We start from the raw sequence: 45,159 nt of genomic DNA on the forward strand, positions 1-45,159 counted from the left end.
CTGGAGCATCCTTCGAGACGCCGCTTCGCGGCTCCTCAGGATGAGGGCTGTGAGGACCATTTACACCGGCGGATGGGGAATCGCCGTCAGCAGTTCCTTGGTATAGTCCGCCTTCGGGTCGCCGAGCACCTCCTCGGCCGTGCCCTGCTCGACGATGGCGCCGGTCTTCATCACGATCACCCTGTCGCAGAGCAGGCGCACCACGTTGAGGTCATGCGAGACGAAGAGGTAGCTCATTCCGAGCCGCTCCTTCAGCTCCTGCAGCAGGTTCAGCACTACCGCCTGAACCGAGACGTCGAGCGCCGCCGTCGGCTCGTCGAGGATGACGAGGTCGGGTTCGAGCGCGATCGCCCGGGCGATGCCGACGCGCGCCTTCTGCCCGCCCGACAACTGGTGGGGAAACCGGTCGATTAGCTCGACTGGCAGCCCGACCAGCCGCGCCAGCTCCTCGCAGCGGGCCCGCAGCGCGTCGCGCCCCGAAATCCCGCCCATCCGCAGGATCGGATCGGCGATGGCGCGCTCGGCGGTGAAGCGCGGATTGAGGCTGTCGGTCGGATCCTGGAACACCATCTGGATGCGCCGTCGATAGGGCGAAGCGGCGAACTGCTTGGCGGGAATGGCGCCGATATCGGCCCCGTCGAACAGAATCTTGCCACCGCTGGCATCGATCAGCCGCGTGATCATCATCGAGGTCGTCGACTTGCCGCAGCCCGATTCCCCGACCAGCCCCAGCGTCTCGCCCTTCGCCACGGTGAAACTGATGCCGTCGACGGCGCGGAAGGCTTCTTTCGGCTCCTGCGCCTTGCCCATGAGTTTCGACAGGAACGTACCTGTCGCCGGCCGCGGATACTCCTTGACGAGGGTTTCGACGCGCATCAGCGGCTCGGTGCCTGCCATGGCAATCGCGCGCGGCGCGATCGCTTGGGCCGGCGGCCCCTTGGGCGCATCGGGCAGCAGATCGGAAAGCGACATGCCGATCCGCGGCGTCGCCTGCATCAGCTTGCGCGTATAGGGATGCTGGGGATTGCGGAAGATCTCGCTGGCGGCCGCCGTTTCGACGACATTGCCCTTCTCCATCACCACGACCTTGTCGCAATAGGCGGCAGCAAGCCCGAGATCATGGGTGATCAGGATCGTCGACATGCCCCGCTCGCGGGTGAGCTCGACGATCAAGTCCATCACCGCCTTCTGGGTGGTGACGTCGAGGCCGGTGGTGGGCTCGTCGGCGATCAGGAGCTGCGGCTGGCAGGCGAGCGCGAGCGCGATCACGACGCGCTGGCACATGCCGCCCGACAGCTCGAAGGGATAGGCGTCATAGCGCTCTTCGGGCCGCGCGATCTTGACCTTTTCCAGCGCCTCGATTGCCTTTTCGCGCGCGGTCGCCCGCGTCGCCTGGACATGTTCGAGCAGCACGTCCTCGATCTGCTTGCCGACCTTGCGGATCGGGTTCAGCGCCGCACGCGGGTTCTGGAAGATCATCGAGATCTCGCGCCCGCGCAGATCGCGCATCTGCGTTTCGGTCGCGGTGACCAAGTCGATGCCCGAAAACGAGATCGAGCCTTCCGCGACCCGCCCGGCGCGGTCGAGAATCCGCACCACGGCATAGGAGGTCACCGACTTGCCCGAGCCGGATTCACCGACGATGGCGACAGTCTCGCCCTTGGCGACACTGACGTCGATCGCTTTCACCGCCTGCACCATGCCACGCCGCGTGGCGAATTCGACGGTGAGGTTCTTGATGTCGAGGAGTGGGGGAGCGGTCATCGAACACCTCCCCTGTCTTTCCGGGGCTCGCGCAGCGAGAACCCGGAACCCACGACCGGGTGAGCGCTGAAAATCGAACAGGTCGTGCCCCTGCCCGTGGCTTCCGGGTTCACGGCTGCGCCGCGCCCCGGAATGACAACCGTGGAGGTGATCCCCATCAATTCCTCCGCTGCGGATCGACGAGGTCGCGCACGCCGTCGCCGAGCAGGTTGAAGCAGAACACCGCCGTCATCAGCGCGAGCCCCGGGAAGAAGGCGATCCACCATTCGCCCGAGACGATGAAGCTCGCGCCCTCGGCGACCATGATGCCCCATTCCGGAGTCGGCGGGCGCACGCCCAGCCCGATAAAGGAGAGGCCGGCCGCATTCAGGATGGCATAGCCCATGGTCAGTGACATCTGCACCGCCATGATCGGCATGATGTTGGGCACGATCTGCGTCAGCAGAAGCCGCCAGTCGGAATTGCCCGAGAGCCGCGCCGCCTGGACGAAGCCGGCCTCGCGCCGGACATTCGCTTCGGCGCGGGCGACGCGGGCATAGAGCGGGAAATTGATGATCGCGGTGGCGATGACGATGTTGGTGACGCTGTTGCCGAGCGCCGCCACGATGCCCATCGCCAGCACGAAGAGCGGGAAGGCCATGATCGTGTCGGCGATGCGCCCGACCACCTTGTCGACCCAGCCGCCATAGAAGCCGGCCATGACGCCCGCCAGCCCGCCCATGGCGAAGACGAGCGCGACCGAGCAGACGGCAATAGCGAAATCGAGCCGCGTCGCCACGATCACCCGGCTGAAGATGTCGCGGCCGAGCTGGTCGGTGCCGAACCAGTGTGCCGCGCTCGGCCCCTGCAGCGCCGAATTAGTGTTGCTGGCGAGCGGGTTGTACGGCACCAGCGACGGCCCGAAGATCGCGGCGAACAGGATCAGCGCAAACAGCCCGAAGGCGAGCCCCGTCACCGGGTTCTCGGCGACGATATGGCGCCCATGGGCCCAGAGGCTGGTCGAAGGCGGCGCCTCGAAGCGCAGCGCAGGCGCGGCTGCGGGATCGACCTTGGTCATGTCGTTCATGCCCTCAGCCCTCCAGCCGGACGCGGGGATCGATGACGCCGTAGAGCACGTCGATCATCAGGTTCAGCGCGACGTAAAGGATCGCCATCGTCAGCACGAAACCCTGGATCGGCGCATAATCGGAGGCGATCAGCGCCTCGACCGCATAGGAGCCGACGCCCGGCCAGGCGAAGACCTTCTCCACCAGCACATTCGCCCCGAGCAGGAAGGAGAACACCATGCCCAGCGTGGTCACAACCGGCAGCATGGCGTTGCGAAAGGCGTAGGTGCCGATGACCTTGCGGTTCGACAGCCCGCTTGCCCGCGCGGTGCGCACAAAATCGGCGCTCAGCACGGCCAGCATCGAGGCGCGCGTCATGCGGGTAATCGGCGCCAGCGAGAAGATCGCCAGCGTCACCGCCGGCAGGATCAGCTGAGCGAAGGCCGCCCGGAAGGTCTCGCCATCGCGCGCCAGCAGGGAATCGACGAGATAAAGCCCGGTGATCCGCGCCGGTTCGGAAGCGAAGACATCGAGCCGCCCCAGCGGGGCCGGTGACCAGCCGAGGATGAAATAGAAGACATAGACCAGCAGCAGCCCGGTGAAGAACACCGGCAGCGAGACGCCTGCGGTCGCCACAATCCGGCACAGATGGTCGATCCAGGAGCCCTGCCTGACAGCTGCGAGCACGCCGAGCGGCAGCGCCACCGCCATGGCGAGCAGCAGCCCCGCCAGCGTCAGCTCGGCCGAGGCCGGCAGCCGCGCGGCGAGATCGGCCGTCACCGGCTGGCCGGTGGTCAGCGACATGCCGAGATCGCCCTTCACCAGCGCGGTGACGTAAGCGACGAACTGCACCGGCAGGGGCTGGTCCAGCCCGAGCTTGCTGCGGATCTCGATGATCGCCTCGGGCGAGGCGGCGGGACCGGCGAAATACGCTGCCGTGTCGCCCGGCAGCACCCGCGTCAGCAGGAAGGTGACGATGATGACGCCGATCACCGAGGGGATCGTCGTCATCAACCGCTGGCCGATCATCCGAAGCATGGCTGCCTCCCTATCGTGTAAGCCGGAGTTGCACCGTCATTCTCGGGCGAAGCGAAGCGCAGACCCGAGAATCTCTTGCAGGAGGTGCTCGAGTCGTCGCCCGAGCATGACGGTCCTCGGATCACACGCCCTTCGTCAGATAGCGGAAATCCGGCTCGCGGCAGGGCTGGAACTGGTAGCCCCCGATCGACTTCTGCAGCGCCACGTCATGCGTCGGCTGGTTGATCGGCACCATCGGCACCTCGGCGTTGATCAGCTTGATGAAGTCGATGACGTTGGCGTCGTAGGAGGCCTTGTCAGGCGCGAAGCGGGCAGCGTCGACGAGCTTGTCCAGCGCCGGGTTCTGGTAGGCAGCGATGTTGAAGATCGAATTATTGCCGTGCATCGTCCAGAACAGGTAGTAATCGGGATAGTCGAGCCAGCCGGCGAAACGGTTGAGCACCATCGGATTGGTCTTCTTGGCGATCTCGGTGCGGAAATTGGCGCCCGGCACCTTGTTGATCTCGACCGTGATGCCGATCTGAGCCAGAGCCTCCTTCATCAGAACCGCGATCGGCTCGGCCACCGTCGCGTTGCCGGCGTCGAAATACAAAGTCGTCGAGAACGGACCGCCCGCCGCATCGACCAGCGCCTTCGCCTTGGCGACGTCGGTGGTGTAGGGGAAGGGCTGCGGCCAGGCGACCTTCGGAGCCGTGCCGCCGGCCATCGAGACGCCGCGCCCGAACAGCGCCGCCTGCATGATCTTGTCGTAAGGCATTACCCAGGCGACGGCCTGGCGCAGGCGGACGTCCTTGAACGGGCCGACCTGCGTGTTGAGATAGCAGCCCCAGACGCCGTTGGGGATCGGCACGCCGACGACATTGATCTTGCCGGCGTCGAGCAGGTCCTTGAAGTCCTTCGGCGGCAGCCCGTAGGAGACATCGGCATCTCCACGCTCGATCAGCGCCCGGCGCGTCGAGGGCGAGGCGATGTCGCGGGCGATGATGCGGCGCAGTTGCGGCAGCTTTCCGCAGGCCCAGGCGTCATTGCGGACATAGATCGTCTCGACGCCGGGCTTCCAGCTCTCGACCTTGTAGGCGCCGGAGCCGGCGATGTTGTTCTTCAGATAGTCCTTCGCCCAGGGGTCGCCGCCGCTATTGGCGATGGCGAGCTCGGAATCGAACACGAAGGGAATGGTCACGGCGAGGTTCGGCAGCGTCATCTTGTCCTTGCGGACGAAGTCGATGCGGAAGGTCTTGTCGTCAACGGCGACGAACTGCTCGGGCTTCTCCAGCGAGCCGGCATTCATCTGCGTCGTCGCGAAGCCGCCGATCGAGACCGCGCGGTCCATCGACCACTTCACGTCCTTGGCGGTGACCGCTCGGCCGGAATGGAACTTGGCATCACGCAGCTTGAAGGTGGCGCTCATGCCGTCGGAGGCGACCTGATAGCTCTCGGCCAGCTCGCCCTCGAGCTCGCCCATCGCGACCTGATGGCCGCCGCCGCCCGGGATCGGAACCGGCTTGAAGCGCAGCAGCCGGTCATAGCAGTTCAGCGAGACGCCGTTCACCGGCTGCGACGCGCCGATGCCCTGCATGTCCAGGCTGTTGGGCCCGTATTCCTGCACCAGCAGCAGGGTCTCGTTGCGGCTCGGCGCCTGGGCCTGGGCGCTGCCCTTCGCGACGAAGGGAGCGGAGAGGCCTGCGGCAATGGCGGTACGGCGCGTGATCATAGGGTCTGTCCTCGTGTTCGTGGGGCGGTTCAGGAAGCTGGAAGCAGGTCGCGCGCCGACGGTTGCAGCGTGCAGCCCGGATTTGCCGTCACAACGCGAAGCGCCGAAGCGGATGCCTGGAACGCACGCGGCGCGATGGCGGCGAAAGCCGGCTGGCCGAGGATGGTTGAAATGCTGCCAAGCCACATGGGCCGCCCCTCCCGCCCCTTTGGCGTGACGGCCCTTCCCAAGCAGGGAGCGTGCCAACTTTAGGGCATTGTTCTTGAAGGGTTTTTCAGGAGCCGGAACAGGAGCGGGCGGAAAAGATGCACTCAACATGTATGCAAGGCATCAAAACATGCACACAAATTATGCAAGCTCTCACCGGCTCGCTGAGGCGGCGAAAGCTGTTGTTAATATCCATTGAACTGTCGATGAGCGGACCAGAAAGCGGTCAGGTCGCATCGAGCGGCGTCAGGCAGCCGGGGCGACCCTGTCGCCGGTGACGATCTCGCCCACCGACACCACATCGCAGTAGATGCCGAAATGGCGCCCATAGCGCTTCACCACCAGCCGCAGCAATTCGATATCGAGCGGCAGATCCTCCTGCTCGATCATGATGAAGCCGCAGCGGGTGCAGGGCTCGCGACCCCTCAGGACGACGTTTCCGATCGCGATGTCGCGACCGATCCAGCCCTGCTCCGGCATCGGATCGGCGCCATCGGGCCAATCGACGACGACATTGGGCCGGAAGCGGCGCTCATCGATGATGCTGCCGGGAAGATCGCGAGCCAGCGTCCGCATCGCCGCCGTCGTCAGGAGGTGAATCGGCGCGTGCTCGTCGCGCGGCTGAAAGCCCTCACCGCCGATTGGTGCAAACGGCTTGAGCGCGGGCGAAAAACCAAAGGCGTTCTCCAGCGCCGCCAGGGCGGCCGTGTCATCGGGCGCGGCCCAGAGCGCGCCATCGGACGAGATCTCGACGCTGTCTCCCGTCCAGCGAGCTCGCCCGCCGGGCACTTTCGTGAAATGCTTTTCGCGCCCGGGCGAGGCAATCCGCCCGCTGGCGGCATCGCACAGACCCCAGACCCTGTCGCCCGCGATCCCGGTGGCGGCGACCGGCGCGCGATGCAGGCGCTCGCCCCCCATCGAACTGACCGGGTAGCGCCAGAGCGCGGCCACCGATCCCGTGACGTGCGATTCGGTCACGGCCGATGCCTCGCGACACCCTTGATGCTGGCGAGCCAGAGCGCGCGGGTGAAGTGGCTCTGCGCGTATTCTAGCATGTGGCCCCAGCTCGGGTCGAGGCGGCACCGTAGTCGAGAATGCACATTGGCGATACGGGAGACCGGCCACGTCGCAGGGCAGATCGGCAGGCAGGCGGCACGCCAGCGCCATAACGGCCGTGTGCATCAGGATGCCACCGGCCCAGAGTGGCGCCGGTGAACATCATGGTCGCGCATCATCGCTTCAGGGCGTCCAGTACCAGACGCTCATGTTCCAGCTATTTTGCCGGGCGTTGACGTTCGGCTGGTAGCCGATCAGCCCCTCCTTGTAGCCCTCGACCGGAGCGTATTGGTAGATCGGGAGGATGGGTAGCTCCTCGCGCGCGATCTCCTGCAGCTTCCAATAGATCGCCTTGCGCTTTTCCTTGTCGAAGGTGGCCTGCCCCGCCTTCAGCAGTCGATCGACCTCGGCATTCTGCCACTGCATCTGGTTGGCGCCGGCCCCGCTTCTGGCGGGAATCGCATCCGAGGCAAAGCGCGCCGCCGGATCGGGATCGATCACAGTGCGGAAGGCCGTGCCGACGATCAGCAGGTCAAACTGCGAGCGGGTGTAGAACTCACCCCAGATCACCGCGGCCGGCATGTTGTTGATCGTGATCCTGGCGCCGATCCGCTGCCAGTCCTGCACCATCAATTGCTGCGCCTGTTCGCGCAGCGGCGCCCCCGTCGTGGTTGAGACGGCGAAGGCCAGCGGCAAGCCGTCCTTCATCCGCGTGCCCGATCCCGAGCGCTTCCAGCCGGCTTTGTCGAGTATCTTGTTGGCAAGCGCCACATCGTAGACGTGCCTGGGCAGATTGGGATTAAAAGCCCAGCTTTCCTGAGGGGAGAAAGATTCCGCCGGAATGTGCAGGCCGTAATAGATAATCTCGATGATCGCCTGCTTGTTGAGCGAAGCATAGAGCGCCTTGCGGACAGCCTTGTCCCTCAGCACCGGATGCTCGAGATTTGGCATCAGCATTTCGAGCGAGGCGCTGGGAACCTTCCCGACCTTGCGGCCGGGCAGCTTGACGGCCTCGGCGTAAAAATTGGCTGGTATGCCGGTCCCGATGATGAGGTCGACCTCGCCGCTGCGGAACCGGGCGTAGAGCGCGCCCTGATCGGGCACGTATTTCAGGATGGCCCGCTCCAGATAGGGGCCATCTCCGTGATACGCCTCGTTGGCAACGAGCAGAATGTTGTCGCCGGGCGTGCGCGTGCCCCATTTGAACGGGCCGGTGCCGACGGGGTTCTGGTTGAACGGCGCGGTGTTGGGATCGCTCGCCTGCCCGAGGATATGCTTGGGCACGATGAAGGTGTTGGAGAGCAGCGCGAGATAGGGCGCATAGGCCTTCTCCATCCGCCACGAGATCTCCAGCGGTCCGATGACCTTGATGTCGGTGACGAGGGCGTGCCCGACGCGGGTGCGGCTCTTGAAGCCCGGCGTGTCGATCAGTTCGAGGGTGTATTTCACGTCCTCAGCGGTGAAGGCCGTGCCGTCATGCCAGGTCACGCCGTCGCGCAGCTTGACCCTCCAGGCAAGGCCGCCTTCCGAAATGCCGCCATTGGCCTCGCTGGGAACCTCGACCGCGAGATCGGGGATAAGGTTGCCCCTGGGGTCGGCCACCCACATCGTGTTGAAGATCTGCATCCAGACCGTCTCGTCGACCTCTATACCCGGCATCAGCGGATTGAAGGCGGTCGGCTCCTGCGAGAGGCCGACCACGACCTGGCCGGTGGGCCTGGCTGGCGGCGGCGGGACGGCTCTGGTCTGGGCAGGGGCCTCGCCGATTCCCGTCGCGGCAAGAAATCCGCCAGCGCCGAGCGCGAGCAAGTCGCGGCGCTGGATCGCAGGCATCGGCAGGATAAGCTCGGCACGGCCAGTGGTGTTCTTGATCATCGAAAACCCCTCTTCGAGCGAGGCCCTGCTTCTGGGCAGGTGATTGCGTTCGGCCGATGGTCGGGCCTTGTGTCGGAGCGAAGCAGCCCCGACGATATCGAACACCGATCGATTGTGACAGGTGCACAGGCTAAGCAGTTTCGCCCGGCCCTTCGGCATAGGCTTCTGTCGCGATGCGATGATATCAAGTTCAGCCGCCGGCCCCTGCCGCAGGATTCAACCGCCACCGATGTCGCCTCCCGTCAACCGCATCCGCAGCGACGAAACGCTGCCCCATGCCGCCGATGTCGTCGTCATCGGCGGCGGCGTCGCCGGCATCACCGCCGCCTATCACCTCGCCAGAAAGGGCCACTCGGTCGCAGTCGTCGAGAAGGGCTATATCGCAGGCGAACAATCGGGCCGCAATTGGGGTTGGTGCCGCCAGCAGAACCGCGACCTGCGCGAGCTTCCCCTCGCCCAGCGCGCGCTCGAAATGTGGGCGGGCATGAACGCGGAACTCGGCGCCGATACCGGTTTCCGCCGCACCGGCCTCGTCTATGTCACGACCAAGCCGTCTGACCTCGCCGCCTGGTCGGGCTGGATCGACAAGGCCCGCGAAATGCAGATGCACAGCCGCGTGCTGTCCGCCGCCGAGGCGAAGGCAATGGCACCGGGCTCAGCCGAGAACTGGATCGGCGGCGTCCATTCCCCCAGCGACGGCAAGGCCGAACCGGCGCTGGCCGTACCCGCCTTCGCGCAAGCCGCCCAGAAACGCGGCGTCACGATCCATCAGGACTGCGCCGCGCGCGGCCTTGAGACCACCGGAGGACGTGTCTCGGCGGTCGTCACCGAGAAGGGCACGATCAGGACCAGCAGTGTGCTCGTCGCCGGCGGCGTCTGGACCTCGATGTTCTGCCGCCATCACGGCATCGACATGCCGCTGGCCGGGGTGCAATCGACCTCTTTCTTTACCGCGCCGATTGACGGCCCCGCCATCACGGAGGGCGGCCTCTCGACGCCCGATGTCACCTTCCGGCGCCGCCTTGATGGCGGCTATACGATCGGCATCAGCGGCCGCGGCCTGCTGCGGCTGAGCCCGCAGGGGATGATGTATGCCAGGCCGTTCTGGCCCACCTTCAAAAAGCGTCATAAGCTGCTGACGATCCGCGCCGACAAGAGCTTCTTCGCCGGCCCCGAGGCGCTGATGCGCTGGACCAACGACAGTGTCTCGCCCTTCGAGCGCATGCGCACCTTCGACCCGCCGCCTCAGGAGAAGCTGATCGCCTTCGCGCTCAAGCGCATCGCCGAGATTTATCCACAGCTCGCCGACGTGAAAATCGTCCAGAAATATGGCGGGCTCATCGATTTCACGCCCGATTGGGTGCCGGTGATCTCGGCCATCGACACGCTGCCTGGCCTTTATGTCTCGGCCGGCTTCAGCGGCCATGGCTTCGGCGTCGGTCCCGCCGCCGGCAAGCTCGCCGCAGACCTCATCACCGGCGACGCGCCGATCGTCAACCCTCATCCCTACCGCTACAGCCGCCTCGTCGACGGCTCGAATCTAGGCGAACCCGGGCTGATGTGAGCGACGCGGCGGATGGTGCAGCCTTCATCCTGAGGAGCGCCTCTCGAAGGATGGTTACGTCGCGACCGGAGCATCCTGGAGCATCCTTCGAGACACCACTGCGCGAAGCCTCAGGATGAGGTCGAGGGTGGAATCCGCGCGGAGTTCCCATCCCAAACCCTTCCCCCCAGCAAACGTCGCCGCTAAGCCGGAAGCCAGAGTTCACCCGGAGAGACGATCATGCTGCGGACCGTGCAAGGCTGCGCCAAGGACCTCGCGACCGGCGCCACGACAGCGCGCGCCCTGGTCGAAGCTTGCCTGGCGAACATCGCCGATCCCGCCGGCGAGGGCGCCCGCGCCTTCATCTCGGTCTCGGCCGAGGCTGCGCTTACTGCGGCCGACGCCCATGACGCACTGCGCCGCGCCGGCCGCGCGCCCTCGCCCTATGCCGGCATCCCCTTCGCCGTGAAGGATCTTTACGACGTCGCCGGCGAAATCTCGATGGCGGGCTCCCGCGCGCTCGCAGATGCCGCTCCGGCCAAGACCCACGCCCCGACGATCGCGCGCATGCTCGCGGCGGGTTTCATCCCGCTCGGCCGCACCAACATGACCGAATTCGCCTATTCCGGCATCGGTGCAAACCCGCACTACGGCACGCCGCTCAGCCCCTGGGACCGGGCCTCGGCGCGCATCCCCGGCGGCTCCTCCTCCGGCTCGGCGGTGGCGGTTGCAGACGGCATGGCCGTCGTCGCACTTGGCAGCGACACCGGCGGCTCTTGCCGCATCCCCGCCGCGCTCTGCGGCATCGTCGGCTACAAGCCGACCGCCAGCCGCATCCCGCTCGACGGCGTCGTGCCGCTGTCGGGCAGCCTCGATTCGCTCGGACCCATCGGAGCGAGCGTCTCCTGCTGCGCCATTGTCGACGCCATCCTCGCAAGTCAGACCCCTGCCCTGCCGACGCCGCGCCCTCTTGCCGGGATGAGGCTCGCCATTCCCCGCGAGATCATGCGCGACGGCATGGACGCGACCGTCGCCGCCACCTTTGAGCGCGCGGTGGCAGCATTGGCAGCGCAAGGCGCGCGGATCGTCGAGGTCTCGTTCCCGCCGCTCCACGACATCGGCCCCGCTCTGAGCCGCGGCGGCTTCCCGGGGCCGGAATCCTATGACTGGCACCGCGATCTGCTGGCGCGGCAAGGGCATCTCTACGATCCGCGCGTGCGCAGCCGCATCCAAGCCGGCGCGACGATGACGGCGGCCGATTACGTCGCGCTCACCGCAGCACGCCGCCGCATCGTCGCGGCCATGGACGCACTGACCGCGCCTTACGACGCGCTGCTCATGCCGACCTGCCCGATCGTGCCGCCCCGGATCGCCGAACTGGCCGAGGATGCCGAGTACCACCGCCTGAACGGTTTGCTGCTCCGCAACCCCAGCATCGGCAATTTTCTCGACCGCTGCTCGATCAGCCTTCCCTGCAACACGCCGGGCGAGGCTCCGGTGGGCCTGATGCTGATGGGCGAAACCGGCGACGACCATGTGCTCTTCGCCGTCGCGGCCGGCATCGAGGCGGCTTTGGCCATCTGATTGCGGCACCGGATCGGACGACCAGAGCCGGAGCACGCTGCCGCCCGGCTCAGCCAAGCGCTTGGCTGGTCAGCGCATGAAGCCGAACCGGGCCAGGCACTTCGGGCATGTCGCCGCGCACCATGCTGGTTCCCTGATCGACCTGTTTCAGTCCGCAGGTCAGGAGCCAGTCCGACAGCGGCGAGCCCGATTTGACATCGATCCGCACGAATTGTCCGACCAGGCCTTGCACCCAATGCGCCACCAGCACCTCAGCGTCCGCCTGGCCGGCGGCGACGACCGGGCCGATGACCTGCCCATGGCCGAAGCGACGCAGCAGGCTGAAACCCACGACTTCGCCGCCGCGCTCCAGCACCACGCCCCTGCCCTGCTCCAGGACGGCCCGGAGCAGGGCCTCGCGCGGGAGCCCCGTCGCTGCACCGTCGAGCCGGTGCAGCGACGGCAGGTCGTCCTCCCGCACGGCGCGCAAGGTGGCGCCGGCCTCGAGCCTGGGGCTAGGCCCCACCAGAACCTCGCCCTGATGCTGGCTGACGGCTCCGCAGGCGACAAAGCCAACCTTCTCGTAAAGCGATTGGCCGGCGAGCGTCGCGTTGAGCAGAAGCGAGCGCCCCTGCTTCTGCGCCAACACTTCCTGCATCAGGCGACGGCCCAGGCCTTTCCCCTGATGCGCGGGGCCGACGATGATCAGGCCGAGCGTCGCATGGCTCTCGCCATAGGGGAACCACAGCGCCGTCGCCACGAGATCGGCGCCGATATGGCCGACGAGGCCGCGACCAAGCCCGATCGCCATCGCCCAATCCTCGGTGCGGTGCGGCCAGCCGACGACCCGCGACAGCGCCGCGCATGCTTCTGCGTCGCCAGGCCCGACATCGCGCAGGACGGCGGTGTCCCGAAGCTGAAGCGTGCCCATCACCATGCCATCCCGGATCCGACGAAAGCATGGGCCGGAGCCCTGTGAAGCATTGCCAGAGTTAGGGATGTCATGGGCGAGGCGATCCGGCGTGATCGTTGCGGAGCGCACAGCCGTTACACCAACCAAGCCTGAAAGACTGGACTATTTTGGGAGACCGGTCGCGCGGGCTCAGACCGCGCGGCTATAGACCCGCGCCGGCTGGGCGATATGGGCGTCGAAGGCAGACGCCACCTTGCGCACCATGAGCCGCGCCCGCTCCGGCAGCAGCAGGCGCACCCCGTCGAACTGGACGACGCCGTCCTGCGACAGCCGCTCGAGCCTGGCCAGGGACGGCGCCAGCGTCTGCGGATCGGCGCAATGCCGGGCGCAGACCGCGTCGATGTCGACGAAGAGATCGCACATCAGCCGCTCGATCAGATCGGCCCGCAGACGGTCGTCGGCGCTGAGCCGGTAGCCCTTCGCCGTCGGCAGGGCACCTTGCCGGACACGCTCGCCATAGCGGCCGATCACCACCTCGTTCTGGACATAGCCCTGCGGCAGCCGGCCGATCGCCGAGGCACCGAAACCAAGCAGCGCCTCGCAGCCATCGGTGGTGTAGCCCTGGAAATTGCGCCGCAGCCGACCGCTGCCGAGCGCTTGCGCCATCTCGTCATCGGGCCGGGCGAAATGGTCGAGCCCGATGCGGACATAGCCGGCCTCGACCAGACGCTGCGCCATCGCCTGCGCCTGTTCGTGCCGGGCCGCGCCATCGGGCAGGTCGGCGGTCGCAATGCGGTTCTGGTGCTTCTTGAAGCTTGGAACATGGGCATAGCCGAAGATCGAAAACCGCTGTGGCGCCATCTCGAGGCAGCGTTCCACCGTCTCGATGCAGGACTGGGTCGTCTGCAGCGGCAGGCCGTAGATCAGATCGAGATTGACCGCGCCGATGCCGGCCTCGCGCAGCCCGGCCATGACGGCTTGCGTCTGCTCGACGCTCTGGATGCGGTTGATTGCCTGCTGCACCAGCGGATCGAAGCTCTGCACGCCCAGGCTCGCCCGGTTGACGCCTGCCTCGCGCAAGGCCTGAATCATCGGCGCGCTCAGATGGCGCGGGTCGATCTCGACCGCGATCTCGGCCTCGGGGTGGACCGCGAAGCGCCGGCGCAGCAAGGCGACCAGCGCGACGAAATCCTCGGGCGCCAGGATGGTCGGCGTGCCGCCGCCGAAATGGATGTGGCGGATATCGAGCGGCGCGCACAGATGGTCGGCGACGTTCTCGATCTCGCGCCGCAGCAGCGCAAGATAGTCGGCGATCGGCGGATCGCGCAGGGCCACGCTCGTATGGCAGCCGCAATACCAGCACATCGCCCGACAGAACGGGATGTGCAGATAAAGCGAGCCCTTGGTGCCGGGCGCGAGTTCGCCGAGCCAGCGGCCATACTGGCCGCCATCGACCTCCGCCGCGAAATGCGGCGCCGTGGGGTAGCTGGTGTAACGCGGCAGCCTCTCGTCGAGATAGAGGCGCTCATCGAAAGGGGCGCAGTTCTTCGGGTCCACGACCGGTCGTCTCCTCTGCCGGAGACCCGGCGCGATGCCGCACCCTAGGTATCCAGGCCGGACTGTCTTTGAGGCAGAACAAATCGCGGCGGCCGAGATCGAAACGGTCGAGGGCGCCCTTTCGGGCGCCCTCGCTGCGATGTCGTGCGTTCTAGACGGTGTTCAGACGAAGCGGAAATCGTCGGCGCCGAGCGCGGCCAGATTGACGCCCTTGAGGGTGAGCGTGGTGTCGGCATCGAGGCTGAACACGGTGTCGGCCCCGAACTGGCTGGCAGCCTCCATCGCATCGTCGAAATCGGCGAAAAGTCCGATCGAGAACTCCAGCACGTCGGAGCTGGCGCCCGTTGTGCGGAAGTCGGTGATCATGTCCTTGCCGAAGCCTGCCGCGAAGACGAAGACATCATGGCCCGAACCGCCGGTCAGCACGTCGTTGCCGGCGCCGCCCTCGATCCGGTCGTCGCCCGAGCCGCCATCGAGCGTATCAGTGCCTTCGCCGCCCAGAACGATGTCATTGCCCGAACCGGCATCGACGATGTCGTTGCCTTCGCCGCCCTCGATGCGGTCGACACCCGAGCCGCCCTTGAGCAGATCGTTGCCGACGCCGCCGAAGACCATGTCGTCGCCGGAACCACCGTCGATCGAGTCATCGCCTTCGTCGCCCGAGAGCGTGTCGTTGCCGGCCCCGCCCTTGAGCGTGTCGTTGCCAGCCCCGCCGCCGAAGGCATCATCGCCGTTGTTGCCGGTGACGATGTCATTGCCGGCGCCGAAGAGCAGCTTCTCGATGTTCATGAAGCTGTCCGAGCCGATGCCTTCGCCCGAGACCTTGCCCGCCGCGAAATCGACCGTGATCGGGCCGGTCGCCTGCGCCAGGAAGAGCGTGTCATAGCCGGCGCCGCCGTCGATGACGTCATTGCCGAGATCGGCCAGGATCAGATCGTCGCCTTCGCCGGCGAAGATCGTGTCGTCGCCAGCCCCGGCGAAGATGGAGTCGTTGCCCGCGCCGCCATAGATGACGTCATTGCCATCGCTGGTGGTGATGTCGTCATTGCCATCGCCGGCATCGACGGTGACGGCGCCGAGATAGCTGTTCATGGTCAGGCGGTCATTGCCGGAACCCAGCAGGATCGCGCCGGCAACGGTGCTGCCGACATAGAGGTTCACGACATCGTCGCCCTCGCCCATGTCGATCGCGACGCCGTCCGAACCCGCTGCGATCACACCGGAATTGGCCAGCTTGTCGTTCCCGGCGCCCATGGCGAGGCCACCGGAGATCCGGCCCGAGCTCGTGTTGATGACCTCGTCATTGCCTTCGCCGGCATCGACCGTGGTCGTCTCGCCCTCCTCGCCCGAGACGACGATGATATCGTCGCCCGCTCCGGCATCGACCACATCGCCTGCATCGGCGCTGATCGAGTCGTTGCCCGCGCCGCCGATCAGTTCGTCGGCACCGGCACCGCCGAGCAGGATGTCGTCGCCCTCGCCGCCGTCGAGCGTGTCGTCGCCCGCGCCGCCTTCGAGGCGGTCGTCGCCTTCGCCACCTTCGAGCGTGTCATCGCCTTCGCCGCCGACGAGCCTGTCATTGCCCGCTTCGCCAAGCAGCGTATCGTCGCCCTCGCCGCCGTCGATGACGTCGTCGCCGGCACCGCCGGAGACTTCATCGTCACCTTCGAGCGCGGCGATCACGTCGTCGCCCGCCGTGCCGACAAGCACGTCATCGCCCGGCGTGCTGGGGTTCGAAACGACCGGAGGCAGGACGCTGTCTTCCGACAGATCATAGACGAGGACGTTGTCGAAGGAGACACCCGCGCTGTCCCAGGAGAACAGACCGATCGTTCCCTTGGTCTGGGCCCGGTCCTCGATGGCATAGGCAAACAGCGCCAACCCATCGACATAGGCCTGGATCTTGCCGTCCTTCACCTCGACCCGCAGGTTCACGGCCTGACCGGGCGTGTACTTGGCGGGGTACTGGTTCAGGTAGCGCTCGACCCCATCCTTGACCTGGATGAGCTGGAACAGGCTGCCGGCCCCGTTTCTGGGGTTGCGGTCATAGTCGCCATTCGCGTCGAGCTCGAGCTTATAATAGTTGTTCGCGTCCTGGTAGTAGAACAGCAATCCCAGCGCGCCGTTGTCGGGCGAGGTGATCGTCGCTTCGACCGCATAGTCGCTCCAGTCCTTGGCCTCGGCCTCGTTGTAGAGCGCATAGGTACCCTTGCGCAGCACGTTGACGCCATCGCCGAGCGGGCTCCAGCCGGTCTGCCAGGGATCGCTGTTCGAAGCGCCGTTCCAGGTCAGCTGCCGGCTGGTCAGGCCCGACAGCTGAACCAGCGCGCCGTCGCGCAGCTCCCATTGCGAGGATTTGCCGTCGATGCCGACACCACCCGATTCGCCCTCGTCGACGATCGTCCAGGCCGCGAAATCACCGCCGCCGAAGCCCTCCGACAGCAGCATCCGCGCCTTGGACACCGGATCGATCGTGACGATGTCGGTCGCGGTCTTGCCCCCGGCATCAGTGACGGTCAGCGTCAGCACCTGCTTGACGGCATCGAGCGTGGCGCTCGCCTGCGCGCCCTGCGCCACGACATTGCCGTCGGCATCGGTCCAGACATAGCTGACGATGTCGGACAGGCCATAGCTGGCGGCGGCATCGAGATCGACCGTGACCTTGCCGTTGCCGTCGCTGTCAACGGGACGCAGATCGTCGCCGGCATGGGCCGCCAGCGTGACCTTGTTGACGGTCACGTTGTCGAACTGCGAGCTGCGCTGTGCGTCCGAATAGAAGCCGACCGAACCGCCCGCGAGCGGCGCGGCATCGACGACTTCGCCAAACAGGCTCTTGCCGTCGAGGAAGGCGCTGATCACGCCATCGACGACCACAACCTTGAGCTGAAAGTCGCGGCTCCAGGGCGTACCCCCGAACTCGCGGGCGAGCACCGTCTCGACACCGGCCTGGACCTTGATCAGCGACTGTGTGTTGGTTTCGCCGGAGAGCACGACCTTATAATGGTTGGCCGCGTCCTTGTAGTAGAACACGGCGCCGAGGCCGTCATTGTCAGTCGATTTCAGCGTCGTCTCGAATTCATAGTCCGACCAGGTCGAAGCCGTCGCACCCTTCCAGACCAGCAGCTTGGAGCCTGCGTCGGATTGCTCGAAGACGCGGCCTTCAAGCGCATCCTGGCCCTCTTCCACAGTGGTGCGGGCATTCGCGCTGCCCTTGACAATGAAGGTGCCGGTCCCCGTGTCGAAGGAGGCCAGCTGGGCGGTGCCGGTGCTGAACTCGTCGCTCCAGCTCGGCGTGCTGAAATCGATCTGCACGGAGTTGGCGCTCGGCTTGGTCTCCATGATCCCGCCCGGCTGAACGGCGCCGAGGGCCGCGACCTCGGCATCGCTCAGCACCTTGTCCGTGAACAGGAAGCTCGAGGCATAGCCCGGCCAGGTCTCGCCGCTCTCGTCGGCGAAGAGCAGGAAGCCCTTGCTCATGTCGATCTGGTAGCGCGCGTAATTGCCGCCGGACTGGACGGTATCGCCGACCTTCACCCCGTCGATGTATTTGGTGATCAGCACATTGTCGCCGCGATCGGTGATCGTGAAGGCGATGCGGTGCCAGGCGCCGTAATTCACGGTGCCCTCATAGTCGCTGTTGATGCCGATGCCGCCGCGGCTGCCATTGACGTTGCGCAGCGCGATGTCCTGGTCGCTGGCGTTGGTCAGGTCGGTCTGCAGGAAGGAGAAATAGCTCGTGACGCCGGGCGTGATCAGCAGATCATAGACCAGCGAATAGGATTTCGCGACCGTGCCCGACGCGAGATTGCCGAGCTTCACCAGAACGCCGCCATCGGCCTGGCTCAGCTTCGGCAGGTAGGTGACGGTGTCGCTGCCGGTCTGGCCGGGCAATGGCGCGATGCCATGGGCCGCGGTCGTGGCAGTGGTGAATTGCGGCCCGAGCGTGCCCCAGCCGGCGGCATTGCCGTCGTTGAAGCTGTCGGTGAGCAGGGTACCGGCGTTCGAGACGACGATGCGGACGTCGTCGGTCGAGACCTTGCCGGCGCTGTCGGTCACGGTCAGCGTGAACTGGTGCTGGCCGGCGGCGAGTTCGAGGGTCGGCGTCGCGCTGGTGGCGACAACGGTTCCGTCGCGGTCGGTCCAGGCATAGGTCAGGCCCTGGTCGTTGCCGGGATTGAGCGTCCAGTCCCCGTCCAGCGTGACGGAGGCCTTGTCCTGCCCCGCCTCGGCACTGACGAACTGGTCGTTGCCGGCCTTGGCGATCGCCGGGACGTCGGGCGTGCCCATATCGACGTCTGAGAACGTCTCTTCATGGCCGCGATAGGGGCCGGTCAGGCCGTCGCGATCGAGTTCGCCATCGCCGCGCACGGAGTCGAGATGGTCGTCGAGCTGGGTGAAATAGGTCGAGGTGTAGACCGCATTGTTCTCGGGATCGATCGTCAGCAGGCGGATCGCGCCATTGCCGCCATTGCTGCCGGAGCCGGCGCCCGCGCCGCTGGTGATCTCGGAGGAGACGCCATTCTGGTAGTTCACCATCATCTGATGGACCGGATTGCCGAACTGGTCGTAGCTGACCAGGGTTTCCGCACCGTCGCCGAAGATGTGGCCGGAGAAGGTGAAGGTGATGTTGGAATACTTCTGCACCAGCTCGCGATACATGGTCTCGCCGTCATTGGCGCCCTGCACGTTGTTGCCGATGCCGTAATCATAGCCGGTGCCCTCGTCATAGAGCGGCGCGCCGGTGGCGTCGTGACGGCCGCCCCAGTTCATGTAGGAGTGGTTGGCCAGGATGACGCGGTGGTCGAGATGATCCTCGATGACCTCGGCTGCCCAGCGCAGCACGTCGTCGCGCGCGCCGAATTCGAGGCTGAGAACCATCCATTTGGTGCCGTCGGGCGCCGTGAAGGTGTGGTAATTGTTGGCGCTGCGCGTCGGCTCCTGGTCATAGACGCCCCCAAAAGTGCCGGGGTTGGTGGCAGCCTGCTTCTCGGGCGAGAAGCGGATGTCGAGCGGGTTGGTCGAAAAATTCGCCGCGTTGCCGGTGTTCTGGTCATGGTTGCCGGGCAGCAGCGAATACGGGATCTTGCCGTCGAGCACGCGCAGGGCCGGCTCGGCATAGACCCAGTGGGTGGCGTCGTTGTTGTTGGTGGTGATGTCGCCGACATGGATGACGAACTGGAGATTGAGGCTCTCCTTGTTGTCGACCAGCCAGTTTGTCATGTTGTTGAAGATTTGGGCCCGCGCGGCGTTGGTATAGTCCTGCGTGTCGGGCAGCACGGCGATGGTATAGGCGTTCTCGCCGGCGACGCGGACGCGGACATTGTCCGTCACGCTCTGGCCATCGGCATCGGTGGCGGTGATCTTCAGATCGGTATGACCAAGCGTGTCGGCGTAGTCGATGACGAGCTTGCCATCCGCGATCGCCACGCTCGCGACGCTGGGATCGCTGTTTTGAACCGAATAGGTCAGCCCCGTGCCGGCGAACACCGTGCTCAGATCGATGACGCGGTCCTGGGAACCGCGCGTCGCGATGTAGTCGAGAATGGAATTGCTGATCGTCGCCATGAGATACGCCCTCGTTGTGGACCGATGCGCCGCACTGCCGGAAAGGCAGCGGGCCGCGTCGAAACTCGCAGGGCAGCGGTAGGCATCGCTTGTGACGGATCGTTAAAAAACGCCACCGGGACTATATCGAATTTGACGATACCCTATATCGCTTTATCAACGACACAGCGCCGCCAAAACGACACGCAACTGTCACGATAATAGCACGTCACAAATCCGAAACGACTTTCATATACTTGTGATATGTCTTTGCATGCCCGAGAACAACTCGCCTTTTGCGTGTGCTCGTCGGGTTTCGAAGCGGTCTTATGCCCCAGTTCTTGGCGGGGCGGGAGTGGACTGTTCATGGCGTCTGTCGCGCAGTTGAGAGCGTTCCACTTCGTCGCCACGGCAGGCGGATACTCACAGGCGGCACGGGAGATGGCGGTCAGCCAATCGGCGCTGTCGGGCCAGGTGCGCCAGCTCGAAGCCATTTCCGGCGTCGTCCTCTTCGAACGCGGCCCGCGCGGCGTGACCCTCACCGCCGATGGCGAGGCGCTCTTCCAGGTAACCTCTCGGGTGTTTTCGGCCTTGTCCGAAGCAGCCCAGATGCTCAAAAGCCCGGCCGCCGAGGGCGGGCGCCTGCGGCTGGCCTCGGATGGCACAGTCCATTCATTGCCGATTCTCGACGAATTGCGCCGGCGCCGACCCAAACTGGTATTCTCGATCCAGCTGCACAACTCGGACCAGGTGATCGAGCAGATCGTCCAGTACCGTGCCGATGTCGGCATCACAGCCCAGCTTCCGAAGGATAACCGCTTTCACGTCCAGCCGCTGACGACGATGGCGGTCGGCGTGTTCATGCCGGCCGATCACCCCTCGCTGTAGAGCTTGCCGGTCGTCGGGTGCCTCGCCGTTGCAAACCAGTCCTGGACGACAACCTCGAATTCTTCGGTCGTATATCCGGCGTGGGTCGCCATCACCATCTCAAGAATGGCGTGCTCGCCTCCTGCCAGCGCAGTCTTGAGGTCGCCTCTCAGAACAGAGGCAAAGGGCTCCTTCTCCTGCCATTCCGGGCGCTGCGGCGCGATCGCCTTGATGCGGTCAACCGCGAACAGAAACTGGAAGTAGAAGGGCTGCTCGCCCCAAAGCGTGCCGTCATTGTCGAAGGTGGCAATGCGCTGGGCGGGCGGGACGAAATCCGCCGTGCCGGGTTTGGAGATCTTCCGCACGAACGCCCGGATCGCCTGTTTCGATTGTCCGTCGTTCCATGATGGCAGAGGATCATTGCCTTGCGCAGCAACCGGCTGTGCCGTCAGCATGAAAATCCAGGCCAGGACCGTGGCGACTGCCTTGAATCTCATGAACCTCGCCTTTGAAGCTAGAGGCATTTTCAGGACCGTGTCGGTAGCTGGCCGTCTCCTCTGAGGAGACGGCCTTTCCCGATTTTCGCTCAGCGTGACATCACCGATCTGATCTGTGCCTCGACCTTGCTGAGATTGAAGGAGCCAGCAGACTGACTGGGTGGAAATTCCTGCATGCTCAGGAGGAAGTTGGCAGCAAGACCCTGGATTGGCGCGATCACGAAAATGCGGTCGATCACCCAGTCCCAGTACGTATTGGAGTTATGCTGTGCTTTTTCGAACGGGTCACGCCGCAGGTTGAAGATCAGAGGGAAGCGTAATTCGACCCAAGGCTCCTGCCACACGCCAAGCTGTGAGCCACGGTTCTCCAGGAAGACAATCTTCCAATCTTCATAACGCGCGGCAACGATGTTGCCATCGTCATTCATGTACCAGAACTCCTTGCGCGGCGATTCAGGCATCTTGCCGCTGAGGTAATCGAGCATGTTGTAGCCGTCGATGTGGTTCTTGTAGGGGCGGCCGTTGAGCGTGACGCCCTTCAACAACTTCTCCTTCACATCAGGAGCGCCAGCGGCGGCCGCGAAAGTCGGCAGCCAGTCCTCATGGGCGACCAGGCCATTGAGCGTGGTGCCGGCAGGGAACACACCTGGCCAGCGCACGAAAGCGGGCACGCGGTAGGCGCCTTCCCAGTTCGAGTTTTTCTCGCCGCGGAACGGGGTCGTGCCAGCATCCGGCCAGGTGTTGTAATGCGGGCCGTTATCCGTCGAGTATTGCACAATCGTGTTGTTGGCGATGCCGAGATCATCAAGCAACTTCAGCAACTGCCCGACATGCAGGTCGTGCTCGACCATGCCGTCGCCATACTCGTCCTGCCCCGACTTGCCGATATTCTCGGCTTTGACATGGGTGCGGAAATGCATCCTTGTGCCGTTCCACCAGCAGAAGAAGGGTTTGTTTTCCCTGACTTGACGGGTGATGAACTCCTTGGCGGCCTCGACGGTCTCATCGTCGATGGTTTCCATCCGCTTCTTGGTCAGCGGACCGGTGTTCTCGATCGTCTGCCCGCCCTTGCCGTCGGCCTTGGTGCGCAGGACGCCGCGCGGCCCGAACTTCTTCAGGAATTCAGGATTTTTCGGGAAATCCCGGTTTTCCGGCTCCTCCTCGGCATTGAGGTGATAGAGATTGCCCAGGAATTCGTCGAAGCCGTGCATGGTCGGCAGGTGTTCGTCGCGGTCGCCCTGGTGGTTCTTGCCGAACTGTCCGGTGGCGTAGCCCTGGCTTTTAAGAACCGTGGCCATGGTCACATCTGTCTTCTGCCAGCCCTCGGCGGCTCCTGGCAGGCCAACCTTGGTCATGCCGGTGCGCACCGGGACAGTGCCGTTGATGAAGGCGGCGCGGCCAGCGGTGCAGCTCTGCTGGCCATAGTAATCGGTGAAGGCGACGCCCTCGCGGGCGATCCGGTCGATATTGGGAGTCTTGTAGCCCATCATGCCGCGGTTGTTGTGGCTGATGTTCCAGGTGCCGATATCATCGCCCCAGATCACAAGGATGTTGGGCTGCCGGCCGGACGCGGGCGCGGCGGGCGCGGTCTGGGCCTGCGCAACCGCGACAGGCGCGCCCGCTCCCAATGCAGCGGCTGTGGCGAGCGTCGTGCCGCCGAGCAGGAGGTTGCGGCGGTTCAGGCTGGCTGGCGCCAAGGCTTCAGATTCTGCATTGATCGCGTCGGCGGAAACAGCCTTGTTTTTGGACTGCATCGTGTTCGGCATCTTGGCCTCCCCCTCTTCAAGTTTTGGGCGCTTTTCCAGGGCATCAACGCCTCATGCTTACCAAACGTAATCCCGAAAGATGACAAGCCACAAACATAATTTTCAGTGCTGAGCTGCTATCGCACCCGCCTCGAGAACGCGTAAAAGACTGCCCTTCCGACATCTGACTTTGGGGAATTCGAGATGTCGAAAATCGGAAGGCCGGTGGCTGTCGCGCGTGTTATCGACGGCAGGCCGGACTGTGACTGGACTTCGCGTCAAAGGCGGATCGCAAACGCATTTGATTGCTGCCCAAAGGTAAGCGCGATATCATCAGCGCTTGATACCACGAGCCATCAACTGCGGTTGTGTGGGAGACAGGCTTGAGCAAACGTGGAAGCGAAGCCGAGGAAACCGGCCGTCCTTCGCTGTTTCCGGGGATGGCATTGATCCCCGGCGGGACATTCGTGATGGGATCGGACCATCACTATCCCGAAGAAAGACCGGCGCATCGTGTTTCCGTCGACGCGTTCTGGATGGACAAGACCCCCGTCACCAATCGGCAATTTGCCGCATTTGTTCAGGCCACGGGGCATGTCACCTACGCCGAAATCGCGCCGCGGGCGGAGGATTATCCAGGCGCATTGCCGCACATGCTGAAGGCGGGTTCTCTGGTATTTACCCCGCCTTCCCGACCAGTTGATCACGGCGATTACTATGTCTGGTGGAATTTTGCGTTCGGTGCAAACTGGCGCCGGCCACTGGGTCGTAACAGCACGAACCGTGGCCTGGATGATCACCCCGTGGTCCATGTGGCCTATTCGGATGCGGAGGCCTATGCGAACTGGGCTGGCAAGATGCTGCCAACGGAAGCGGAGTGGGAATTCGCCGCCCGGGCCGGCTTGGAGGATCGGGAATTTGCGTGGGGCGACGAACTCAACCCTGACGGCCGGCACATGGCGAATACCTGGCAGGGAGAATTCCCGAACCAGAACCTGAAGCTGGACGGTTATGACCGCACGTCGCCGGTCACAGCCTTTCCACCCAACGCCTACGGCTTGTACGACATGATCGGGAACATCTGGGAGTGGACAACGGACTGGTATGCGCCACGGCACGAGGCTGAGAAAGGCAAGGCGTGCTGCATCCCTCGTAATCCCCGTGGCCCGCGCGCTGAGGGAAGTCATGATCCGGCGCAGCCGCGCAATCCTATCCCGCGCAAGGTCTTGAAAGGCGGCTCACATCTGTGCGCTCCGAATTATTGCCGGCGCTACCGCCCCGCCGCCCGCCACCCAGAGCCGATCGACACATCGACCAACCACGTTGGATTCCGATGCATTGTCCGAGTTGTCTGACAGAAGCAGCCTGCGGAGGCCGATGCGGCCAGGATTTATGCTTCAGTTCAGGACCAACCGACGAACTGGACCGCGATAAGGCGCGCCCGCACAGCTATCAAGTCTCAATCTCTGCGGCCCCGAAGGCGCAATGGCAGGTCATCGCCGAGCCCACGGAAATGGTGGGCCGGGCCGGACTCGAACCGGCACCGGCGCTGTTATGAGCAGCGAGCTCTAACCATTGAGCTACCGGCCCGCTTCCCGCGTAGCATCGTCGCCGCCAATCCGGCAAGCCATCCATGAAAAGGCCCCGCCATCGGCTGACGGCGGGGCCATGGATATTTAGGCCGGGGTGAACCAGCAATGAAGCCGTCAGGCTGCCACGACCATGCCATGTCGCTCGTCGGAGCCCGGTGCCTGATCGAAGCCGTCGGCTTGGCCCGACCCGTGCGCCGTGTCCGAGCCGTGACCCTCGCGGAAGCGGAAGCGGGCGATATGCTCGCTGAGCGCGCGGGTCTGTTCGTCGGTCAGCGCCAGGGCGGCGTTGGTCTCCTCGACCAGCGCCGCGTTCTGGTGGGCCATGGTGCCGATGCCGTCGATCTCGGTATTGATCGCCGAGACGTCGCTGGCCTGGTTCTTCGCCGTCAGCGAGATGCCGTTCATCAGCCCGGTCAGGTCGTTGACCGACGAGACGATGGCCTCGAACATCGCAGCCGTCTCCTCGACCAGCCCGACACCGACCTTGACGTCGCCATGGGCCGCCTCGACCAGCTTCTTGACGTCGTTGGAGGCATCGGCCGAGCGCTTGGCCAGGCTGCGCACCTCGGTCGCGACGACCGCGAAGCCGCGGCCGCTATCACCGGCGCGCGCCGCCTCGACGGCCGCGTTCAGCGCCAGGAGGTTGGTCTGGAAAGCGATCTCGTCGATCATCGCGATGACCTCGGAGATCTTGTTCGAGGAGGTGCGGATGCGCTGCATCGCTTCGAGCGCAGACGCGACCACCTTCTCGCCCTGCTGGGCCTGGCTTTCGGCGCCCTCTGCCATGCCGGTTGCCTGGGCGGCTTCCGATGCGGTCTTCTTCACCGTCCCGGCGAAGGCGCCGAGCTGATTGGTCGCCATCGAGACGGCGTTGCTCTCCTCGCTGGTGCGCTGGGCGAGATCGGTGACGCCGTCGAGGATCTCGGACGTGGCGCTGCGCACGGCGGCGACCGTCTCGGAGAGCTTGGCGAGCGTGCTCTCGAATTCGTCGGCCAGCGCGTTTGTGCCGTTCTTGAGTTCGGCGAAGGCACCCTGATAGAGCCCCTCGATGCGGGTGGAGAGATGGCCGGCAGAAAGCTCGGCCAGCACGTCGCAGGTCTCCGACAAGCCGCCCTGGACGGTCTCCAGCAACTCGTTGACGGAAGCCGCGAGCGCGTTCAGTTCGGCGTCGGCGAAATTCGCCTGGACGCGGCGGCTGAAGTCGCCTGCGGCGGCTGCAGCGACCACCTCGCCGAAGGCGGCGCCGAGTTCAGCCATCATTTCGCGGCGCTGCCGCAGGGACTGCGCATCATCCTCGATCTTGGCGGCCTCGGCCGCGCGCAGCGCCACCGCATTGTCGCGGAACAGCAGGACGCTCTTCGAGATATCGGATATCTCGTCGTTGCCCTTGGTGTCGACCACGGTTTCGAGCGCGCCATCGGCGATCGCCTTGGTGGCAGCCCAGAGCCGGTTCAGCCGCCCGATGATCATCGGCCGGACGTAAAACAGCGAGAGCGAGAGCGCGATCAGGAGCGAACCGACGCCGATGGCACCCAGCCACATCTTGCTCTGCTCGATCAGCGTCGCCGTGGAGCCGCTGGCGGCCACGGCTTCCCCGCGCGCACCCTCGACGAGCGCCTCGACCTGGCCTCGCAGGGTGGCGGCGGCCCGATCGACATCCTTCAGCGCGGTTGCGATCTGCGCGAGCGTGGCGAGATCGCGCTGTCGCGTTTCGACGATGCCGCTGCGGCCCTCGCCGACGGCCAGGACGGCTTCGACGACCTGGTTGCGGAACGGATTGGCGGCGATGCTCTCCACCGCCTTCAGCTCCATGCGGATACGCATGGCACTCGCGTTGAAGCGTGCCTGCGCGATATCCAGGCGCGGCTTGTCCGGCATCTGCGCGGTTTCGCGCAGCATGCCGATGGCTTCGTTGACCTGCGCCTCGAGCTTGCGCGCGAAGTCGAAGACCGGGAAGTCCCGGTCGTTCAGGCTCTTCATCGCGGCATCGAGCGATTCGCCGGAAAGGCCCTTGATGCTCTCGATGCCCATCGTGACGTTGAAGCGCGCCTCGTCCGCCTCGGAGCCGACCACGCCGCTGAAGGCCTGGCCGGCCTTGGTGAGGTTGTCCAGGGACGCATTCAAGGCGGCGGTATTGCGCATCCGCGCGCCGGTGAGATCGTTGATCTCGTTGATCGTACGCGACAGCTCATCGACGGCCGTCTGGGTCGGCTTCATGTCCGAACCGCGTAGCGCCGCGATCTTGCGGATGAGGTCGAACTGGCGCGCCTCGATCCGGTCAAGCTCATTGGTCAACCCTGCGCGCTGCTGGACGTTGGCAACATCCATGAAGCGTGGCGCCAGAGCCGTCGACTGGGTGGCGGCCTGCGAGAGTTCCAGCGCCAGCTCGACCATCGGCATCTTCTGACCGGCGAGATCCTCGACGGTTGAGCCGACCCGCTCGTAGGACAGCCAGGCGACAGCGGAAGCCACCAATGTGAGCGCCGTCATCACGCCCACAGCCGCATAGATCCGCGCGGCGATTCCGATACGGGTCGGTTTGCGCAGGGTGGCGGGCTTGCTGGCCTTCGTCATCGATCGCTCTCCGAAACGCTGCGACACGATGGACGACGAAGCCGGTGCGAGGACCGCAGCCGGCTTTGAATGCCGGCTTGAGCGGACAAGACACACCATCGCCACCGCGACCTGCGGCAACCGACGAGCCCCCCCGAACCGCCCCGTGCCGCAACTGTCGTTGGGCGGGACATTGTTCGCAGGGACAATTGCCCGGCCGCGCTTAAAGAACGTTTAAACGTGGATTCTTTTGAATCAGTCGCCGAAAGGCCGGATTCACGTTCCGTAAGGGAATGTGGCGACTACGGCGGCTTTCAACCTTCGGGCAGCTGCGGGACCGGGCGCGGACGCCCGGCTTCGTCGATCGCGACGAAGGTGAAGGTCGCATCCGTCACCTTTTCATGGATCATGGTTTGAAAGCGCCGCGCCCAGGCCTCGACATGGATCTTCATCGAGGTGCGGCCCACCGACTCGACCTCGGTGTAGACGCTGAGCACATCGCCGACCTTGACCGGCCGGATGAAGGTCATCGCATCGACCGCGATCGTGACGACGCGCCCCTGTGCCCGGTCGACGCCGGCGATGCCGCCGGCGGCGTCCATGCGCGACATCACCCAGCCGCCGAAGATATCGCCATTGGCATTGGTGTCGGCCGGCATCGCATTGATACGCACCGTCAGATTGCCGCGCGGGGCTTCGTCCCGCACCAGACCGGGCTCGCTCATGCCGACCTCTTTCCTGCCATCCCGCTGCAAAGCCGGCGCTCAGGCCGCCCCCAACTCCTTGCGCACCAGCGCCGCGCCGGCCGCCAGCGCCGCGAGCTTGCCATAGGCGACCTCCGACGTCATCGGCGCCAGCCCGCAATTGGTGCAGGGGAAGAGCTTCTCGGGCGCCACGAAGGCGAGCACGGCGCGGATCGTGGCAGCGACCTCCTCGGGGCTCTCGATCGCGTTGGAGGCGACGTCGATGGCGCCTGCCAGCACGTCCTTGCCGTCGAGCAGCTTGATCAGATCGAGCGGCACCTTGGAGTTGCGGCATTCCAGCGAAACCTGGTCGATCGAGCTTTTCGCGATCGCCGGGAAGGTCTGCTCGTAATGGCGCCACTCTTCGCCGAGCGTCGCCTTCCAGTCGATATTGGCCTTGATGCCGTAGCCGTAGCAGATGTGGACGGCGGTGGTCGCGGTCAGCCCCTGCGCGGCGCGCTCGAGGCAGGCGATGCCCCAGTCCGGCACCTCCTTCATATAGACGTTGAAGGCGGGCTCATCGAACTGGATGACGTCGACGCCCAGCGCCTGAAGCTCATGGGCTTCCTCGTTCAGCACGGCGGCGAACGCCATGGCGAGGTCCTCGCGGCGGCCGTAATGCTCGTCCGCGATCGTGTCGACGATCGTCATGGGGCCAGGCAGCGTGAATTTCAGCTTGCGGGTGGTGTGGGCGCGGGCGGCCTGCGCCTCCATGCTGTGGACGGGCCCCTTGCGACGGATCGCGCCGGTCACGGTCGGCACCTCGGCCTCGTAGCGGTTGTTGCGGATGCCCATGATCGTCTTCTTGTCGAAGTCGATGCCGTCGAGATTGGCCAGGAAGCCATGGACGAAATGCACCCGCGCCTGCTCGCCATCGCCGACGATGTCGATCCCGGCATCCTCCTGCAGCTTCACCGCGAGAATCGTCGCATCGCGGCGGCCCTCCTGCAGCGCCACGCCCTCCAGCTTCCACGGCGCCCAGAGGCGTTCGGATTCGGCAAGCCAGGTCGGCTTGGGCAGGCTGCCGGCGATCGTGGTGAAAAGCATGGAGGTGTCCTCTGGGGGCTTTTGGTTGCGCCGACTTCTGACGCGCCGCAAGCTCGCGTCAAGTCGGCCGATCGAACCAGCGACGTCTTCACCAGGGCGTTCGAGGGCTTTTGGGGGCCCATCGACCGGCACCATCGGCAGATGCGACGGATGGGCGCGGGTGCTCAGGCAGCAACCACAGGCGCCAGTTCCGCATAAGCCTCGGCCTTTGCGACCTGTTCGCGCGTCAGATCATAGCTGTTCTGGAGGTTGAGCCAGAAGCCAGCCGAGGCGCCGAGCACTCGCTCCAGCCTGATCGCGGTATCGGCCGTCATGCCGGTCTCCGCCCTCAGGAGCTTGGTGACCCGCGTCGGCGGGACCTTCATGGCACGCGCGAGGGCTCGGGCCGAGATGCCCATCGGCACGAGGAACTCGTGCTGCAGCATTTCGCCGGGATGGGTCGTGATGCGCGTCATATTGCGCTCTCCCTCAGTGATAGTCAGTGATCTCGATCGCGTGAGTTTGGGTGCCGTCCCATTTGAAACAGATCCGGTATTGATCGTTGATCCGGATACTCCACTGTCCTGCGCGATCACCCTTCAATGCCTCGAGACGGTTGCCTGGCGGGACACGAAGGTCGTCCAGACGCGTAATGTTCATGACGCGGTCGAGCTTTCGCAGCGCAATCGCCTCGAATCCGCGCCAGCGAGGATGGCAATTGCCGTCCTCGTAAAGTGCTAGCGTGTGCTTGTCGGCAATCCGCTTCATGCAGACTGTTTCATAGCATGAAACATTAGCAAAACGCTACCGCGGGTAGCCGGAAGACGTCAGTGCGATGATGCGATGCCCGCGCCGTCGGATCGCCCGATAAGGTTAGACAGCCGCCGTCGCCGCTGGCCCCACCGGCCGCCGCCTGGCCCGCATCATCAGCCAACACACGATCGTCAGATTGACCAGGTTCCAGGCCAGCCCGTTGAGGAACGCCGCACGGTAGGAGGCGAAGGCGTCGAAGATCGCGCCCGAGACATAGCCGCCGAAGGCCATGCCCAGGATCGTCGCCGACATCACGATGCCGATGCGCATGCCGGCTTCCCGCGCGGGCAGATACTCCCGGATGATCACGGCATACATCGGCACGATGCCGCCCTGGAACAGGCCGAAGATGCCGGTGACGATGAACAGCGAGGTCAGCCCGTCGAACCAGAGATACAAAAACAGCGCCAGCCCCTGCATCAGCGATCCCAGTGCCAGCGTCGCCGCCCCGCCGATCTTGTCGGCGACGAAGCCCGAGCCGATGCGGCTGATGATGCCTAAGCCGAGCATCAGCGACAGCATCTCGGCGCCGCGCGCCACGCCGTAGCCGAGATCGCCGCAATAGGCGACGATATGGACCTGCGGCATCGCCATCGCCACGCAGCAGCAGAAGCCCGCGACCGCCAGCAGCCATTGCAGCTGGTTGGCCGAGAGGCCGAGATCGCCGCGCGCGCCCTCGCTCGCCGCATCCTGGGCCGCCATGCTCGCCGCCGAAGGGCGGCGCCGGAAGAAGGGCGCAAGCGGCAGCATGATCGCCATGACCGCGAGCCCGATGCCGATATGCGTCGCCCGCCAGCCATGATTGGCCAGCCCCCAGGTGATGATCTGCGGCCAGATCACGCCCGCCAGATAGCTGCCCGAAGCGCCGAAGACGACGGCCAGCCCGCGATGCCGACGGAACCAGTGCGACAGATCGGCGATGAGCGGCGAGAATCCCGCCCCGCCGCCGACACCGATTAAAAAGAGATGCACCAGAGCGAACTGCCACAGGCTCTGCGCCAGCCCCGCCAGCATGTAGCCGGAGCCGAGCAGCAGCGCCCCGCCGACGATCGGCACGATGATGCCGTAGCGATCGGCGATGCGGCCCATCGCGATGTTGCCGAAGCCGAAGCCCAACATCACGCAGGTATAGGGCAGCGCGGCGCCGGCCCTCAGCGTGCCGAACTCTGTCTGCACCGAAGGCAGCACCACGACGACCGACCAGGTGCCGACGCAGGCTGCGGTGCCGACCACGAGCGACACGACCAGCCGCAGCCAGGCATAGGAGGAATCGGGCGCGTAGCGCGGATCGTCAGGGGCCATGTTTCCTCGGTGCGCCGCTGCTTCGAACGGCGTTCTTCGTCACGAGGATTAGGCAGGGCGCAGCGTCACGGCAAGCGCATCCAAAGCAGGGAGGGGCGGCACGGATGCACGCATCGTGCCCTCCCGGACTCGAATCGGGAGCCTCCGCCCGATGGCGAAAGCTCCCGCTGAGGTCAGTCGGTCGCCATCACGCAGCCATGCGCTCGTGGCGGCCCTCGTTGATTTCCTCAATGATCTTGGCGACGAAGGCCGGCAGATCGTCGGGCTTGCGCGAGGTCACCACGCCCTTGTCGGACACGACCTCGCTGTCTTCCCACAACGCGCCGGCATTGATCATGTCCTGCTTCATCGTACCGTAGGAGGTGAGGCGGCGGCCCTTGGCGATGCCCGTATCAATCAGGAGCCAAGGCGCATGGCAGACGGCCGCGACGACCTTGCCCTGCTTGAAGAAGGCCTCGATCAGCGCCAGCGCCTTGGGGTTGCCGCGCAGCGTGTCGGGGTTCATCTGCCCGCCGGGCAGGACGATGGCGTCGTAAGCATCGGCGCTGACTTCGTCGAGCGTCTTGTCGACCTTGACCGCCCGGCCCCAGTCCTTCTGGTCCCAGCCCGTGATCTCTCCGGCCTCGGGCGAGACGATATGAACGGTCGCGCCGGCCTCTTTCAGCTTGGCATGCGGCACATCGAGTTCCGACTGCTCGAAACCGTTGGTGGACAGGATGAGAATGGATTTGCCTGATAGAGCGCTCATGAGCAGTCTCCTCGTTCGGGTTGAAGGTGATGATCCAACAACCCGCGGGAGGGGCGTGCGTTCCTGCGCCAATGGGTCGCCCTGAGGCGAGCCGCCCTTATCCGAACACCGCCTCGCCCTGCTGGTCAACGAGTTGCTGACCCTTGACGAGCGTGAAATCGACCGCCTCCCCCTGACCCGGAAAGCGGTCGGCCCGGACGAAGCGGTGGCTCTTCAGCTCCCCCTCGATCGTCTTCTCGACGACGCCACAGAGCTGCCACTGCCCGCCATCCTGATAGGGCGTCGCATGAATGGTGAAGCCGTTATGCTCGATGCTCTTGAGCGGGCCGGCCGGCTTGTTGTCTGCCGCCTTGCGGCCGCCGAACAGGGATTTCAGGAACGACATCGGGCTTTCCTCCGGCGCGGATGCGAGGGCGGCAGGAGAACTACCCGGCCTCGGTCAGGATGCCAAGCCGCCCCCTCACCCCGCCAGATGCAGCACGACCTCGCGCCGGTGCGGCCGCGCCCGATGCTCGAACAGATAGATCCCCTGCCAGCTGCCCAGCATCAACCGCCCGTCCATCACGGGCACGCTCAGCGACACCGGCGTCAGCGCCGCCTTGAGATGGGCGGGCATGTCGTCAGGCCCCTCGGCGCGATGGACGAGATAGTCCATCGCCGGATCATCCGCTGCAGGAACGAGCCGGCGGAAGAAGGCATCAAGGTCGACACGGACATCCGGATCGGCATTCTCCTGGATCAGCAGCGAGCAGGAGGTGTGGCGCACGAAAACCGTGAGCAGCCCGGCCGCGATCCCCGCCCCAGCGACGAAATCCTCAACGCGGGCGGTGAACTCGTAGAGCCCCGGCCCTTTCGTCTCGATGGCGAGGACGGTCTGGCTGATCACGTCGCCCGCGCCTAGCGCTCGGTGACAGCGAGCTTGGCCCCCAGCGCGACGAAAGCCCCCGCAAACCCTCGCCGCAGCCAGGCCATCACCGCGGGCCGGCTCACCACCTTGTCGCGCATCGCCGCTGCAAACAGCCCGTAGAGCGCGAAGACGATGAAGGTCATCGCCATGAACACGGCAGACAGCTCCAGCATCCGCGCCAGCGGAGCCGCCTCGCCTGCCGCGATGAACTGCGGCAGGAAGGCGACGAAGAAGATCGAGAGCTTGGGGTTGAGCACATTGATGGCGACGCCGTCGCGCAGCACGCGCCAGGCCGAACGCGGATCGGCCTTGGCCTCGACGCTCAGCGCGCCATGCTCCCGCAGCGTCTGCCAGGCCATGAACAGCAGATAAGCGACGCCGGCATATTTCACGATCGCAAAGGCCAGCGCGCTGGCATGCAGCACAGCCGCGAGCCCGACCATGGCAGCCAGAAGATGCGGCACGATCCCGAGCGTGCAGGCGAAAGCGGCGACAACGCTCGCTTGCGATCCGCGCGTGAGTCCGGCCGCGATGGTGTAGAGCGCGCCAGTGCCGGGCGATGCGACGATGATCAGGGAGGTGAGCAGGAATTCAGGGGACATGGCGGCATCCATCCGACACGACGATACCGCATCAGAATGACCGGCCGCCCCATTGTCCAGCCCGAATATCGCCTTCGCTACCCGACGGGATAGCCCAGCAGGTAGCGGTAGGGCGCGAACAGGACGTGAAGGTAAGGGATGTTTCGCGCGCCCATCGTGGCCCCCGCATCGCCCCAATGGGCGAGGCCATAGGCGCAGCCAAGCCAGAGAATGCTGCACCGGACCCAGCCTTCGAAAAGGCGAGCTGAACCGATCGTCACGCCGAGAGCCCGCAGGCCCGCTGCCGCTATCACCAACGGCAGGCCAAAATTAGCAACAACGGCCACCAGGCCATAAAACAGAATGGGGAAGACGACGAGCCCGCTGACGAAACTGACGATGGGTATCGCCAGCACCAGCGCGGCGCCGATGACGAGATAAAGCCGCGCTCCCGCCATGATACGCTCCGTCCCAAGCGAACACGGAAACGATAGCTGCGACCGCGTGAAAGGCGGGTTAATCCGCCGGCAGGGCAGGCTTTGGACCATGCCGCTCGACCAGTTCGATGCCTTCGTCCTGCAACTGAAAGACAAGGAGGAGAATTCATGACCGCCCTGCCCGCCATCGTCTTCGATCCCACACTCGATCTCGAACTGAAGCGCGAGGTCGCGGTCGCGCCTCACCTCGTCTGGCGCGCCTGGACCGAGCCCGCGCTGCTGAAGCAGTGGTTCACGCCCGCCCCCTGGAGAACCACCGCCTGCGAGATCGATCTCCAGCCAGGCGGCAAGTTCCGCACCGTGATGGAAGGCCCCGACGGCGAGAAGCACGACAACACCGGCTGCTTCCTCTTCATCGTGCCGGAGACACTGCTGGTCTTCACCGATGCGCTCGGCCCGGGCTACCGTCCGCTCGGCTCGGGCTTCATGACCGCCTCCGTCCTGATCGAGCCCACGACCACGGGGACGCTCTATACCGCCCGCGCCCTGCACAAGGACGAGGCCGCGAAGAAGCAGCACGAGGAGATGGGCTTCCACCAGGGCTGGAGCACGGCGCTGGATCAGTTGGTGGCGCTGGTGCGGGGGATTTGAGCCCCACAAGCTCCATGCATGAATAAAAAAGCCGGCGGCAAGGCCGGCTTTCGCATCAATTGTCGAGGAAGCTCCGCAGCTTCCGGCTTCGTGACGGATGCTTCAGCTTGCGCAGCGCCTTCGCCTCGATCTGGCGGATGCGCTCGCGGGTGACGCTGAACTGCTGGCCGACCTCTTCGAGTGTATGGTCGGTGTTCATGCCGATGCCGAAGCGCATGCGCAGAACACGTTCTTCACGCGGCGTGAGCGAAGCAAGCACACGGGTCGTCGTCTCGCGCAGATTGGACTGGATCGCGGCGTCGATCGGCAGGATCGCGTTCTTGTCCTCGATGAAGTCGCCGAGATGCGAATCTTCCTCGTCGCCGATCGGGGTCTCCAGCGAGATCGGCTCCTTGGCGATCTTGAGAACCTTGCGCACCTTCTCCAGCGGCATGGCGAGCTTCTCGGCCAGTTCCTCAGGCGTCGGCTCGCGGCCGATCTCGTGCAGCATCTGGCGCGAGGTCCGCACGATCTTGTTGATCGTCTCGATCATGTGGACCGGGATGCGGATCGTGCGGGCTTGGTCGGCGATCGAGCGGGTGATCGCCTGGCGGATCCACCAGGTCGCATAGGTCGAGAACTTGTAGCCGCGGCGGTACTCGAACTTGTCCACCGCCTTCATCAGGCCGATATTGCCTTCCTGGATCAGATCGAGGAACTGCAGGCCGCGATTGGTGTATTTCTTGGCGATCGAGATCACGAGGCGCAAGTTTGCCTCGATCATCTCCTTCTTCGCCTGCCGCGCCTCGCGCTCGCCCTTCTGGACCATCAGCACGATCTTGCGGAACTCCTGGATCTCCAGGCCGGTCTCGGACGCCAGCGTGTGGATGTCCTCGCGCAGGCTCTTGATCCGCTCCAGCTCCGCACCGACGAAATCGCGCCAGCCGCGCGAGCCGAGCTTGGAGACGCGCAGCACCCATTTCGGATCGAGCTCGCCGCCGACATGCTGCTTGAGGAAGTCCTCGCGGCCGACGCCATAGCTCTCGGCCAGCCGCAGCAGGCGCGTCTCATGGCCGATCAGGCGCTTGTTGATGTCGTAGAGCTGCTCGACCAGCGCCTCGATGCGGTTGTTGTTGAGCGAGAGCGACTTCACCGCGGTGATGATGTCGTCCTTGAGCTTCTTGTATTTGCGGTCCTGCGACGGCGAGAGCTTGGTGTTCTCCAGCCGGTTGGCGATGTCCTGGTCCTGCAGGCGGCGCAGCTTCTTGTAGTTGTCGGCGATCGAATCGAACGTCTCCAGCACGCGCGGCTTGAGCTCGGCCTCCATGGCCGAGAGCGAGACGTTGTTCTCCATGTCGTCGTCGTCGAGATCGGACGGCAGTTCGCCCTCGGGCACCTCGCCCTCGGCAGCTGGAGCTGCTCCCTCAACGGGGACGCCTTCGCCGCCTTCGCCCGGCGCAACCTGCGGGTTCTTGCCGTCGGGACCGGCATAGGTCGCTTCGAGATCGATGATGTCGCGCAGCAGGACCTTGGCTTCGTTGAGCTCGTCGCGCCAGATGATGATCGCCTGGAAGGTCAGCGGGCTTTCGCACAGCCCGGCAATCATCGCCTCGCGGCCAGCCTCGATGCGCTTGGCGATGGCGATTTCGCCCTCGCGGGAGAGCAACTCGACGGAGCCCATCTCGCGCAGATACATCCGCACCGGATCGTCGGTGCGTTCCGTCGGCTCGAGATTGCGCTTGACCTCGACGGGCAGGGCCGAGCGCGAGGCATCGACCAGATCGCCGCCCTCGGCCTCTTCCTCGTCGGCGCCATTGGTGCCGGTGCGCGCCGCAGCGCGCTCCTCGCCAGAGGCTTCCGGGTCCTCGTTGTCGACGACGTTGATGCCCTGCTCGCTGAGCTGGCCGAGCACATCCTCGATCTGCTCGGAGGTGAACTCCTCCGAGGGCAGGACTTCGTTCAGTTCGTCATAGGTGACATAGCCGCGCTTTTTGGCGAGCTTGATCATCCGCCTGACGGCCTGATCCGTCAGATCGAGCAACGGTCCATCGGAGGTCGCAGGCGCTTCCGGCGCGACCTGATCGGTCTTGTCCCGTTCGCTCGTTTTCGTCGCCATCAATCAGCGCTCCGCACTCTCGCATCGCCTCCGGCTTGGTGAGAAGCCATAGGCAGACGCATAAAAGGGCGGCGCGGCCGCAGGTCCGGCGCGCTCACCCCACCCAAATCACTCTGGCGAGATGGCACCGTTCATCCTTGATGAACCGTTAACCACTCCCAATCCGCACGCGCATCTTGACCGCGAAAGACCCGGAACCTTGCCCTGAACCGCTGGTTGTCAATCACCGGACATCGCCTCCGTCCCCTCGATCGTTTCGAGGCGGGCTTTGACGTCCTTGATCCAGGCGAAATTGGCTTCCGTCGCTTCGTCAGCCAATGCGCGTTCGGCTGCCTTCAACTCGCTATGTAGCGTCCGCGCGCGATGATGCAAGACGATAGCCTGCCGAATCGAGTCGAAAACCGATTCAGGATCAGCCGCTTGCGCGAGTTGCAGACGCTCCGCCGGCCCCGTGACCGCCAGCAATTGCGCCTGTGCATCGCGCACGCGCGGCTGTTCCAGCCGGCTCGCAAGCGCCGTCTCGTCAAGCACGCCTTCCATTGCGGCATCGAGCAGGGCCTGCCGGAAACGCTCGGCCGCGGCCCCGTCGAGCGCCAGCTCCGAAATCTCGTCGGCACATCGCAGGATCAGTTCCGGATGGCTCGCCAACGCCAGCAGGATGAAGGCCTCGCGCGTGTCCTCGCCGCGCCCGCGCGCCATGATCTTGGTGCGCGTCAGCTGGCTCGAGGCCTTGAGGGGCCCCACCAGCCAGGGCGAAACGGGTGAAAAGCCGCCCCGGCCACCGCCGCGCCCGCCGCCGTTCTGCCCGCGGCCGCGCGGATAGGCGCCATCCCGGCCCCGTTCTGCGCGCGCCGGGGCAGCGCTCGCGAAGAGCTGCGCCAGCCGCTCCTCCATCTCGCGACGATAATGCTTGCGCGTCGTCTCGTCGCGGATTTGGCCCAGCGGTTCCTTCACCCGGCGCTCGAAGGCGGCGCGACGCTCCGGCGTGTCGAGCGGGCCGGCCTCGACCTCCCGCGTCCACAGCATGTCGACGAGCGGCCGCGCCGCGCCCAGGACTTCGGCGATCGCGGCCTTTCCGCCCGAACGCGCCAGATCGTCGGGGTCCTGCCCCTCGGGCAGCAAGGCGAAGGACAGCGACTTGCCGGGTTCGAGCTGTGGCAAGGCGATATCGATGGCGCGGCTGGCCGCCTTGCGGCCCGCCTTGTCGCCATCGAGGCAGATCACCGGCTCGTCTGCCATGCGCCAGAGCAGCGTCAACTGGTCCTCGGTCAAGGCGGTACCGAGCGGCGCCACCGTTTGCGGGAAGCCGGCCAGCGCCATCGCGATCACGTCGACATAGCCCTCGACGACGATGACGTGGCCGGTGTCGTGGGCGGCCTTGCGGGCATTGTGGTGGTTGAACAGGAGCGAGCCCTTGTGGAAGAGCGGCGTCTCCGGCGAGTTCAGATATTTGGCCGAAACCTCGGCGCTCATCGCCCGTCCGCCGAAGGCGACGACGCGCCCGCGCGAATCATGAATCGGGAACATGATGCGGTCGCGAAAACGGTCGTATGGCACGGCGATCTCCTCGCCATGCACGAGCAGCCCCGCTTCCATCATCAGCTCGGCCGACACGCCCTTGCCCGCGAGATGGTCGCGCAGCGCGAAGCGATCGGACGGCCCATAGCCCAGCCGGAAGCGCGTGCGTGCCTCGCCATCGAGCCCGCGCGAGGCGAGATAGCGCCGTGCCGCGCCGCCGCGATCCCCCGCCAGCTCGGCTTCGAAGAAGCGCGCCGCGAGTTCGACCACCTCGTGCAGGCCTTTTCGCCTCTCCTCCTGGACCTGCGCCTCTTGCGTGATCTTCGGCAGAGTGACACCGGCCTCGGCAGCGAGCTTTTCCACGGCCTCGGGGAAGGACAGCCCCTCCGTCTCCATCACGAATTTGAAGATGTCGCCGTTCTTGCCCGACGAGAAATCGAAGAAGGAGGCCTTCTGGTCATTGACGAAGAAGGATGGAGTCTTCTCGGCGTTGAAAGGCGAGAGACCCTTCCATTCGCGGCCGGCCTTGGCGAGGCGCACGCGCTTGCCCACCACCGCCGAAACCGGCAGCCGCGCCTTGATTTCTTCCAGAATGGAGGGCGGGAACTTCATCGCTCTCTATGTGGGCGCGAGCGCCGCCAAAGCCAATCGCGGATATGGCGGAAGCCCGGTTTGTTGGCGCAATCCACAGCCGCGTGATAAAGAAACCGTGGTAAAAGGAAGAAAGCCATGGCCCTCAACATCAAGGATCCGGAGACGGAAAAGGCCGTGCGGACGCTGGCGAAACGCCGCGGCCTCAGCCTGACCGAGGCCGTGCGTCAGGCTGTCAGCAGCGAACTCGGCAAGGACGAATTGTCGGAGGACGAGAAGGCACGGCGGATCGCGGAGGGGCGGCGAAAGCTGAAGGCGTTTTACGACCGACACAACGTTAAACCGACGACGCATGTCATGACCAAGCAGGAAATGGACGACGCGATTGGTTATGATGAGAATGGTTTCTGGTGAAACTCGTCGTCGATACTTCGGCAATCGTCGCTTGTATGACAGGCGAGCCCGAAGCGGGCAGGTTCGCAGAACTTCTTGAGTTGGCCGATACCCGTGTTTTGTCGAGTCTGAACCTCCTTGAGTCGCGTCTCGTCATAGCGTTCTCGAAGGGAATGCTCGTCGATACGGTCGATGACTTCCTCGCTGAATACCAGATCGACATAATCCCCTTTGACGAAGCCCTCTCCGATCGCGCTTTCGAAGCCTATCGCCGCTTCGGCAAGGGCCGCCATCCCGCCAAGCTCAACATGGGCGATTGCGCGGCCTATGCACTGGCGAGGGCGCGTGGCTGGCCGCTGCTCTACAAGGGTGAAGATTTTAGCCTGACGGACATCGAGCGGGCGTGAGCCCGCTCGCCCTGTAGAGCCTCAACCGCTCAGCGCCGCCTTCACCAGCCCGCTTGCCTTGCCGAAGTCCATCTGGCCGGCATAATGCGCACGCAGGATCGCGATGACCTTGCCCATGTCCTTGACGGATTCGGCGCCGCTTTCGGTGACGGCCGCAGCGATGGCGGCCTTCACCTCGTCCTCGGACATCTGCTTGGGCATGTAGCTCGCGATCACCTCGACCTCGGCGCGTTCCCCGGCAGCCAGTTCGGGGCGGCCATTGGCGTCATAGATCGCGATCGATTCCTGGCGCTGCTTGATCATCTTCTGCAGCAGCGCGAGGATCTCGTCGGGCATCGTCTCGGGCTTGCCGAGGCCACGCGCCTCGATGTCCTTGTCCTTCAGCGCCGAGGTGATCAGGCGGATGGTCGAGACCTTGCCTTTCTCGCCGGCCTTCATCGCCTCCTTGAGATCGGCCGTGAAGCGCTCGCGCAGGTTGGACATGTCAGTATTCCCTTTTTAGCCACGGGCTCTGCGCCCGCATCGATTGACGTCATGGGAGCGCGTCTTTAAGGCTCGCGCTCCAGACGACGGCGAGCGAAAACGCTGCCGCCCATGCATTGCCGCAAGCCAGCGCGGCCTGGACCGAGACATAGACATGACCGCACATGAAGGAAACCCCGCCGCGGGCGGCTGGAGCGAACCGCGCGCGACCGCGCTGCTGGTGCTGGCGGACGGCACGGTGCTTGAGGGCTTCGGCCTGGGGGCCACCGGCGAGGCGCCGGGCGAAGTCTGCTTCAACACGGCGATGACCGGCTATCAGGAAATCCTGACCGACCCCTCCTATGCCGGGCAGATCATCACCTTCACCTTCCCCCATATCGGCAATGTCGGCGTCAATGACGACGACACCGAGACCGTCAACGCCGCCGCCTCCTCCGGCGTGCGCGGCGTCGTCCTCCATGCCGCCATCACCGAGCCGTCCAACTGGCGTGCCAGCCGGCATTTCGACGCCTGGCTCAAGGCTCGCAACATCGTCGGCATCTGCGGCATCGACACCCGCGCGCTGACCGCACTGATCCGCGACGGCGGCATGCCGAACGCGGTGCTGGCCCATGCGCCCGATGGTGTGTTCGACATTCCGCGCCTTCAGGCGATGGCGGCGGAGCTGCCGGATATGACCGGTCTCGATCTCGTTCCGCTGGTGACCTCGACTCAGCGCTATGACTGGGACGAGACGCCTTGGCAGTGGCCGGCCGGCTACGGCAAGCGCACGAGCGCGGCCCACAAGGTCGTGGCCATCGACTATGGCGTGAAGCGCAACATCCTGCGCCTGCTCTCCAAGGTCGGCTGCGACGTCACCGTCGTGCCCGCGACCGCGACCGCGTCCGAGATCATGGCGCTGAAGCCGGACGGCATCTTCCTCTCGAACGGCCCGGGCGACCCGGCCGCGACCGGCGAATATGCAGTCCCGGTGATCAAGGAATTGCTAGAGAAGAAGGTCCCGACCTTCGGCATCTGCCTCGGCCACCAGATGCTGGCGCTCGCCGTCGGCGGCCAGACCATGAAGATGAAGCAGGGCCATCACGGCGCCAACCACCCGGTGCAGGACAAGACCACCGGCAAGGTCGAGATCGTCTCGATGAACCATGGCTTCGCGGTCGATCCCGCCTCGCTGCCCGCGCATGCGGTCGAAACCCATGTTTCGCTGTTCGACGGCTCCAACAGCGGCTTTGCCCTGACAGACCGCCCGGCCTTCAGCGTCCAGCACCACCCCGAGGCCTCGCCCGGCCCTCAGGACAGCCACTACCTCTTCAACCGCTTCGTCGAGATGATGGACGCGGACAAGGCGAAGGCCTGACCGGGCCCGCGCTCAGCCTCTCAAAGCCGGGATCCGCCATGCCGCGTCTGCTCATGATCAGCCTGTGTCTGTCGCTCTCGACAGCGCCGGCCTTTGCCCAGGCGCTCTGCGACGAGATGTGGGCCGAACGCAACGCGATCTATTTCGACGCGGGCTACTGCTTCAAGACGACCCGCGCCAAGGCGGCTTTCGGCGACAATGCCGACTGCCGCTACGACAATATCGCGGATGTGCCGCTGACGGCCCGCAACCGCGCCGATATCGCCGACATTCTGCAGCGCGAGCGCAGCGCCGGCTGCCCGCGCTGACGGCCATCCCCTTTCGCACCTCCCGCCGGCAGGTCCCGACCTGATCCTGGCCTTCAACCTCCAGGCTCTCGCGCGACATGATCCGCCTTGAAAACATCGGCAAGCAGAACGGCCAGCAGATCGTCTTCATCGAGGCTTCGGCCTCGCTCCTAAAGGGCGAGAAGGTTGGGCTCGTCGGCCCCAACGGCGCCGGCAAGACCACGCTGTTCCGCATGATCACCGGCGAGGAACAGCCCGATGAGGGCATGGTCCAGGTCGATCGCGGTGTCACTATCGGCTATTTCAGCCAGGATGTCGGCGACATGAAGGGCATGAGCGCGGTCGCCGCCGTGATGGACGGCGCCGGCCCGGTCAGCACGGTCGCGGCCGAACTGCGCGAGCTGGAGGCCGCGATGGGCGACCCCGACCGTGCCGACGAGATGGATGAGATCATCACCCGCTATGGCGAGGTCCAGGGGCGCTTCGAGGAGCTCGACGGCTATGCGCTCGACGGCCGCGCCCGCGAGGTGCTCGACGGGCTCGGCTTCAGCCAGGAGATGATGGAGGGCGATGTCGGCGCGCTTTCGGGCGGCTGGAAGATGCGCGTCGCGCTCGCCCGCATCCTGCTGATGCGCCCCGATGCGATGCTGCTCGACGAGCCCTCCAACCATCTCGACCTCGAGAGCTTGATCTGGCTGGAATCCTTCCTCAAGGGCTATGAGGGCGCGCTTTTGATGACCTCGCATGATCGCGAGTTCATGAACCGCATCGTCGGCAAGATCGTCGAGATCGATGGCGGCGCGCTGACAAGCTATTCCGGCAATTACGAGTTCTACCAGGAGCAGCGCGCGCTCGCCGAAAAGCAGCAGCAGGCGCAGTTCGAGCGCCAGCAGGCCATGCTGGCCAAGGAGATCAACTTCATCGAGCGCTTCAAGGCGCGTGCCTCGCATGCTGCCCAGGTCCAGAGCCGGGTGAAGAAGCTCGACAAGATCGAAAAGGTCGAGCCGCCCAAGCGCCGCCAGACCGTCTCCTTCGAGTTCCAGACCCCGCCGCGCTCGGGCGAGGACGTTGTGACGCTCAAGGGCGTCCACAAGCGCTATGGCAGCCGCACGATCTATGAAGGGCTGGATTTCCAGGTCCGCCGCAAGGAGCGCTGGTGCGTGATGGGCGTCAACGGCGCCGGAAAATCGACGCTGCTGAAGCTCGTCACCGGCTCCACCGCGCCCGATGACGGCATGGTCGCGCTCGGCGGCTCGATCAAGCTCGGCTATTTCGCCCAGCACGCCATGGAGGTGCTCGACGGCGACCGCACCATTTTCCAGTCGCTGGAGGACCGCTTTCCCCAGGCCGGCCAGGGCTCGCTGCGCGCGCTCGCCGGCTGCTTCGGCTTCTCGGGAGACGATGTGGAGAAGCGCTGCCGCGTTTTGTCGGGCGGTGAAAAGGCCCGCCTGGTCATGGCGCTGATGCTCTACGACCCGCCGAATTTCCTCGTGCTCGACGAGCCGACCAACCATCTCGACATCGCCACCAAGGAGATGCTGATCGCCGCGCTCGCGCAATACGAAGGCACCATGCTCTTCGTCAGCCACGACCGGCATTTTCTCGCCGCGCTCTCCAACCGCACGCTGGAACTCACGCCAGATGGCGTCCACGCCTTCGGCGGCGGCTACACGGAGTATGTCGCCCGCACCGGCCAGGAGGCGCCGGGGCTGCGGAGCTAGCGTCTGCGCTGTCTCGGAACAACGTCGTCATCCTGGGCGAAGCGCAGCTTCGTCCCGGATCCATCGAAGACCACGACCGTGCCCTATGATGGATCCCGGCCTGCGCCGCTTCGCGGCTAGTCCAGGATGACGCAGCAGATCGAGATCAAGGACCCCGTCCGCCGACCCGGATAGCGTCCGCGTCCAGCGATCAAGCCGCGAGCCTTTGATGACCGACAATCCCCTGCCCAAACCCGGCGCTGCCCACCCCGCCATCACCGAGGCGATGATCGCGACCCTGGTCGCGCGCTTCTACGCCAGGGCGCGCGAGGATGCCGTGATCGGGCCGGTCTTCCAGGACGCCGTCGCGGACTGGGACGAGCACATCGCCAACATCGCCGATTTCTGGAGCTCGGTGATGCTGCGCACCGGGCGCTATCACGGCCGGCCGATGCGCCCGCATCTGATCCTGCCGCTGGAGCCGCAGCATTTCGACCGCTGGCTGGCTCTGTTCGAGGAGACCGCCCATGAGGTCTGCGGCGCGCCAGACATCGCTGACGCCTTCATCATGCGCGCCCGCCGCATCGCCGACAGTTTCGAGATGGGCCGTGCCTCGGTCACGGGTGCAATCGCCCGCCCGCGCCACAGCCGGGGCTGAGGCTGCCGCCGGCCAGCACCTAAAATCCCCGCGCCGCCAGCGCCTTCTCGTCGTCCTGGATATAGTCCCGGATCACCGGCACCGCGCTCTTGTGCGGGCCGAGCAGAAGCTGGAAGACCATGTCGCCGCCGATGTCGAAGGAGATCGAGCAGGCGCAGAGATAGAACTCCCACATCCGTGCGAAGCGCTCGCCCATCATGGCCACGACCGCAGGCCTTTGCGCCATGAAGCGCGCGCGCCAAGCTTCCAGCGTCCAGTGATAATGCCGACGCCAGAACTCGCAATCCGACGACCACAGCCCGGTCTGCTCGACCGCGGCGAACACCTCCGACAGCGCCGGGGCATAGCCACCCGGAAAAATGTATTTGTCGAAGAACGGACCCGTGAAGCCCGGCGGGCCGACGCGGCCGATGCAATGCACCAGCGCGCTCCCGTCCGGCGTCAGCAGGTCGCGGATCTTTTCGAAATATTCGAGGTAATGCGCGACGCCGACATGCTCCATCATGCCGACCGAGACGACCCGGTCGAAGGTGCCTGTCAGCTCGCGATAGTCCTTGTTGATGAAGCTCACGGCCTCGCCGACGCCTGCGGATTCGGCCCGCTTCCGCGCGGCCGCCATCTGATCGGGCGAGACATTGAGCCCCGTCACCTTCGCGCCACAAGCCCTCGCCAGATAGATCGCCAACTCACCCCAGCCGGAGCCAATGTCGAGAACGGTCATGCCGGGCTCGATCCTGAGTTTGGCGGCGATGTGCCGGAGCTTGGCCTGCTGCGCAGCCTCCAGCCCGACCTCAGGCGAGTGCCAATAGGCGCAGGAATAGGTCATCGTCTCGTCGAGCCAGAGCCGGTAGAAATCGGACGGAATGTCGTAGTGGTGCTTGACTCGTCTGCCCGCGACGCCGAGCGGGTTGTGCATCCGCAGCCGCCGGATCCTGAAGCGCACCGAGCGGATCAGCTTCTGCAACGGCTGCTTGCGCAGTTCCTGGCGCTGCAGCCAGAACAGCGTCAGCAGGTCATGGATCGTGCCCTCCTCGAAATCGATCCGCCCATCCATATAGCCCTCGGCCAGGGCCAGTTCAGGATTGAGGAAGAGTTCGCGCTCGATCCGCTCGTCGTGGAAGCGCACCGTGACGGAAGGAGCGGTCTTGACGACGCCGGCAAAGGTCAAATCGCCGGGGCCGGGGCCGAAGACATGTCGCCCGCTGTCGGGCGTGAGCACCGTAAGCCGGCCATGCCTGATAAAACTCTTTAACATACGCGGAAGCAGAAGCATCGCGGCCCTCGAGTTTGAGAGCTGACCTTAGAGCATCCCTTGCCGCCCTGGGAACCGCTTTAAGTAACGTGCCCCGCCGCCGGCGGCTCGCCCTGAGCGAAAGCGCCGCCCCCCCCCC

The 45,159-nt window shown here is 65.2% G+C and carries 38 protein-coding genes and 1 tRNA gene; 11 read left to right on the plus strand and 28 right to left on the minus strand.

The genetic code is table 11. The annotated features are described in order from the left end of the window. Positions 1-60 precede the first annotated feature (60 nt). The 7 genes from IP69_RS15635 to IP69_RS15660 form a co-directional block, all read right to left on the minus strand. Positions 61-1,764: an ABC transporter ATP-binding protein gene (locus IP69_RS15635; protein ID WP_054143769.1), complete on the minus strand. Its 1,704-nt coding sequence runs from the start codon at positions 1,762-1,764 to the stop codon at positions 61-63. A gap of 157 nt (positions 1,765-1,921) precedes the next feature. After that, positions 1,922-2,821, minus strand: coding sequence for an ABC transporter permease (locus IP69_RS15640; protein ID WP_054143801.1), 900 nt, complete (start codon positions 2,819-2,821; stop codon positions 1,922-1,924). A 13-nt stretch (positions 2,822-2,834) separates the two neighbouring features. Further along, positions 2,835-3,848, minus strand: a complete 1,014-nt coding sequence (locus tag IP69_RS15645) for an ABC transporter permease (RefSeq protein WP_054143770.1) — start codon at positions 3,846-3,848, stop codon at positions 2,835-2,837. 121 nt (positions 3,849-3,969) lie between these two features. After that, entirely contained in the window at positions 3,970-5,559 is a 1,590-nt protein-coding gene (locus IP69_RS15650) for an ABC transporter substrate-binding protein (RefSeq protein WP_054143771.1), read from the minus strand. A 29-nt stretch (positions 5,560-5,588) separates the two neighbouring features. After that, entirely contained in the window at positions 5,589-5,747 is a 159-nt protein-coding gene (locus tag IP69_RS21930) for a hypothetical protein (protein ID WP_156323493.1), read from the minus strand. A gap of 265 nt (positions 5,748-6,012) precedes the next feature. After that, positions 6,013-6,744: an MOSC domain-containing protein gene (locus IP69_RS15655; protein WP_054143772.1), complete on the minus strand. Its 732-nt coding sequence runs from the start codon at positions 6,742-6,744 to the stop codon at positions 6,013-6,015. Between the two features lie 261 nt (positions 6,745-7,005). Beyond that, a complete protein-coding gene (locus tag IP69_RS15660) occupies positions 7,006-8,697 on the minus strand; it encodes a peptide ABC transporter substrate-binding protein (RefSeq protein WP_248306859.1) in 1,692 nt (563 codons plus the stop codon). A gap of 229 nt (positions 8,698-8,926) precedes the next feature. On the opposite strand from IP69_RS15660, the gene IP69_RS15665 reads away from it, so the two are divergent. Both IP69_RS15665 and IP69_RS15670 read left to right on the plus strand, forming a co-directional pair. Continuing rightward, positions 8,927-10,261 (plus strand): FAD-binding oxidoreductase, encoded by a 1,335-nt coding sequence (locus IP69_RS15665; protein WP_054143773.1) that lies wholly within the window; start codon positions 8,927-8,929, stop codon positions 10,259-10,261. Positions 10,262-10,480: 219 nt separating this feature from the next. Beyond that, positions 10,481-11,824 (plus strand): amidase, encoded by a 1,344-nt coding sequence (locus tag IP69_RS15670; RefSeq protein ID WP_054143774.1) that lies wholly within the window; start codon positions 10,481-10,483, stop codon positions 11,822-11,824. A gap of 49 nt (positions 11,825-11,873) precedes the next feature. Here IP69_RS15670 and IP69_RS15675 read toward each other — a convergent pair whose 3' ends face one another. The 3 genes from IP69_RS15675 to IP69_RS15685 all read right to left on the minus strand — a co-directional run bounded on the left by IP69_RS15675 (position 11,874) and on the right by IP69_RS15685 (position 19,838). Continuing rightward, positions 11,874-12,734 carry a GNAT family N-acetyltransferase gene (locus IP69_RS15675; protein ID WP_197279909.1) on the minus strand — a complete coding sequence of 287 codons (861 nt, stop codon included), beginning with the start codon at positions 12,732-12,734 and terminating at the stop codon, positions 11,874-11,876. 171 nt (positions 12,735-12,905) lie between these two features. Further along, entirely contained in the window at positions 12,906-14,273 is a 1,368-nt protein-coding gene (gene hemN, locus IP69_RS15680; protein WP_054143776.1) for an oxygen-independent coproporphyrinogen III oxidase, read from the minus strand. A 162-nt stretch (positions 14,274-14,435) separates the two neighbouring features. After that, positions 14,436-19,838: a family 16 glycoside hydrolase gene (locus tag IP69_RS15685; protein WP_054143777.1), complete on the minus strand. Its 5,403-nt coding sequence runs from the start codon at positions 19,836-19,838 to the stop codon at positions 14,436-14,438. A gap of 345 nt (positions 19,839-20,183) precedes the next feature. Between IP69_RS15685 and IP69_RS15690 the strand changes: the two genes are divergently transcribed. Next, entirely contained in the window at positions 20,184-20,705 is a 522-nt protein-coding gene (locus IP69_RS15690) for a LysR family transcriptional regulator (protein ID WP_082359379.1), read from the plus strand. Here IP69_RS15690 and IP69_RS15695 read toward each other — a convergent pair. Then, positions 20,690-21,181: a haloacid dehalogenase-like hydrolase gene (locus IP69_RS15695; protein WP_054143779.1), complete on the minus strand. Its 492-nt coding sequence runs from the start codon at positions 21,179-21,181 to the stop codon at positions 20,690-20,692. The two genes, IP69_RS15690 and IP69_RS15695, sit on opposite strands and share 16 nt — an antisense overlap. Positions 21,182-21,270: 89 nt before the next feature. Continuing rightward, positions 21,271-22,947, minus strand: a complete 1,677-nt coding sequence (locus IP69_RS15700) for an arylsulfatase (RefSeq protein WP_248306860.1) — start codon at positions 22,945-22,947, stop codon at positions 21,271-21,273. Positions 22,948-23,366: 419 nt separating this feature from the next. Here IP69_RS15700 and IP69_RS15705 point away from each other — a divergent pair, with 419 nt between their 5' ends. Continuing rightward, the gene (locus IP69_RS15705) at positions 23,367-24,281 is read left to right on the plus strand and encodes a formylglycine-generating enzyme family protein (RefSeq protein ID WP_054143780.1); all 915 of its coding nucleotides are present in this window, start codon (positions 23,367-23,369) and stop codon (positions 24,279-24,281) included. A gap of 159 nt (positions 24,282-24,440) precedes the next feature. Here the strand turns inward: IP69_RS15705 and IP69_RS15710 are convergent. From IP69_RS15710 to IP69_RS15765, 12 genes are all read right to left on the minus strand, one after another. After that, a tRNA-Ile gene (locus IP69_RS15710) sits at positions 24,441-24,516 on the minus strand. A gap of 116 nt (positions 24,517-24,632) precedes the next feature. After that, positions 24,633-27,092: a methyl-accepting chemotaxis protein gene (locus tag IP69_RS15715; RefSeq protein WP_054143781.1), complete on the minus strand. Its 2,460-nt coding sequence runs from the start codon at positions 27,090-27,092 to the stop codon at positions 24,633-24,635. Positions 27,093-27,385: 293 nt separating this feature from the next. After that, the gene (locus IP69_RS15720) at positions 27,386-27,796 is read right to left on the minus strand and encodes an acyl-CoA thioesterase (RefSeq protein WP_054143782.1); all 411 of its coding nucleotides are present in this window, start codon (positions 27,794-27,796) and stop codon (positions 27,386-27,388) included. Positions 27,797-27,835: 39 nt separating this feature from the next. Next, on the minus strand, positions 27,836-28,861 hold the full coding sequence (locus tag IP69_RS15725; RefSeq protein ID WP_054143783.1) for a methionine synthase: 1,026 nt from the start codon (positions 28,859-28,861) through the stop codon (positions 27,836-27,838). A gap of 164 nt (positions 28,862-29,025) precedes the next feature. After that, on the minus strand, positions 29,026-29,316 hold the full coding sequence (locus IP69_RS15730; RefSeq protein ID WP_054143784.1) for a HigA family addiction module antitoxin: 291 nt from the start codon (positions 29,314-29,316) through the stop codon (positions 29,026-29,028). A 13-nt stretch (positions 29,317-29,329) separates the two neighbouring features. Next, positions 29,330-29,608, minus strand: a complete 279-nt coding sequence (locus tag IP69_RS15735) for a type II toxin-antitoxin system RelE/ParE family toxin (protein ID WP_054143785.1) — start codon at positions 29,606-29,608, stop codon at positions 29,330-29,332. Between the two features lie 105 nt (positions 29,609-29,713). Beyond that, positions 29,714-30,955, minus strand: a complete 1,242-nt coding sequence (locus IP69_RS15740; RefSeq protein ID WP_054143786.1) for an MFS transporter — start codon at positions 30,953-30,955, stop codon at positions 29,714-29,716. Between the two features lie 187 nt (positions 30,956-31,142). Then, positions 31,143-31,703, minus strand: coding sequence for a type 1 glutamine amidotransferase domain-containing protein (locus IP69_RS15745; protein WP_054143787.1), 561 nt, complete (start codon positions 31,701-31,703; stop codon positions 31,143-31,145). Positions 31,704-31,800: 97 nt separating this feature from the next. Then, entirely contained in the window at positions 31,801-32,088 is a 288-nt protein-coding gene (locus IP69_RS15750) for an HlyU family transcriptional regulator (RefSeq protein ID WP_054143788.1), read from the minus strand. Positions 32,089-32,163: 75 nt separating this feature from the next. Further along, a complete protein-coding gene (locus IP69_RS15755; RefSeq protein WP_054143804.1) occupies positions 32,164-32,586 on the minus strand; it encodes a secondary thiamine-phosphate synthase enzyme YjbQ in 423 nt (140 codons plus the stop codon). Positions 32,587-32,600: 14 nt separating this feature from the next. Beyond that, positions 32,601-33,212 (minus strand): LysE family translocator, encoded by a 612-nt coding sequence (locus tag IP69_RS15760; protein WP_054143805.1) that lies wholly within the window; start codon positions 33,210-33,212, stop codon positions 32,601-32,603. Positions 33,213-33,289: 77 nt separating this feature from the next. Beyond that, complete coding sequence (locus IP69_RS15765) at positions 33,290-33,649, minus strand: hypothetical protein (RefSeq protein ID WP_054143789.1); 360 nt, start codon at positions 33,647-33,649, stop codon at positions 33,290-33,292. A gap of 147 nt (positions 33,650-33,796) precedes the next feature. On the opposite strand from IP69_RS15765, the gene IP69_RS15770 reads away from it, so the two are divergent. Next, positions 33,797-34,279 carry an SRPBCC family protein gene (locus tag IP69_RS15770; RefSeq protein WP_054143790.1) on the plus strand — a complete coding sequence of 161 codons (483 nt, stop codon included), beginning with the start codon at positions 33,797-33,799 and terminating at the stop codon, positions 34,277-34,279. Between the two features lie 55 nt (positions 34,280-34,334). On the opposite strand, the gene rpoD is transcribed toward IP69_RS15770, so the two are convergent. Beyond that, the gene (gene rpoD, locus IP69_RS15775) at positions 34,335-36,374 is read right to left on the minus strand and encodes an RNA polymerase sigma factor RpoD (RefSeq protein ID WP_054143791.1); all 2,040 of its coding nucleotides are present in this window, start codon (positions 36,372-36,374) and stop codon (positions 34,335-34,337) included. 219 nt (positions 36,375-36,593) lie between these two features. After that, on the minus strand, positions 36,594-38,504 hold the full coding sequence (gene dnaG, locus IP69_RS15780; RefSeq protein ID WP_054143792.1) for a DNA primase: 1,911 nt from the start codon (positions 38,502-38,504) through the stop codon (positions 36,594-36,596). A 117-nt stretch (positions 38,505-38,621) separates the two neighbouring features. On the opposite strand from dnaG, the gene IP69_RS15785 reads away from it, so the two are divergent. Continuing rightward, positions 38,622-38,897 (plus strand): type II toxin-antitoxin system VapB family antitoxin, encoded by a 276-nt coding sequence (locus IP69_RS15785; protein ID WP_054143793.1) that lies wholly within the window; start codon positions 38,622-38,624, stop codon positions 38,895-38,897. Beyond that, positions 38,894-39,283, plus strand: coding sequence for a type II toxin-antitoxin system VapC family toxin (locus tag IP69_RS21520; RefSeq protein WP_082359382.1), 390 nt, complete (start codon positions 38,894-38,896; stop codon positions 39,281-39,283). Before IP69_RS15785 ends, IP69_RS21520 begins: the two co-directional genes overlap by 4 nt. Positions 39,284-39,304: 21 nt before the next feature. On the opposite strand, the gene IP69_RS15795 is transcribed toward IP69_RS21520, so the two are convergent. After that, a complete protein-coding gene (locus IP69_RS15795; RefSeq protein ID WP_054143795.1) occupies positions 39,305-39,766 on the minus strand; it encodes a GatB/YqeY domain-containing protein in 462 nt (153 codons plus the stop codon). A gap of 154 nt (positions 39,767-39,920) precedes the next feature. Between IP69_RS15795 and carA the strand changes: the two genes are divergently transcribed. From carA to IP69_RS15815, 4 genes are all read left to right on the plus strand, one after another. Then, positions 39,921-41,123 carry a glutamine-hydrolyzing carbamoyl-phosphate synthase small subunit gene (gene carA, locus IP69_RS15800; RefSeq protein WP_054143796.1) on the plus strand — a complete coding sequence of 401 codons (1,203 nt, stop codon included), beginning with the start codon at positions 39,921-39,923 and terminating at the stop codon, positions 41,121-41,123. Between the two features lie 38 nt (positions 41,124-41,161). After that, positions 41,162-41,431, plus strand: a complete 270-nt coding sequence (locus IP69_RS15805; protein WP_054143797.1) for a YARHG domain-containing protein — start codon at positions 41,162-41,164, stop codon at positions 41,429-41,431. 77 nt (positions 41,432-41,508) lie between these two features. Further along, positions 41,509-43,131: an ABC-F family ATP-binding cassette domain-containing protein gene (locus IP69_RS15810; RefSeq protein WP_054143798.1), complete on the plus strand. Its 1,623-nt coding sequence runs from the start codon at positions 41,509-41,511 to the stop codon at positions 43,129-43,131. 208 nt (positions 43,132-43,339) lie between these two features. Beyond that, positions 43,340-43,768, plus strand: a complete 429-nt coding sequence (locus IP69_RS15815) for a group III truncated hemoglobin (protein ID WP_054143799.1) — start codon at positions 43,340-43,342, stop codon at positions 43,766-43,768. 19 nt (positions 43,769-43,787) lie between these two features. On the opposite strand, the gene IP69_RS15820 is transcribed toward IP69_RS15815, so the two are convergent. Beyond that, positions 43,788-44,987: a cyclopropane-fatty-acyl-phospholipid synthase family protein gene (locus tag IP69_RS15820; RefSeq protein ID WP_349236301.1), complete on the minus strand. Its 1,200-nt coding sequence runs from the start codon at positions 44,985-44,987 to the stop codon at positions 43,788-43,790. Between the last annotated feature and the right edge of the window lie 172 nt (positions 44,988-45,159).

The sequence above is a fragment of the Allobosea sp. AAP35 genome (assembly GCF_001295925.1).
Lineage (GTDB): Bacteria > Pseudomonadota > Alphaproteobacteria > Rhizobiales > Beijerinckiaceae > Allobosea.

Excerpts from the sequence above, each read along its gene's own strand:
- IP69_RS15635 (WP_054143769.1), bottom strand. The coding sequence starts at position 1,764 with ATGACCGCTCCCCCACTCCTCGACATCAAGAACCTCACCGTCGAATTC.
- IP69_RS15640 (WP_054143801.1), bottom strand. The coding sequence starts at position 2,821 with ATGACCAAGGTCGATCCCGCAGCCGCGCCTGCGCTGCGCTTCGAGGCG.
- IP69_RS15645 (WP_054143770.1), bottom strand. The coding sequence starts at position 3,848 with ATGCTTCGGATGATCGGCCAGCGGTTGATGACGACGATCCCCTCGGTG.
- IP69_RS15650 (WP_054143771.1), bottom strand. The coding sequence starts at position 5,559 with ATGATCACGCGCCGTACCGCCATTGCCGCAGGCCTCTCCGCTCCCTTC.
- IP69_RS21930 (WP_156323493.1), bottom strand. The coding sequence starts at position 5,747 with ATGTGGCTTGGCAGCATTTCAACCATCCTCGGCCAGCCGGCTTTCGCC.
- IP69_RS15660 (WP_248306859.1), bottom strand. The coding sequence starts at position 8,697 with ATGATCAAGAACACCACTGGCCGTGCCGAGCTTATCCTGCCGATGCCT.
- IP69_RS15665 (WP_054143773.1), top strand. The coding sequence starts at position 8,927 with ATGTCGCCTCCCGTCAACCGCATCCGCAGCGACGAAACGCTGCCCCAT.
- IP69_RS15670 (WP_054143774.1), top strand. The coding sequence starts at position 10,481 with ATGCTGCGGACCGTGCAAGGCTGCGCCAAGGACCTCGCGACCGGCGCC.
- IP69_RS15675 (WP_197279909.1), bottom strand. The coding sequence starts at position 12,734 with ATGGGCACGCTTCAGCTTCGGGACACCGCCGTCCTGCGCGATGTCGGG.
- IP69_RS15685 (WP_054143777.1), bottom strand. The coding sequence starts at position 19,838 with ATGGCGACGATCAGCAATTCCATTCTCGACTACATCGCGACGCGCGGT.
- IP69_RS15690 (WP_082359379.1), top strand. The coding sequence starts at position 20,184 with ATGGCGTCTGTCGCGCAGTTGAGAGCGTTCCACTTCGTCGCCACGGCA.
- IP69_RS15695 (WP_054143779.1), bottom strand. The coding sequence starts at position 21,181 with ATGAGATTCAAGGCAGTCGCCACGGTCCTGGCCTGGATTTTCATGCTG.
- IP69_RS15700 (WP_248306860.1), bottom strand. The coding sequence starts at position 22,947 with ATGCCGAACACGATGCAGTCCAAAAACAAGGCTGTTTCCGCCGACGCG.
- IP69_RS15705 (WP_054143780.1), top strand. The coding sequence starts at position 23,367 with ATGGCATTGATCCCCGGCGGGACATTCGTGATGGGATCGGACCATCAC.
- IP69_RS15715 (WP_054143781.1), bottom strand. The coding sequence starts at position 27,092 with ATGACGAAGGCCAGCAAGCCCGCCACCCTGCGCAAACCGACCCGTATC.
- IP69_RS15720 (WP_054143782.1), bottom strand. The coding sequence starts at position 27,796 with ATGAGCGAGCCCGGTCTGGTGCGGGACGAAGCCCCGCGCGGCAATCTG.
- IP69_RS15725 (WP_054143783.1), bottom strand. The coding sequence starts at position 28,861 with ATGCTTTTCACCACGATCGCCGGCAGCCTGCCCAAGCCGACCTGGCTT.
- IP69_RS15730 (WP_054143784.1), bottom strand. The coding sequence starts at position 29,316 with ATGACGCGCATCACGACCCATCCCGGCGAAATGCTGCAGCACGAGTTC.
- IP69_RS15735 (WP_054143785.1), bottom strand. The coding sequence starts at position 29,608 with ATGAAGCGGATTGCCGACAAGCACACGCTAGCACTTTACGAGGACGGC.
- IP69_RS15740 (WP_054143786.1), bottom strand. The coding sequence starts at position 30,955 with ATGGCCCCTGACGATCCGCGCTACGCGCCCGATTCCTCCTATGCCTGG.
- IP69_RS15745 (WP_054143787.1), bottom strand. The coding sequence starts at position 31,703 with ATGAGCGCTCTATCAGGCAAATCCATTCTCATCCTGTCCACCAACGGT.
- IP69_RS15750 (WP_054143788.1), bottom strand. The coding sequence starts at position 32,088 with ATGTCGTTCCTGAAATCCCTGTTCGGCGGCCGCAAGGCGGCAGACAAC.
- IP69_RS15760 (WP_054143805.1), bottom strand. The coding sequence starts at position 33,212 with ATGTCCCCTGAATTCCTGCTCACCTCCCTGATCATCGTCGCATCGCCC.
- IP69_RS15765 (WP_054143789.1), bottom strand. The coding sequence starts at position 33,649 with ATGGCGGGAGCGCGGCTTTATCTCGTCATCGGCGCCGCGCTGGTGCTG.
- IP69_RS15770 (WP_054143790.1), top strand. The coding sequence starts at position 33,797 with ATGACCGCCCTGCCCGCCATCGTCTTCGATCCCACACTCGATCTCGAA.
- rpoD (WP_054143791.1), bottom strand. The coding sequence starts at position 36,374 with ATGGCGACGAAAACGAGCGAACGGGACAAGACCGATCAGGTCGCGCCG.
- dnaG (WP_054143792.1), bottom strand. The coding sequence starts at position 38,504 with ATGAAGTTCCCGCCCTCCATTCTGGAAGAAATCAAGGCGCGGCTGCCG.
- IP69_RS15785 (WP_054143793.1), top strand. The coding sequence starts at position 38,622 with ATGGCCCTCAACATCAAGGATCCGGAGACGGAAAAGGCCGTGCGGACG.
- IP69_RS15795 (WP_054143795.1), bottom strand. The coding sequence starts at position 39,766 with ATGTCCAACCTGCGCGAGCGCTTCACGGCCGATCTCAAGGAGGCGATG.
- carA (WP_054143796.1), top strand. The coding sequence starts at position 39,921 with ATGACCGCACATGAAGGAAACCCCGCCGCGGGCGGCTGGAGCGAACCG.
- IP69_RS15805 (WP_054143797.1), top strand. The coding sequence starts at position 41,162 with ATGCCGCGTCTGCTCATGATCAGCCTGTGTCTGTCGCTCTCGACAGCG.
- IP69_RS15810 (WP_054143798.1), top strand. The coding sequence starts at position 41,509 with ATGATCCGCCTTGAAAACATCGGCAAGCAGAACGGCCAGCAGATCGTC.
- IP69_RS15815 (WP_054143799.1), top strand. The coding sequence starts at position 43,340 with ATGACCGACAATCCCCTGCCCAAACCCGGCGCTGCCCACCCCGCCATC.